At 56.4% G+C, this 56,769-nt stretch carries 51 protein-coding genes and 1 pseudogene (2 of these 52 only partly in view); 27 read left to right on the forward strand and 25 right to left on the reverse strand.

The features are described 5' to 3' along the window. Positions 1-124 carry the 3' end of a GNAT family N-acetyltransferase gene (locus AC0V61_RS08090; RefSeq protein WP_486156740.1) on the forward strand. The gene continues 1,016 nt to the left of window position 1, outside the view, so the window shows 124 of its 1,140 coding nt (coding positions 1,017-1,140); the start codon falls outside the window, past its left edge; the stop codon is at positions 122-124. Positions 125-133: 9 nt separating this feature from the next. Here the strand turns inward: AC0V61_RS08090 and AC0V61_RS08095 are convergent, their stop codons facing one another. Then, positions 134-460, reverse strand: a complete 327-nt coding sequence (locus tag AC0V61_RS08095) for an SEL1-like repeat protein (protein ID WP_486156741.1) — start codon at positions 458-460, stop codon at positions 134-136. 300 nt (positions 461-760) lie between these two features. Between AC0V61_RS08095 and dksA the strand changes: the two genes are divergently transcribed. The 4 genes from dksA (at position 761) to AC0V61_RS08115 (ending at position 3,905) form a co-directional block, all read left to right on the forward strand. Further along, on the forward strand, positions 761-1,219 hold the full coding sequence (dksA, locus tag AC0V61_RS08100) for an RNA polymerase-binding protein DksA (RefSeq protein ID WP_486156742.1): 459 nt from the start codon (positions 761-763) through the stop codon (positions 1,217-1,219). Positions 1,220-1,444: 225 nt separating this feature from the next. Continuing rightward, a complete protein-coding gene (locus AC0V61_RS08105) occupies positions 1,445-1,825 on the forward strand; it encodes a PilZ domain-containing protein (RefSeq protein WP_486156743.1) in 381 nt (126 codons plus the stop codon). 105 nt (positions 1,826-1,930) lie between these two features. Continuing rightward, positions 1,931-3,400: an ABC transporter substrate-binding protein gene (locus tag AC0V61_RS08110; RefSeq protein ID WP_486156744.1), complete on the forward strand. Its 1,470-nt coding sequence runs from the start codon at positions 1,931-1,933 to the stop codon at positions 3,398-3,400. A gap of 19 nt (positions 3,401-3,419) precedes the next feature. Next, entirely contained in the window at positions 3,420-3,905 is a 486-nt protein-coding gene (locus tag AC0V61_RS08115) for a DUF4112 domain-containing protein (protein ID WP_486156745.1), read from the forward strand. Between the two features lie 187 nt (positions 3,906-4,092). On the opposite strand, the gene AC0V61_RS08120 is transcribed toward AC0V61_RS08115, so the two are convergent. Next, on the reverse strand, positions 4,093-4,701 hold the full coding sequence (locus tag AC0V61_RS08120; protein WP_486156746.1) for an HNH endonuclease: 609 nt from the start codon (positions 4,699-4,701) through the stop codon (positions 4,093-4,095). A gap of 144 nt (positions 4,702-4,845) precedes the next feature. Here AC0V61_RS08120 and gluQRS point away from each other — a divergent pair, with 144 nt between their 5' ends. From gluQRS to AC0V61_RS08140, 4 genes and pseudogenes are all read left to right on the forward strand, one after another. Next, positions 4,846-5,691: a tRNA glutamyl-Q(34) synthetase GluQRS gene (gluQRS, locus tag AC0V61_RS08125; protein ID WP_486156747.1), complete on the forward strand. Its 846-nt coding sequence runs from the start codon at positions 4,846-4,848 to the stop codon at positions 5,689-5,691. Positions 5,692-5,716: 25 nt separating this feature from the next. Next, positions 5,717-5,956 carry a hypothetical protein gene (locus AC0V61_RS08130; protein ID WP_486156748.1) on the forward strand — a complete coding sequence of 80 codons (240 nt, stop codon included), beginning with the start codon at positions 5,717-5,719 and terminating at the stop codon, positions 5,954-5,956. A 10-nt stretch (positions 5,957-5,966) separates the two neighbouring features. Beyond that, a pseudogene (locus tag AC0V61_RS08135) lies at positions 5,967-6,533 on the forward strand (cob(I)yrinic acid a,c-diamide adenosyltransferase); the annotation flags it as partial. Positions 6,534-6,642: 109 nt separating this feature from the next. Then, the gene (locus tag AC0V61_RS08140; protein WP_486156749.1) at positions 6,643-7,512 is read left to right on the forward strand and encodes a 3-hydroxyacyl-CoA dehydrogenase family protein; all 870 of its coding nucleotides are present in this window, start codon (positions 6,643-6,645) and stop codon (positions 7,510-7,512) included. 31 nt (positions 7,513-7,543) lie between these two features. Here the strand turns inward: AC0V61_RS08140 and AC0V61_RS08145 are convergent, their stop codons facing one another. Together AC0V61_RS08145 and mutS are read right to left on the reverse strand one after the other, a co-directional pair. Continuing rightward, positions 7,544-8,008, reverse strand: coding sequence for a hypothetical protein (locus tag AC0V61_RS08145; RefSeq protein ID WP_486156750.1), 465 nt, complete (start codon positions 8,006-8,008; stop codon positions 7,544-7,546). 71 nt (positions 8,009-8,079) lie between these two features. Next, positions 8,080-10,707 carry a DNA mismatch repair protein MutS gene (gene mutS / locus AC0V61_RS08150; RefSeq protein WP_486156751.1) on the reverse strand — a complete coding sequence of 876 codons (2,628 nt, stop codon included), beginning with the start codon at positions 10,705-10,707 and terminating at the stop codon, positions 8,080-8,082. Between the two features lie 159 nt (positions 10,708-10,866). On the opposite strand from mutS, the gene AC0V61_RS08155 reads away from it, so the two are divergent. Continuing rightward, positions 10,867-13,128, forward strand: a complete 2,262-nt coding sequence (locus tag AC0V61_RS08155) for an NADP-dependent malic enzyme (protein WP_486156752.1) — start codon at positions 10,867-10,869, stop codon at positions 13,126-13,128. Here the strand turns inward: AC0V61_RS08155 and AC0V61_RS08160 are convergent. Together AC0V61_RS08160 and trmB are read right to left on the reverse strand one after the other, a co-directional pair. Continuing rightward, entirely contained in the window at positions 13,125-14,354 is a 1,230-nt protein-coding gene (locus tag AC0V61_RS08160; RefSeq protein WP_486156753.1) for an S-methyl thiohydantoin desulfurase family protein, read from the reverse strand. The genes AC0V61_RS08155 and AC0V61_RS08160 overlap by 4 nt on opposite strands. Before the next feature lie 77 nt (positions 14,355-14,431). Continuing rightward, on the reverse strand, positions 14,432-15,136 hold the full coding sequence (gene trmB / locus AC0V61_RS08165; RefSeq protein WP_486156754.1) for a tRNA (guanine(46)-N(7))-methyltransferase TrmB: 705 nt from the start codon (positions 15,134-15,136) through the stop codon (positions 14,432-14,434). A gap of 95 nt (positions 15,137-15,231) precedes the next feature. Between trmB and AC0V61_RS08170 the strand changes: the two genes are divergently transcribed. After that, positions 15,232-16,443, forward strand: coding sequence for a mechanosensitive ion channel family protein (locus AC0V61_RS08170; RefSeq protein ID WP_486156755.1), 1,212 nt, complete (start codon positions 15,232-15,234; stop codon positions 16,441-16,443). A 90-nt stretch (positions 16,444-16,533) separates the two neighbouring features. On the opposite strand, the gene ctrA is transcribed toward AC0V61_RS08170, so the two are convergent. Beyond that, positions 16,534-17,229 (reverse strand): response regulator transcription factor CtrA, encoded by a 696-nt coding sequence (gene ctrA / locus AC0V61_RS08175; protein WP_486156756.1) that lies wholly within the window; start codon positions 17,227-17,229, stop codon positions 16,534-16,536. Between the two features lie 444 nt (positions 17,230-17,673). Here ctrA and AC0V61_RS08180 point away from each other — a divergent pair, with 444 nt between their 5' ends. Then, entirely contained in the window at positions 17,674-18,654 is a 981-nt protein-coding gene (locus AC0V61_RS08180; protein ID WP_486156757.1) for an SEC-C domain-containing protein, read from the forward strand. A gap of 69 nt (positions 18,655-18,723) precedes the next feature. Here the strand turns inward: AC0V61_RS08180 and rpoN are convergent, their stop codons facing one another. Beyond that, positions 18,724-20,235 carry an RNA polymerase factor sigma-54 gene (gene rpoN, locus AC0V61_RS08185; protein ID WP_486156758.1) on the reverse strand — a complete coding sequence of 504 codons (1,512 nt, stop codon included), beginning with the start codon at positions 20,233-20,235 and terminating at the stop codon, positions 18,724-18,726. Positions 20,236-20,246: 11 nt separating this feature from the next. Beyond that, complete coding sequence (lptB, locus tag AC0V61_RS08190; RefSeq protein ID WP_486159499.1) at positions 20,247-20,975, reverse strand: LPS export ABC transporter ATP-binding protein; 729 nt, start codon at positions 20,973-20,975, stop codon at positions 20,247-20,249. A gap of 316 nt (positions 20,976-21,291) precedes the next feature. Here lptB and AC0V61_RS08195 point away from each other — a divergent pair, with 316 nt between their 5' ends. Beyond that, positions 21,292-21,684 carry a hypothetical protein gene (locus AC0V61_RS08195; protein WP_486156759.1) on the forward strand — a complete coding sequence of 131 codons (393 nt, stop codon included), beginning with the start codon at positions 21,292-21,294 and terminating at the stop codon, positions 21,682-21,684. Positions 21,685-21,716: 32 nt separating this feature from the next. Here the strand turns inward: AC0V61_RS08195 and ppa are convergent, their stop codons facing one another. After that, positions 21,717-22,244, reverse strand: a complete 528-nt coding sequence (ppa, locus tag AC0V61_RS08200) for an inorganic diphosphatase (RefSeq protein WP_486156760.1) — start codon at positions 22,242-22,244, stop codon at positions 21,717-21,719. Positions 22,245-22,386: 142 nt separating this feature from the next. On the opposite strand from ppa, the gene hisS reads away from it, so the two are divergent. The 8 genes from hisS (at position 22,387) to AC0V61_RS08240 (ending at position 32,027) form a co-directional block, all read left to right on the forward strand. Beyond that, positions 22,387-23,622, forward strand: coding sequence for a histidine--tRNA ligase (gene hisS / locus AC0V61_RS08205; RefSeq protein ID WP_486156761.1), 1,236 nt, complete (start codon positions 22,387-22,389; stop codon positions 23,620-23,622). 117 nt (positions 23,623-23,739) lie between these two features. Continuing rightward, positions 23,740-24,807, forward strand: a complete 1,068-nt coding sequence (gene prfA, locus AC0V61_RS08210) for a peptide chain release factor 1 (RefSeq protein ID WP_486156762.1) — start codon at positions 23,740-23,742, stop codon at positions 24,805-24,807. Then, positions 24,804-25,628, forward strand: coding sequence for a peptide chain release factor N(5)-glutamine methyltransferase (gene prmC, locus AC0V61_RS08215; RefSeq protein WP_486156763.1), 825 nt, complete (start codon positions 24,804-24,806; stop codon positions 25,626-25,628). The genes prfA and prmC overlap by 4 nt, the downstream gene beginning before the upstream one ends. A gap of 279 nt (positions 25,629-25,907) precedes the next feature. Beyond that, complete coding sequence (locus AC0V61_RS08220; RefSeq protein WP_486156764.1) at positions 25,908-26,588, forward strand: DUF4167 domain-containing protein; 681 nt, start codon at positions 25,908-25,910, stop codon at positions 26,586-26,588. 31 nt (positions 26,589-26,619) lie between these two features. After that, positions 26,620-28,272 (forward strand): apolipoprotein N-acyltransferase, encoded by a 1,653-nt coding sequence (lnt, locus tag AC0V61_RS08225; protein WP_486156765.1) that lies wholly within the window; start codon positions 26,620-26,622, stop codon positions 28,270-28,272. Between the two features lie 93 nt (positions 28,273-28,365). Further along, positions 28,366-29,613 carry a methionine adenosyltransferase gene (gene metK / locus AC0V61_RS08230; RefSeq protein WP_486156766.1) on the forward strand — a complete coding sequence of 416 codons (1,248 nt, stop codon included), beginning with the start codon at positions 28,366-28,368 and terminating at the stop codon, positions 29,611-29,613. Between the two features lie 18 nt (positions 29,614-29,631). Further along, on the forward strand, positions 29,632-30,852 hold the full coding sequence (locus tag AC0V61_RS08235; RefSeq protein ID WP_486156767.1) for a DUF418 domain-containing protein: 1,221 nt from the start codon (positions 29,632-29,634) through the stop codon (positions 30,850-30,852). A gap of 83 nt (positions 30,853-30,935) precedes the next feature. Next, positions 30,936-32,027 (forward strand): hypothetical protein, encoded by a 1,092-nt coding sequence (locus tag AC0V61_RS08240; protein WP_486156768.1) that lies wholly within the window; start codon positions 30,936-30,938, stop codon positions 32,025-32,027. Positions 32,028-32,034: 7 nt separating this feature from the next. Here the strand turns inward: AC0V61_RS08240 and AC0V61_RS08245 are convergent, their stop codons facing one another. The 4 genes from AC0V61_RS08245 to AC0V61_RS08260 are packed head-to-tail and all read right to left on the reverse strand — an operon-like array spanning position 32,035 to position 35,602. Then, entirely contained in the window at positions 32,035-33,186 is a 1,152-nt protein-coding gene (locus tag AC0V61_RS08245) for a CaiB/BaiF CoA transferase family protein (RefSeq protein ID WP_486156769.1), read from the reverse strand. Positions 33,187-33,192: 6 nt separating this feature from the next. Next, the gene (locus AC0V61_RS08250; RefSeq protein ID WP_486156770.1) at positions 33,193-33,858 is read right to left on the reverse strand and encodes a 3-oxoacid CoA-transferase subunit B; all 666 of its coding nucleotides are present in this window, start codon (positions 33,856-33,858) and stop codon (positions 33,193-33,195) included. Between the two features lie 16 nt (positions 33,859-33,874). Continuing rightward, positions 33,875-34,879, reverse strand: coding sequence for a hypothetical protein (locus AC0V61_RS08255; protein ID WP_486156771.1), 1,005 nt, complete (start codon positions 34,877-34,879; stop codon positions 33,875-33,877). Beyond that, on the reverse strand, positions 34,880-35,602 hold the full coding sequence (locus AC0V61_RS08260) for a CoA transferase subunit A (protein ID WP_486156772.1): 723 nt from the start codon (positions 35,600-35,602) through the stop codon (positions 34,880-34,882). A 614-nt stretch (positions 35,603-36,216) separates the two neighbouring features. On the opposite strand from AC0V61_RS08260, the gene AC0V61_RS08265 reads away from it, so the two are divergent. Next, a complete protein-coding gene (locus AC0V61_RS08265; protein WP_486156773.1) occupies positions 36,217-38,538 on the forward strand; it encodes a CDC48 family AAA ATPase in 2,322 nt (773 codons plus the stop codon). A gap of 4 nt (positions 38,539-38,542) precedes the next feature. On the opposite strand, the gene AC0V61_RS08270 is transcribed toward AC0V61_RS08265, so the two are convergent. Both AC0V61_RS08270 and polA read right to left on the reverse strand, forming a co-directional pair. Then, positions 38,543-38,773: a hypothetical protein gene (locus AC0V61_RS08270; protein WP_486156774.1), complete on the reverse strand. Its 231-nt coding sequence runs from the start codon at positions 38,771-38,773 to the stop codon at positions 38,543-38,545. Further along, on the reverse strand, positions 38,773-41,625 hold the full coding sequence (polA, locus tag AC0V61_RS08275) for a DNA polymerase I (protein WP_486156775.1): 2,853 nt from the start codon (positions 41,623-41,625) through the stop codon (positions 38,773-38,775). The genes AC0V61_RS08270 and polA overlap by 1 nt, the downstream gene beginning before the upstream one ends. 277 nt (positions 41,626-41,902) lie before the next feature. On the opposite strand from polA, the gene AC0V61_RS08280 reads away from it, so the two are divergent. After that, the gene (locus tag AC0V61_RS08280; protein WP_486156776.1) at positions 41,903-42,226 is read left to right on the forward strand and encodes a hypothetical protein; all 324 of its coding nucleotides are present in this window, start codon (positions 41,903-41,905) and stop codon (positions 42,224-42,226) included. An 89-nt stretch (positions 42,227-42,315) separates the two neighbouring features. Here AC0V61_RS08280 and AC0V61_RS08285 read toward each other — a convergent pair whose 3' ends face one another. After that, positions 42,316-43,392, reverse strand: coding sequence for a serine hydrolase (locus AC0V61_RS08285; protein ID WP_486156777.1), 1,077 nt, complete (start codon positions 43,390-43,392; stop codon positions 42,316-42,318). A 279-nt stretch (positions 43,393-43,671) separates the two neighbouring features. Between AC0V61_RS08285 and AC0V61_RS08290 the strand changes: the two genes are divergently transcribed. Next, on the forward strand, positions 43,672-46,026 hold the full coding sequence (locus AC0V61_RS08290) for a DUF305 domain-containing protein (RefSeq protein ID WP_486156778.1): 2,355 nt from the start codon (positions 43,672-43,674) through the stop codon (positions 46,024-46,026). A 77-nt stretch (positions 46,027-46,103) separates the two neighbouring features. On the opposite strand, the gene AC0V61_RS08295 is transcribed toward AC0V61_RS08290, so the two are convergent. The 4 genes from AC0V61_RS08295 to groES all read right to left on the reverse strand — a co-directional run bounded on the left by AC0V61_RS08295 (position 46,104) and on the right by groES (position 51,480). After that, complete coding sequence (locus AC0V61_RS08295; RefSeq protein ID WP_486156779.1) at positions 46,104-47,942, reverse strand: DUF885 domain-containing protein; 1,839 nt, start codon at positions 47,940-47,942, stop codon at positions 46,104-46,106. Positions 47,943-48,059: 117 nt separating this feature from the next. Then, positions 48,060-49,115: a BLUF domain-containing protein gene (locus AC0V61_RS08300; RefSeq protein WP_486156780.1), complete on the reverse strand. Its 1,056-nt coding sequence runs from the start codon at positions 49,113-49,115 to the stop codon at positions 48,060-48,062. A gap of 370 nt (positions 49,116-49,485) precedes the next feature. Further along, the gene (groL, locus tag AC0V61_RS08305) at positions 49,486-51,138 is read right to left on the reverse strand and encodes a chaperonin GroEL (protein WP_486156781.1); all 1,653 of its coding nucleotides are present in this window, start codon (positions 51,136-51,138) and stop codon (positions 49,486-49,488) included. Positions 51,139-51,192: 54 nt separating this feature from the next. Next, on the reverse strand, positions 51,193-51,480 hold the full coding sequence (groES, locus tag AC0V61_RS08310) for a co-chaperone GroES (RefSeq protein ID WP_486156782.1): 288 nt from the start codon (positions 51,478-51,480) through the stop codon (positions 51,193-51,195). 230 nt (positions 51,481-51,710) lie between these two features. On the opposite strand from groES, the gene AC0V61_RS08315 reads away from it, so the two are divergent. After that, positions 51,711-52,556 (forward strand): mechanosensitive ion channel family protein, encoded by an 846-nt coding sequence (locus tag AC0V61_RS08315; RefSeq protein WP_486156783.1) that lies wholly within the window; start codon positions 51,711-51,713, stop codon positions 52,554-52,556. Here the strand turns inward: AC0V61_RS08315 and AC0V61_RS08320 are convergent. Continuing rightward, positions 52,553-53,980: an MATE family efflux transporter gene (locus tag AC0V61_RS08320; RefSeq protein ID WP_486156784.1), complete on the reverse strand. Its 1,428-nt coding sequence runs from the start codon at positions 53,978-53,980 to the stop codon at positions 52,553-52,555. The genes AC0V61_RS08315 and AC0V61_RS08320 overlap by 4 nt on opposite strands. 200 nt (positions 53,981-54,180) lie before the next feature. On the opposite strand from AC0V61_RS08320, the gene AC0V61_RS08325 reads away from it, so the two are divergent. Together AC0V61_RS08325 and AC0V61_RS08330 are read left to right on the forward strand one after the other, a co-directional pair. Next, positions 54,181-55,116 carry a hypothetical protein gene (locus tag AC0V61_RS08325; protein WP_486156785.1) on the forward strand — a complete coding sequence of 312 codons (936 nt, stop codon included), beginning with the start codon at positions 54,181-54,183 and terminating at the stop codon, positions 55,114-55,116. Continuing rightward, positions 55,113-55,502 (forward strand): hypothetical protein, encoded by a 390-nt coding sequence (locus AC0V61_RS08330; RefSeq protein ID WP_486156786.1) that lies wholly within the window; start codon positions 55,113-55,115, stop codon positions 55,500-55,502. Before AC0V61_RS08325 ends, AC0V61_RS08330 begins: the two co-directional genes overlap by 4 nt. On the opposite strand, the gene AC0V61_RS08335 is transcribed toward AC0V61_RS08330, so the two are convergent. The 3 genes from AC0V61_RS08335 to rplL form a co-directional block, all read right to left on the reverse strand. Next, the gene (locus AC0V61_RS08335) at positions 55,499-55,711 is read right to left on the reverse strand and encodes a styrene oxide isomerase (protein ID WP_486159501.1); all 213 of its coding nucleotides are present in this window, start codon (positions 55,709-55,711) and stop codon (positions 55,499-55,501) included. The two genes, AC0V61_RS08330 and AC0V61_RS08335, sit on opposite strands and share 4 nt — an antisense overlap. Further along, positions 55,677-56,375, reverse strand: coding sequence for a hypothetical protein (locus AC0V61_RS08340; RefSeq protein WP_486156787.1), 699 nt, complete (start codon positions 56,373-56,375; stop codon positions 55,677-55,679). The genes AC0V61_RS08335 and AC0V61_RS08340 overlap by 35 nt, the downstream gene beginning before the upstream one ends. Positions 56,376-56,544: 169 nt before the next feature. Next, positions 56,545-56,769, reverse strand: the 3' portion of a protein-coding gene (gene rplL, locus AC0V61_RS08345; protein ID WP_486156788.1) for a 50S ribosomal protein L7/L12. Its footprint extends 150 nt past the window's final position; only the last 225 of its 375 coding nucleotides appear in the window; the start codon falls outside the window, past its right edge; the stop codon is at positions 56,545-56,547.

A 56,769-nucleotide genomic window follows, 5' to 3' on the forward strand; every position in this document is an offset into this window, starting at 1 on the left:
ACATTATTTGGTTGACCCTGGTTTTCGCGAAGCCGTTGCCGATTTTCTCGAACGCGAACGCGAAGGCGTTGCGGCTGATCAAGTGTTCCTCGACAAAAGAACGCCGTTTAAAAAAGCACAATAAAGCAAAGGTTTAAGCGGCTCGGCGTTCTTCCGACAACCAACGGCGTGCGCGGCGTTGAGCTTCAGCGATTTCGCGGGCAGTCATCTCATCCGAGATATCAGCGCGGCAGTAGGTCGCATCCTCGTGACCTCTTGCAGCAGCAAGGTTGAACCACTTGTGTGCCTCGATCAAATCGCACTCAACTCCATTAGAGCCGGTTGAGTAGGCAACCCCCAAGTTGAACAGTGCAGCGATATCACCGGCAACTGCTTCGGCAAGGTAACCCGCGATAGCCAGATCGATGTCGCCGCTCTCTACGGCGTTGCTTTCGACCTTATTGATTGACTTCCATTCCATTTCGTATTCCCCGTTAACTCAATGTCCAAACCCCCGTTTCGGACGTTGTGGGACAAGACCTCAATGATCATGGTCAACAATTGGTTAACAGCGTTGATCTTTTTACAAATTGAAACGGCGACACTTGTATGTCGCTTGCCTTATTTCAGTTAGCCGGGGAGCCAGAGTTTAAACTGTCTTGCGGGTGATTGTTCGCTTGCCTATAGGGCGCAACATCACAATTGCCGGGTGCCTATTGCGAGTGGGATCGCAAGCTTAGCCTGGTCGTCTGCAACACGGGTTTTGGGATTAGAGGACCACATGTCAGCAGCGGCGTCTGAAGAAATTGAAATCATCGAAAAAGCCAAAAAATTGCTTGGAGAGAACTACGCTCCGAGCGACGATGAAGATTACATGAGTGAGCGGCAGCAAGCGTATTTTCAGATGCTTTTGCTCGAATGGAAACGTTCGATCCATAGCGCTGCGGGCCAAACATTACAGTCGCTTGCCAATGGCCCCATCCGCGAACCGGACCTCAATGATCGTGCGTCGAGTGAAACGGACTGGGGCATCGAACTTCGCACACGCGATCGCCAACGCAAACTGGTCTCCAAAATTGACTCAGCGCTGCGTCGTATAGCTGAGGGTGAGTATGGCTATTGCGAGGTCACTGGCGACCCGATCGGTCTGAAACGCCTCATTGCGCGTCCGGTTGCAACAATGACTGTTGAGGCCCAAGAAGCGCATGAACGACGCGAAAAAATCTCGCGAGACGATTGATTTCGGCCGAGTTTTGTCTGCGCTGCCGGGCCCTTAACGCAGTGCATCTGTCTCAAAACGGGACAACTTGCGAATTGCAGCCATTACGGGTGCAAATTTTACGACCGGTTAACTGGGCACTTGTACCTAACCAACAGATGCCTCTTCGTTGTACGCAACACGAGGATGCCGGATTTTTGTACCAGTGAGCATTCAGCCTCACCATCCAACGGAGATGTTACGACAATGACAGGTGTCGAGACAAGAAGCGTATCGCGCGATAGCCTCTTTCTTTTGGCAAATGTGCGCGTTGAACAACAAGGCGACCAACATCGCGTACGCGTGCGCAACCTGTCTGATGGCGGTATGATGGGTGAGGGCACAATCAAGATCAATCGTGGTAACCGTGTTGACGTCGAACTTCGCAATGTTGGTGTTGTCAAAGGAACTGTCGCTTGGGTCCAAGACCAGCGGTTTGGCGTTGCCTTCGATGAAGAGATCGACAGCCAAGCGGCAAGAGCTCCAAGCGGTGCTTCCGGATACGATGTAGGCTATAAACCAGATGTGTCGCACGCGCACCGCGCTCCGCCCGCACCACAATCTGCAACCAATCTGCGCAAAATCTGAAATTGCCAAGCAAAGGCGCGATAAGACAGCGACCTGAGCGGCAAATTCATACCTTTGAGACGACAAGCCGCTGTTCATAAGCGCGAACGGTGCTAACCACAGCGTGTGTCCCGGTATTTCGTCGCCTTTCTCCTTTGCGTTCTCTTGTCCGCTTGTGGTCCGGCGCAAGACGTTGGGCCGGTTGATGTGGCTGTCATCGGCGATAAAGACGCGCTGTTCGAAAGCGGGGTCAATCTCTCTCCTGCCGCCCAGCATATCAGGGGTGCCTCCCACGAAGGGCTTGTTGCATTAGATCAATCGGGTCAGGTCGTCCCCGCACTTGCTGAGCGCTGGATCGTGACCGATGACGCGATGAGCTATATCTTCCGTCTGCGAAATTCCGGATGGCCCGATGATGAGCCGATGACCGCCCCGCAGATCCGCCGTTTGCTTCAGCAAAAATTTCGCCAGTTCGAAGGGACATCTCTCGGGTTAGACCTTGCCAAAATCCTCGAAGTTCGCGCCATGACGGGCCGGGTGATTGAATTGCGCTTGTCCAGTCCAATGCCAGATTTTCTGCGCCTCCTGGCTCAACCCGAGCTTGCTCTTGACCTTCGTGAAGAAGCCACCGGGCCAATGGTGGCTCAGCGTGATAAGGACAACAATTCCGTTATCCGCCTCACTTTGTTGCCCCCTGAACAAAGAGGTTTTCCCGCTCGCGAAAATTGGGAGGAGGGCGCGCGCGATCTTTTGGTTCGCTCTCTCCCGGCAAGCGAGGCGGTTGATGCATTTGGCAGCGGTGAATTTGATCTTCTTTTGAACGGCTCGCTTTTGGATTTTCCAATGATAGAGCTTGGGCCATTGTCCAGAGGTGCCGTGCAATTGGACCCGGCCTTGGGACTGTTTGGCCTCATTGTGAGGAGCGATGCTGGCTTGCTGGAAACCGCTAGCGTGAGAGAAGCGCTCTCGATGGCGATTGACCGTGATGCCTTGATCCAACCCTTTGGACTTGGCGGCTGGGCATCGGCCAGCTGGCTTGTGCCCCCTGAGCTTTTTGGACCAGATGCAATCGCAAGTGAGCGCTGGGCTGAGCTTACCATTGAAGAACGGCAAGCTATTGCCAGAAGCCGTATCGCTGCATGGGCACAGCAAAGCGGAGAGGAGGCTGTTGTTCGCCTTGGCCTTCCCGAAGGGCGCGGAGGAGACCTCCTTTTCCGCTATCTTTCGCAAACCTGGCAGGCGGTGGGCGTTAGAACTGAACGCGTGGCAATTGGTCGCGGCGATCTTGAGCTGCGCGACCGGCTTGCTCGATACGCCTCGCCGCGCTGGTTCCTGAACCAACTCAACTGTACGATTGAAATCGGACTTTGCTCTGAGGAAGCGGACGAATTGGTTCGTGCATCTCTTAGCGTGCGCGAGCCCGATGCTAAGCGCGCGTTGTTGCTTGAGGCCCACCAGATTTTGACCCAAGCAGAGGTCTTCATCCCCCTTGGTGCCCCGGTTCGCTGGTCCTTGGTGCGCGGGTCGGTTGACGGGCACGAACCCAACCCTTGGGGCCTTCACCCCTTGCCTGCGCTGGCAATGCCCACCACCTAGAGGGGTAAGGAGTGCACAAATGACCATCAATGGAGAGCAACCACCCATCCTTACTCGCCCGGCTTCGCAAAGTGGATCGGGCCCAGAGGGGGTGGGCGCAGACCGGCCCGAGGGATTGAACTTTTCGCTTCCTACAGGGACTGACCCGCACTCTGTTAGAGCCCGGATCGAGGCGGTTGAACTCCTGCTTGAGCGCAGTTTTCGCGTGCCCGGCGTCAATATGCCGATTGGGTTGGATGCGATCATTGGCCTTGTTCCTGTTATCGGCGACATCGTCACAACAGCGCTTGGCGCTTACATCGTATGGGAAGCGCGCAATTTGGGTCTTTCCAAGTGGCATTTGACCCGTATGGGCGCCAATGTTGCCGTCGATACGCTTTTGGGTCTTATCCCTGTGGTCGGAGATGCTGCGGATTTCCTCTACCGCTCAAACACCAAGAACCTGCGTATCGTCAAAAAGCACCTTGATAAGCATCACCCAGAAACCCGCATTCTTGAGGGGTGATGTAGGAATAAGGTGACACATGTGTCACTTTATCCCAGCGGGAATTCCTCTAAGTCTCTGAAGAAATGTCATTTTTCCAATCTGAATAAAGTGACACTTGTCAAACACGAATTCGCCCGTGAACGCAGTTTCACAGCGCCAGACACGAATATGACAACGAAGATTGAAGTAGGAAAATGAAAGCGGCTTACGCTTCCAATTCAATGTCCCAATAAAGCCAATCGCGCCATGTCTCATGCAGATAGTTGGGCGGGAACATCTTGCCTTGTTGCTGCAATTGCCAGCTTGTCGGGCGGATCGGGCGTGCCTGCACGGGCATGCTCGCCTGCTTGGGCGTGCGGCCACCCTTTTTCATATTGCAGGTGCCACACGCGGTGATGATATTCTCCCAAGTGGTTTTTCCGCCAAGCCGGCGAGGGATTACGTGGTCGAAGGTCAGATTGTCGTTTGAGCCGCAATATTGGCACTCAAACTTGTCGCGCAGGAACACGTTAAAGCGTGTAAAAGCGGGAAATTCGCTCTGCTTTACATATTGCCTAAGCGCAATCACGCTTGGGATTTTCATATCGAGGCTAGGCGAGTGCACTTCGCGGTCATAACTCGCAACAATATCCACCCGGTCAAGAAACACCGCCTTGATCGCGGTCTGCCATGGCCACAAGCTCAACGGGTAATAGGAGAGCGGAGTGTAATCGGCATTGAGCACAAGCGCTGGACACGCTTCGAGATGGCTCGATGCGTCTTCTTGCGCGCTGCGATAGCGGGCGGCCTGTTCGATCAGGTCGGCTTTGAACATCGTTCGCAAATCCCCATCTGATTGATGCAAACATGACTTAAGGGGGCAAAGAGTCAAAGCTGTGACACCGCCGGTATCCACAGGTGCAATGTGTCGATGGTTTCTGGATAGCGTGCATTACAGCAGTGTGGCATTGCGAGCGGCATGAGCTTGCCCACTACACCCCGGCCTCTCACCACGCGTTTTGCGCCCAGCCCCAATGGCCCGCTTCATCTTGGCCATGCCTATTCTGCGATAGTTGCGCATGATCTTGCCAAAGAGGCTGGCGGGCGGTTTCTCTTGCGGATTGAAGACATTGATGGGCCTCGTTCAAAACCTGAGCTGGCCGATGAGTTTCGACGTGATCTAGAATGGCTTGGCCTTGAGTGGGAAGAGGTTGAAAAGCAGTCGGATCGATTGGGTGTTTACAATCACGCTGCTGAAATCCTTGAAGACCGGGGACTGCTTTACCCATGCAGCTGTACCCGGCGCCAGGTTGAAAGCCTTCCCATGCGAATTGGCGAAGATGGGTTCAAATATCCGGGCTCCACTCGCGGGCTTTACTCGGGGGCCAAACCTTCTGAAGGGGCGGCACTGCGGCTTGATATCGACCGGGCGATGACGGAAGTGGGAACGCTCTATTGGGACGATGCGCTGGCCGGTCGCCAAATTGCCGATCCGCGGCAGTTTGGCGATGTGGTACTGGTGCGCAAAGATCTGCCTTCAAGCTACCATCTGTCTGTTACCGTTGACGATGTACAAGATGGCGTGACCTTGGTGACACGCGGCCTCGACCTGTTTGATGCAAGCCATATTCACCGGGTGTTGCAAGCGCTGTTGGGAAGCCCGGTTCCGCGTTGGTATCATCACAAACTTGTGATGGATGAAAACGGGGAGAAATTGGCAAAACGTCGCGGTTCTCCTCCACTTTCAGCGCGGCGGGGCGCGGGAGAAGATGGACTGATGCTTGCAGAGCAATTGAGGATGCAAAAATTCCCGCTTGGAACTTGAAGGCAATCCGCCCATTTAGACGGGCATGAACTATATTCTTATCCCTGCGCTCATTATTTTGTGCATTCTCGTTGTGGTATCGCTCGTGCGCGGGATCATTGCTTTTCTGAAGACAACCAAGATCGACCTGGAAACGGGCGAGGCGGAGACGGTTACGGAGATGCAGGAGATGCAGAACAAGGCGATGTTCTCGCGGATCAAATATCAGGCGGCGGCCATCGCGGTTATCGCGGTCATCGCACTTGTGGCGGGCGCTGGCAGCTAACTCGCCTCCCATGGTAAAGCTCACGAAAATCTACACCCGCACCGGTGACGATGGCACAACCGGCCTCGTTGATGGCTCGCGCGAGGAAAAGCATTCTTGCCGTATTGCCGCGATCGGCAGGGTTGATGAGGCAAACTCGGCGATTGGCCTTGCGGTTTGCGCGCTTGAGGATGCGGGGCATAAGGCTGCCTTGACCCGCATCCAGAACGATCTGTTTGATCTGGGCGCTGATATTGCCACGCCTGCACAAGATGGCGATTTTGCGCCTAAAGAAATGGCGCTTAGGGTCGTCGCCTCCCAAACAGATTGGCTTGAGCAACAGATTGACGCTTTCAATGAACATCTAGAGCCGCTCAACAGCTTTGTTCTTCCCGGCGGCAGCGAAGCGGCGGCGCGGGTTCACATTGCCCGTGCATCGACCAGAGCCGCCGAGCGCGCGATGACTGAGCTTGCCAGCGAGACGGCGATCAATCCAGCGGCCCTTGCATACATCAACCGGCTTTCAGACTTTCTGTTTGTTATGGCACGCGTGCTTAATGATAATGGCAAGGCGGACGTGAAGTGGGTGCCCGGCGCGAGATCGTTAGGCGCGCAAATCGTTGACGCGCAAATCGCTAGCCACACGCCAGCTTCCTCGCTAGGAGCGCGCAGCAAAGCCATGCTGCACTTGCGAAGGAGCCTAACCCATGCAGAAAATCGCCGTTATCGGAGCCGGGCAAATGGGCACCGGCATCGCTCAAACTGTCGCTGCGCATGGCATGCAGGTGATGCTCTCGGATATTGATCTGGCGACCGCTGAAGGCGGCAAGGCCAAAGTCGATAAGGCGGTGGCAAAGCTTGTTGGGCGCGGAAAAATCGAAGCGGATGCAGCCGAAGCGCTGCTCGCCCGGATCACCCCTGTGGGTGATTATGCGCCCATGGCTGAGGCCAACCTTATCATTGAGGCCGCGACTGAGCGCGAAGAGATCAAAAATATGATCTTTGAAAGCGCTGGCAAATGCCTTGCGCACGATGCCATTTTCGCATCAAACACAAGCTCCATTCCGATCACTCGGATGGCGAACCACTCACCGGACCCTGCGCGCTTTATCGGCCTGCATTTTTTCAACCCTGTGCCTGTCATGGGTTTGATCGAGGTGATCCCGGGTCTTGCGACTTCGCAAGAGACCACTGACCAAGTCACCGCTTTTGCGAAGGGTCTTGGTAAAGAGGTGGTGTTGAGCCAGGATGAGCCCGGCTTTGTGGTCAACCGCATTCTTTTGCCGATGATCAATGAGGCGGTGTTTGTGCTCGGCCAATCAACAGCTGGGATTGAAGATATCGATAAGGGCTGTCGGCTGGGGCTCAATCACCCGATGGGGCCGCTGCAATTGGCGGATTTTGTGGGCCTCGATACCTGTCTGGATATCATCAAAGTGCTCTATAAGACCACGCGCGATAGCAAGTATCGCCCCGCACCTTTGTTGGTGAAATATGTCGAAGCTGGGTGGCTTGGCCGCAAAACGGGCCGTGGTTTCTATGACTACAGCGGGGATGCTCCGGTCCCCACGCGCTAGACCCAGAAACCGCAAAAAATGCAGCCGCTGTTTAGCCGCCGTCGGTTGCGATTTCGGGGCGGGGGCCGATCTGTGGTGGGCGAACCTCAGGCGCTCCGGGAGCCGCTCTTGAGGTGATCGTTGGACCACCTGCACCGCCTATGTCACCGCCAGAAACGGTTTTTGACCGGTGGTCGCCAAAGACCGGGGCATCGTTGGTCTCCTCGGGGATTTCGGAAAATCCACCGCTTTGCGCAGCGACGCTTGGTGCACCCCAATCATCGGCTGTGCCAGCATCTTCGGCCCAACCTGTCGCCGCGCCAGATGCAAAGCCTGCTTGAGGCGCAGCGGCTGGCTGAGCGGGGGCAGGGGCCTGCTGCAAAGAGGCTTCTTGTACGGTGTCTTCCTCGCCGGGCGTAAACTCTTGAAAAGCAACGCTTGCCACTAGTGCAACGGCAACAACAACGCCGGCAAAGCCAAGCGCGACCTTCGGATTTTCAAACATCGGATTAGACATGGGCTTAGCTTTGCCCAAAGAGAGTTAAGGAATGGTTTGGTTTAAGGCCGGTCCCAAGCCGTAACCGCAAATCAATCGAGGGACGTTTTAAGCTCATACAAGAGGTCAAGCGCATCGCGCGGTGATAACGCGTCCAAATCAGCGTCGCGCAGGCGATCTGCAAGCGCGCTCTCAGGCGTTTCGCGGAGGGGCAATGGATCAGCGGCCGCAGCAAAGAGGGGCAATTCCCCCAATCCCGCAGCGATACCGCCCGTTTCATTGCGCGCAGCTTCGAGCTTTGCAAGGACCTCATCAGCCCGTGCAATGACAGCAGCTGGCACACCGGCAAGCTTTGCGACCGCAAGGCCATAGGATCGGTCTGCTGGTCCTTCAGAAAGCTCATGGAGGAGAACAAGGTCCCCCTTCCATTCACGAGCCCGCACATGATGGAGCGAGAGCTGCTCGCAGGTTTCTGCAAGGCGTGACAGTTCGTGGTAGTGGGTGGCAAACAAGCAGCGACATTCGATCTTGGAATGCACAGCCTCAACCACCGCCCAGGCAAGCGCCAGACCATCATAGGTCGATGTGCCGCGTCCCACCTCATCAAGGATCACAAGACTGTGTGAAGTCGCTTGGGAGAGGATTGCAGCGGTCTCGACCATCTCGACCATAAAGGTGGACCTGCCCTTGGCAAGATTATCGGAGGCACCCACCCGGCTGAAAAGGCGATCAACCAGGCCGATATGCGCCTCGCTTGCAGGGACATAACACCCGGCCTGCGCCATCAAGACGATGAGCGCATTTTGGCGCAGGAAGGTCGATTTACCGCCCATATTGGGACCACCGATAAGCCAGAGACGGTCATCATCATTAAGCGAGCAATTGTTAGCGACGAACCGATCACCAGACTTGTTAAGAGCCGCTTCCACCACCGGATGCCGCCCAGCTGTGATGGTGAGAGCGCCGCTATTTGAGATTACAGGCTTGCACCAGTCGCCCTCGCTTGCGCGTTCTGCATTTCCGGCCGCCACATCGATACGGGCCAGTGCTGCAGCTGTCGCGGCAATGGCCTCGCGCGACCCGACAACGCTGGCGCACAGCGTTTCAAAATGCGCCTCTTCTGCCGCGAGCGCCCGCCCGCCTGCTTCTGAGACCCTCGAGGCCTCTTCATGCAAAGTGACCGAGTTGAACCGCACCGCGCCTTTCATCGTCTGGCGATGGGTAAAGCCGCTGTCGGGGGACATCAAAGGATCGGCATGGCGGCTGGGCACCTCGATGAAATAGCCAAGCACGCCGTTATGCTTGATCTTGAGCGAGGTGATACCCGTCTCTTCGCGGTAGCGCGTCTCCATTGCCGCGATTGCGCGCCGCGCGCTTCCCGACATTGCGCGCAGTTCATCAAGGCCCGCGTCATACCCTTCGGCGATAAACCCGCCATTGGATCGCTCTGTCGGGGGTGATGCAACAAGCGCGCGAGAAAGCTCATCAATGAGCGCGCCATGACCTGTAAATTCCGGCAGGATAAGGTCGAGCAGGGTCGGACGGTCTGCTTCATCAGTCAGCCAGCTGTACAGGCGAGCCGCCTCTTTCAGCCCATCGCGAACCTGCCCCAAATCGCGCGGAGATCCGCGTCCTGCGACCACCCGGCCCAAGGCGCGGCCGAAATCCGGGAGCGCCCGCAAGGCATCGCGAAGATTGGCTCGCTCAATCGGTCGCTCCAACCAGAATTGGACAAGTGCCAAGCGGTTTTCAATGGCAGATTGATTGAGCAGCGGTGCGGAAAGGTCCTCTGCCAAAAGACGCGAACCTGCCCCTGTTGAGCACCGATCCAAAGTCGCAACCAAACTGCCAGCGCGCCCACCGCTTGATGCCTCGAGGATTTCGAGGCTGGCACGCGTTGCCTCATCCATCGCCATGCCAAGATCGGCATCGCGCGCAGTAGGGGGCAAAAGGAAAGGCAATTCGCCGCGACCAACATGGTCCAGATAGGCGATGAGACCACCTGCTGCTGCCAGCATTGCGCGTGTGAATTCGCCAAAGCCGTCAAGGGTGGAAACACCGTGGAGCGATTTGAGGCGCTCTGCCCCCTGGTCGCTGGCAAAAGTGCTGCGCGCTTGTTCGGTGGCTTCTTCGGGCCCATGCTCCCAGCCTTCCGGCACCACGACTTCGCTTGCCCCGAGCCGTGCCAATGATGCCCCCACCAGCTCAGCTGGGCATTCCTCAAGCACAAGCGCACCGGTCGAGATATCGCAGGAGGCTATCCCTATGCGCCCGCGCACTTCACCAAGAGCGACAAGCAAGTTGGAGCGGCGCGGCTCCAGCAAAGCTTCTTCGGTGAGGGTTCCAGCGGTAACAAAGCGCACGATATCGCGCGCAACCAAAGCTTTGGAGGCGGGGCGACCTTCCCGTTTGGCGCGTGCCTTGGCCTCATCGGGGGTCTCGGTCTGCTCGGCAATGGCGACGCGCTGACCCGCTTTGATAAGGCGCGCAAGATAACCTTCTGCCGAATGCACCGGCACACCGCACATAGCGACCGGTTCCCCGCCATGTTCGCCGCGTGCAGTCAGGGCAATATCGAGAATGTCGGAGGCGACTTTGGCATCATCGAAAAACAGCTCGAAGAAATCGCCCATGCGATAGAACAGGAGCGAGCCTTCCGCCTCGCGCTTTAACGCAAGATATTGCTCCATCATGGGAGTGGGCTTTTGTGACGCTGCCATTGCCCTTGGGCGTGCCAGCGGGTGGGCGATTCGGGAAGAGCGCAGCCTGACTTATCCGCCGCAGGCGTCACTTGTGCATTCACCCACTATCCTCAAAAGAAAACGCGGGCTAAGGCTCGGCATGAGATGGTGCAATTGAGGATCACGTAGGGGGCACATATGGCTGATGAAACAAAGGGCGGCTTTACCAGCCGCGAGGCGCTTTTTTACCACGAGACTATTCGCCCAGGTAAGCTGGAGATCGTCGCAACCAAGCCGATGACCTCGCAGCGCGATTTGTCGCTCGCCTATTCGCCCGGTGTCGCGGTTCCGGTTGAGGCAATTGCCGCTGATCCCGCTTTGGCTGCGCGGTACACTGCAAAAGCAAACCTTGTCGCGGTGATCTCCAACGGTTCGGCGATTTTGGGCCTCGGAAATTTGGGCGCGCTTGCCTCTAAGCCTGTGATGGAAGGCAAGGCGGTCTTGTTCAAGCGCTTCGCCGACGTGGACTCGATCGATATCGAGCTTGCGACCGAAGACCCGCAAGCCTTTATCGAGGCTGTGGCGCTGATGGAGCCAAGCTTTGGCGGCATCAATTTGGAAGACATCAAAGCGCCCGAGTGCTTCATCATCGAGGCCGCCCTTCGCGAGCGCATGAATATTCCAATCATGCACGATGACCAGCACGGAACCGCGATTATCACCGCGGCTGGCTTGCTCAATGCGTGCTATCTCACCGACCGCAAGATCGAGGACGTTAAAGTCGTCGTCAACGGTGCGGGCGCTGCTGCAATTGCGTGTACCGCTCTCATCAAAGCGATGGGTGTGCGCCATGAAAACGTGATCATGTGCGATCGCAAGGGTCCGATCACGATTGGCCGCGACAATGTCGACCAGTGGAAGAGCGCCCATGCCGTCGCCACAGATGCGACGAGCCTTGAGGAGGCGCTTAAGGGCGCGGATATTTTCCTTGGCCTTTCGGCAGCTGGCGCTCTGAAACCGGAATGGGTCGCCGATATGGCGGACAAGCCGATCATCTTTGCGATGGCCAATCCCACGCCTGAGATCATGCCTGATGAGGCCAAAGCCGTGCGCCCCGATGCGATTATCGCGACCGGGCGCAGCGACTTTCCGAACCAGGTTAACAATGTGCTGGGCTTCCCCTTCATCTTCCGCGGCGCACTCGATGTGCAGGCAACGACAATCAATGAAGAGATGAAGGTCTCTGCCGCGACCGCGATTGCAGAACTCGCCCGCGAGCAAGTGCCCGAAGAAGTGGCAAGCGCTTACGGCAAGAACCAGAAGTTTGGCACCGACTACATTATCCCTGCGCCGTTTGACCCGCGCCTTATTGAAGTGGTGTCGTCAGCCGTGGCGAAGGCTGCGATGGATTCGGGCGTTGCTCAGGTCAGCATCGATGATTTTGACGAGTATAAACACGCGCTCAAATCGCGGCTTAACCCTACCACTTCCGTGCTTACCGGCGTTTACAATGAAGCGCGCGCGAACCCGAAACGCATGGTCTTTGCTGAAGCCGAGGAAGAAGTGGTGCTGCGCGCTGCGATCCAGTTTCGCGACTTTGGTTACGGCACGCCTATCCTTGTTGGCCGCACGAAAGCGGTGCTCGACAAACTCCATCAGCTGTCGGTCTCTGACCCGCAAAGTTTCGAGATCCAAAACTCTGCCGACAGCGAGCATGTGCCCGCAATGGTCGATTACCTCTACAACCGGCTCCAGCGGCGCGGCTATACCGAGCGTGATATTCGCCGAATGGTGAACCAAGAACGCAACGTCTTTGCAGCTCTTCTGGTTGCGCTTGGCCATGCCGATGGCATGATTTCAGGGCTCACCCGCACCTATGCGCAGACGATGCGCGAGGTAAATCTTGTGATCGATAAGAAAGCCGATGCGCTGCCCTTTGGTATCCATATGATGATTGGCAAGAACCACACGACGTTCCTTGCCGACACAACGATCAACGAGCGACCAAGCGCAAGCGAGCTTGCCTATATTGCCCGCGAGACCGCCGCTGTTGCGCGGCGCATGGGACATGAACCACGCGTTGCATTCCTCTCCTATTCGACCTTCGGAAATCCGTCGGGCCAATGGCTCGCTGACATCCGCAAAGCCGTCGCAATCCTTGATGAGGAAGGCTGCGATTTTGAATATGAAGGCGAGATGGCGCCTGATGCTGCCCTCAACCCGGCTGTGCAAAAGCTCTATCCCTTCAGCCGTCTGTCAGGTCCAGCAAACGTTCTGATTATGCCGGGCCTCCAGTCCGCCAATCTGTCGGCAAAGCTCCTTCGCGAGCTGGGCTCAAACACGACCGTTGGCCCGATGTTGCTTGGCATGGAGAAGCCGGTGCAGATCGCCCCGATGACGGCCATCGCGCCTGATGTGTTGACCTTGGCGGTTCTGACCAGCGCTGGGATTGTGGTTTAAGCCAGACGCTCTTCGATGGGGATATAGTCCTCATCATAGCCAAAATAGCGCGGCGAAAAGACGTCGAGCCCTGCCTTAGTGCGCCAAAGCGGATCGCACTTGAAGCCGAGGACGGTGACCTCTTGACCCTGAGTATAATCGGGGTTGCCGACCCCTTCTGCGGTGCGCCGGTCGATCACGCTGATGAGGTCAGGGCAAGTGGCCACAACTGAGCCATTGCGCCGGGCAAGCAGGTGCTCGTTCTTGACTTCGGTTTCGAAGGTTTGCCCTGCAAACGCGCCATCGCCGGTAAGTCTGACTGTGCCTTGTAAGAAACCTGCCTCATCACGCCATTGCGTGCCCGAAACGCGGCCTGTGAACAGCAGATAGCCATCACCTGCCGCGCGCGCGGCTTCGATGGGGTCTCTGCCCGCAGCTTTCGCCTCGCGCACCGCTTTGCCGATCGCCATCGAGAGTGTGAGGCTGTCTTGGACAAGCGTTCCCCCAGCTTTCGCCTGCGCGCCAGTGATCGGGCTATCCGCAACACCGCACTCCCGGCTGACCACCGCGATACTGCGCAAGATGTCCTCAGCTCTGGTGGGATCGCCCAATGTTCCGACCACCATTTCATCGCCAAAGGGGGTCGCTGCGCCAATCGGGGTGAGCGGTATTCCCGCCACTTTTACAGAGTGTTGGTTGATTTCAGGAACCGCGCGCCCCACTGTGTCGGCGTCGAGTGCAGGCACCCCAAGGCGCGCTGCAATCGAGAGACCCTCTGCCAGGCTCAGCGGCCCGATCTCGCCCAAAATGACGCCTGCAAACTTTTGGTCTAAGTGCTTTTCCAAGGTCTCAAAGGCGGCTTGTACCGGGGCATCGACCCGGTTCTCAATGCTATCCAGCCGTTCCTGCATGGCCGGATCAGTGTTCGCGAGCGAGGCGAGACCATATGGGCAGGCCACCCGGTCATCATCGGCAAGCGCAGAAACGCTAAGGGCTGTGAATGCATGGCCTGCGGCCAAATCACTTGCGATCAGCTTACGGGCTTCTTCCAAGCTGCCCCCGCCGCCGGTGCCAAGATAAGAGCTGCCCACCAGCGCATCTTCCAGATCGTCCGCGGTAAGCGGCCTAGCGGCATCATTGGCAGCGCGCGCGGCGCCCGAACTTGCGCCCGGTGCAACTTCGCTGCACGCCGCGAGCGCGCCTGCGGTGATCGCGAGCCCGCCTAGAAATTGCCTACGTGATGTCATGTTTGCTTCCCCGTTTTGATAGGATACTGACGGGAAAAGACTTGCAAGGCAATGTGCCGAAGGGTTCGAACCTGGGGCTAGCCCTTTCGCCGGAACCGGAAGTACCAAACCTCGTGCCCAAAGACATTGCGCGCCTTGGTTTCATAGCGGGTTTCACACCAGCCCGACGGGCGATTTTGCCAACTCTTTGGACCTTCGACGGCCCACTCAAACTCATCGGTAAAGCGCTGCATCACCATAAGCGCATGGCGCACATAGACCGGGTGATCGGTGCCAAAGCGAAATTCTCCGCCGGGTTTCAATTTGTCCGCGATCATCTGCACTGGGCCATCGTTCATCATGCGGCGTTTGGCGTGCTTGTTCTTGGGCCAAGGGTCAGGGTGGAGCAGATACACCATCAACAGCGAGCCATCGGGGATGCGCGAAAGCACCTCAATCGCATCGCCGTGGTGAAGGCGCACATTGGACAGCCGCTGGTCATCCACATGAGTTAACGCCTGGGCCACGCCGTTGAGATAGGGTTCTGCACCGATCAAGCCATGATTGGGCAAGAGATCAGCGCGATAGGCAAGGTGCTCGCCGCCGCCAAATCCAATCTCGAAATGTAAGGGGCAATCCTCACCAAACAGACCTTCTGCGGTCACAGGACCGCTTTCAGGAACCGCTATCTGGGGCAATAAACTGTCCACCAACCCTTGCTGCTTGGTGCTCAGCGGTTTGCCAATGCTGCGACCGTAAAGCCGGCTAAGAGTGGTAGGATCGCCTTCTTTATATGCGCTCATGCCGGGCTCGCTAGTCGGGTGAGGGGGGATTTGTCCAGCCATAAGAGTGGCGCATGGCTTGAGGCCTTGCATGCGTTTCCTATATCGCACCGGGTATGGAACAGCTTTTGGCTCTATTTAGCGCGCAGCCCATTTGGGCGCAGACCATCATCGGCGTGATGGGGCTTCTGACCGCCTCGCTTCTCGTCAATTACATCTTGAAGGATGTGATACTCCGACTGGTTTCGCCTTATCTGGATCAGAAAAGCGAGACGATCGACAAATCCGCCACTTGGTTTGCAACGGTCGCACCGCTCTTGGTGGTGTCTAACGGAATAGTCCTTGTGCCGGGCTTGCCGCAGTGGGTCGTCACCGTGATCGCCAACGTGACGCAAGCGGTGATCGTGCTGTCCATCGCGATGGGGATCGTTAAAGCGCTGACCTATGTGAATGAGGTATACGAGCGCCGTCCCCAGGCTCGTAACAAGCCGATCAAAGGCTATCTTCAGGTTGTCAAAATCGTTGTCCTGTGCGGGGCGGCGATCATTCTTATTTCGATCCTGATCAACGAATCTCCGCTGCTGCTGCTGAGTGGTTTGGGTGCGATTACCGCCGTTTTGCTCTTGGTCTTCAAGGATACCATCCTCAGCCTTGTGGCGAGCGTTCAACTCACCACCAACGATATGCTGCGCGTGGGCGATTGGATTGAGATGCCGGGGATGAACGCGGATGGCGATGTGATCGATATCTCGCTCCACACGGTGAAGGTGCAAAACTTCGACAAGACAATCACCACCATTCCCACCCATCGCCTCGTCTCAGACAGTTTCCGTAATTGGCGCGGGATGAGCGAGAGCGGCGGGCGGCGCATCAAGCGTTCGCTGCAAATTGACCAGAATTCGGTTCGCTTCCTTTCTGACGAAGAGGTGCTGGACCTCAAGAAATTTAAGATTCTTAAACCTTACCTTGCTGAGCGCCGCGATGAGCTTGCCGAGTGGAACAGACACGAGCTTGGCCAAGATGACGCGCCGGTAAACGCGCGGCGGATGACCAATATCGGCACTTTGCGCGCTTACATCGCAGCTTACATCAAATGGCATCCCCGGATCAGTCCGAACTTCACACTGCTGGTGCGTCAATTGCCACCGGGCGCGCAAGGGCTGCCTATTGAGATCTATTGTTTTACCGATACGACCGATTGGAACACTTATGAGGGCATTCAGTCCGACATCTTCGATCACCTGATCGCAATCGTGCCCGAATTCCACTTGAGCTTGTTCCAAGAGCCAAGCGGTAGCGATTACGCGAAGCTCGTAGAGCATGAGTAAGGCTGTAGGAAAATAATACGCAGGAAAGCAAAACGCCCGGAAGCGGGGAGGCTGCCGGGCGTTTCTCGCTGAATATTTAGGAAGCTAGCTTCAAGCGGCTTCGGCATCCTCTTGTGGGTCACGAAGCACATAGCCGCGGCCCCAAACTGTTTCGATGTAGTTCTCACCGCCGCATGCCAGGCTGAGCTTTTTACGCAGCTTACAGATGAAGACGTCGATGATCTTAAGCTCAGGCTCGTCCATGCCGCCGTAAAGGTGGTTGAGGAACATCTCTTTGGTAAGGGTAGTACCCTTGCGAAGCGAGAGAAGCTCGAGCATCGCATATTCTTTACCGGTGAGGTGCACACGGGCGCTGTCGACTTCGACGGTTTTCGCGTCCAAGTTAACCGCAAGCTTGCCGGTGCGGATGATTGATTGGCTGTGGCCTTTTGAGCGACGCACAACAGCGTGAATACGAGCCACCAGCTCTTCGCGGTGGAAGGGCTTGGTCACATAATCGTCGGCGCCAAAGCCGAAGGAGCGGATCTTGCTGTCCATCTCGGCAATGCCTGAAAGGATAAGAACTGGCGTTTGCACCTTGGCAACGCGCAGCTTCTTAAGAACGTCATAACCGTGCATATCCGGCAGGTTGAGATCCAGCAGAATGATATCGTAATCATACAGCTTACCCAGATCCAGGCCTTCTTCGCCAAGATCAGTAGAGTAAACATTAAAGCCTTCAGTCGTCAGCATAAGCTCGATGGCTTTTGCCGTTGTTGGCTCGTCTTCAATCAACAGCACTCGCATTTCTGGTCCCCTAGTTGCCCCAACTGGTGGAGGGAGATGTGCATGGTAACGTCTCGCTAAGAGATGTTGCCCTCTATTAACCACACAAGTTCTGAACGGAAAAGGTTAATTATGCGTAAACCTAGCAATTCCGGCGAGTCGCAGGGGTTATACGTAGTGCTGGATCGAGGCGTGAACAGAGCGTTTGGCACACTTGGCACACTGTCCAGAGGGAGAAAACCTTCGCCGGCGAAATGGGATGGCGAGAGGCGTTAGGATTGACGAAGAAAGGGTTACCATTTGAGCGCCGACATAGCCGCCAATGGCCGCTGTAGGAAAACGGCTTGGCTTTGCATCTAGCTCGCAAGGCCGCTCTTGGGTGGGAAGCGAACGTTTGTTTCGGCCTAGTGCGTGTTAGCTCCCTAAGTGCTTAACTCGGTGTCAGTTGCACTGTAGTCTCGATCCATGAGTACATATCGCAATCGAATTTGCTCTTGTGGAAGTCGGCAAAAGTTTAAGCATTGCTGTGGCGCTCCTTCTGAAACTGTTTTGCGACCTTCGGATGATGAGCTGCTAGAATTAGCTTGCGAAGCCGACGATGAAGGTCTGCATTTGGGTGAAGAGCCAAAGCAACGAGCTTTTATGAATGTGCTTAGGATCTTATCGAAATTAGGCATCGAGGGTATTCCCTTAACCGGGGAGAAGTCTCCCAAAATAATCAAGAGAGTTCATCGCGCAAATGATCGACTTTTCAGGCCAGTCGATCAGCGCGACGGGGGAGTGCACTTAGGATTTTTCATGTTCCGAGACTTATTCGCACGCCTCTATATTCCAATGATATTCGGTAGCCCTATAGTCGATTTTTGGGAGCTTCTAGACCTGTCTGAAGACCAAAAACGGTGGATGGCCAACGATGCTGAGGCCATTACAAGATTTGAGGATCAGGCCATCGACTTGATGGATTTCGCATACGGCTTCATGGAGTTTGGAAATACCCGCTCAGTTACCGAACAATCGAAAGAGCTCATTTATCGCGCACATATTCAGCTAGAAGCCGCGGCTTCAACGGCGACCGGAGCATATGATTATCGGGGAACGCTACAAAGTGCACTACTCGGCTCTGAGCTTGCTTTGAAAGCAGGGCTTTCTTGTAATGGCTACAGCGATGATGATCTTCGCAGGAAATTCGGGCATAGTTTGTCGAAGGCAGCGAAGGCTTTGGGCAAATGCGAAACAGCTTTCGACGCTGACCGCGTCATTCGCGCCGCGCGGACTTTCCCCGATTTCGTTCAAAGTCGGTATAGCGGTCCGCAACCAGATAGGCGTGAGATGGGTCACATCTTGATGAAAGCGCAATTCATTGCCTCCGAAGTCACTCGCACCTTTACTGATAGAAATGTGCGAGCCGGCGAGACTGACCGCAAAATTCGCAGCTACCCGAGCTAACTTTTGGTGTGGTGTTCGCAATTGCGTCGTGAGCAGACTGGCGGTTTTTGGTCCTTGAAGCCAGCAGCCTCAAATCCCCGCCAGCTTCTTCGCCCGCCGCCGTTCCGCGCTCGACCCGACCCCAATCGCCTCCCGGTACTTCGCCACCGTGCGCCGCGCCAGACCGAAGCCTTCTTCGTTTAGCAGGTCGGCGAGTTTTTGATCGGACAGCACCTTCTTGGGGTCCTCTGCATCCGTCAGCGCTTTGATCCGCGCCTTGATCGCTTCGGACGACGCTCCCTCGCCATCCGATGAGGTAACGCCACTGGTGAAGAAGTATTTGAGCTCGAATGTTCCGCGATCACAGTGAAGATACTTGTTCGACGTCACCCGGCTCACCGTGCTTTCATGCATATCGATCTGCTCGGCGACTTCACGCAAAGTCAGTGGGCGCAGTTCAGACACCCCGCGCCGGAAGAAGCCATCCTGCTGCTTCACAATCTCAGCAGCAGTTTTAAGAATGGTCTTTTGCCGTTGGTCGAGCGCGCGGATCAGCCAATGCGCGTCCGCCAACTTTTCCTTAAGCCATCCTTGCGTTTCGGCATCCGCGCTTTTGCTCTCGCCGCCGAGCTCGACATAATAGTCGCGGTTTACGATCAGACGCGGGAGCGTGTCTTCGTTCAGCTGAATATCCCAGCCCCCGTCGTCTTTCGCGCCCAAAAGCACGTCGGGCACCACCGCCTCACCCACCGATGAAGCAAAGGCAAGGCCCGGCTTTGGATCATATTGCCGGATTTCAGCGAGCATATCGCCAAAGTCTTCATCATCGACGCGGGCGAGGCGCTTCAATCGTGCAACCTCGCCTTTGCCCAGCAGTTCAAGGTTGGCGAGCATGGTCGCCATCGCCGGGTCATAGCGGTCCGCATCTTTAGCCTGAAGCGCAAGGCATTCGCCCAAATCTCTTGCACCCACCCCTGTTGGGTCACACATCTGCACGACCTCTAGTGCGTCCTCAGCAACTTCCAAGTCGACGCCGATATCATAGGCCACATCGCGCAAAGGGGTCGTTAGATACCCTGCATCATCCAAAAGCCCCGCTATATGCCGCGCGACAAATTCCTCGCGAGGATTACACGAAAGTCCGCCAATCTGCGCATCGAGATGCTCGGCAAGCGTAAGTTCAGCCGCCTTTGTGGCCTCAAGCCCGGGGAGGTCCTCACTCCCGCCACCGGCACCGCCCGCAGAGCCCCATTCGGCATCAGAGGGCCCGCCCGATCCGATGCTGGCCTCGCCCGTATCGCGGTCGCGGTCGATTGCAGAGACATCAATATCAAGCGGGGCTTCGCTTTCCCCCTGAACTTGGCCCATCAATTGGTCGGCGGTGAATTCTTCGCGCGGAATATCGTCAGGCTCACCCGGTGGTGCTTCTTTGTCGGCAGCAACAGAGCCGGTGTCGAGCAGCGGATTGCTTTCGAGCGCATCGCCGATGAATGTTTCAATTTCCAGATTGGACGCCGCAAGCAGCTTGATCGCCTGCTGAAGCTGGGGCGTCATTACCAGCTGCTGCGATTGGCGTAAGTCGAGGCGGGGGCCTAATGCCATGGGCTAGTGAGCTACAGTGTAAAGCTCTCTCCAAGGTAAAGCCGCTTCACGTTTTCATCCGCAACGAGCGCCTGCGGGGTGCCAGCGAAGAGCACTTGCCCGCCGTAAATAATGCAAGCCCGGTCCACGATATCCAGCGTCTCGCGGACATTGTGATCGGTGATCAGCACACCAATGCCCCGGCCTTTCAAGTCCTTTACAAGATCGCGAATATCGCTGATCGACAGTGGGTCGATGCCTGCAAAAGGTTCATCCAAAAGCATGATCGAAGGTTTCGCCGCCAGAGCGCGTGCAATTTCACAGCGCCGCCGCTCACCTCCGGACAAGGCCATGGCTGGGCTTTCGCGAAGGCGAGTAAGACCAAATTCCTCTAGCAAACGCTCCAACTCTTGTGCGCGGGTCGCTGCATCGGGTTCAACCATCTCAAGGACGCAGTTGATGTTTTGTTCAACCGTCATTCCGCGAAAAATGCTGGTTTCTTGTGGCAAATAGCCAAGACCGAGAATCGCGCGCCTGTACATCGGCAGCTTGGTAACATCCTCACCGTCCATCAGGATGCGACCCGAATCAGGCTTTACAAGGCCCATAATTGAGTAAAAGCAGGTGGTCTTGCCCGCGCCGTTTGGCCCCAACAGCCCAAGCACTTCGCCCTTAGCCACGGTCAAAGAGATATCGGTTAGAACGGCGCGCTTATCGTAGCTTTTGGCGATCGAAATGACCTCCAGCCCGCCGTCGGGCATAGGTGCTGTCGCGTCGGCACTCGCAGCGTTTTGGGCGCTTTGCGTCTCATCAAGGATCGTTGTGTCGCTCATATGATTCTCATGTAGCACCGTCATTTTGGGAAGGAAGAGGCAGAAGCTTCGTTTTGGCAAGATTTTTGCTTAACCCAGCATTGCGCTAATCGCAGCATAGGAAAAACCCCTTAATTCCGGGGGCTTCTTCGCCTTTCCATCACTCAGCGTGGTGCAATATTTCAATTTGGTTACTGAGCTTGCAACAAAGCGCTCTGTTTGAGATACTCTGGGTTTGAGAGAAGATGTCGTTGGGGAACGCATAATGAACGAGCTGATGAACAGCCAAAAGGTCGCAGAGGATGCCAAAGCGCCCGTTTTAGAAGACGGCGCAAATGACTGGCGCAAACGCATGAGCGATCATGTCGCTTATGCCTTGCTGGTCTATACCGCCCTTCAAATTTTCATGACGGTAAAGGCGCTTTCAGACGGAATCTCGTCGATCCTGCCTTACATTGCCTTGATTATCCTTGTGGCCGCCATCATTCCGGCATGCCGCTGGTTCGAGCGGCGCTGGACGGTGATGTCCGATGAAGAGGCGGTCGATCCATCGTTCGCGGGCGCATTTCGCCGCGACACGATGATGCTCTGGGCGCTTGCCATTGGCCTGCCGCTCATCCTCACCGGAATTTGCAAAGCGATCTTCGCGGTCATTTAAGAACTGACGAGCGAAAAGTCGTGCTGTGGGCCTTACGCTTTGGCCCGCTCGATTGCTTCAAGAACAATTCGGCGTGCCTCTTCGGCATCGCCCCATTTCCCGATCCGCACCCACTTCTCAGCCTCAAGGTCTTTGTAGTGGGTAAAGAAGTGCTCGATCTGTTGCAGGATGATCGAGGGCAAATCCTTGGTCTCGCCCACGTCTGAATAATATGGGAAGGTCGTGTTCACTGGCACGCAGATCAGCTTCTCATCGCCGCCATGTTCATCTTCAAGGTTCAGGACGCCGATTGGGCGGGCCTTCACAACGCAGCCGGGAATAAAGGGTGATCGCGCGATTACGAGCGCGTCGAGCGGGTCGCCATCGGGTGAAAGAGTGTGCGGCACAAAGCCATAGTTTGCCGGGTAACGCATCGGCGTATGCAAGATGCGGTCGATGAACAGAGCGCCGCTTTCCTTGTCGAATTCATACTTTACCGGTTCGCCGCCTGTTGGCACTTCGATGATGACATTGAGGCTTTCAGGGGGATTGTCACCGGTAGGGATCTTGTCGATACGCATGCGTTATCCTGCTTCTTAATGTTTAAGACCCCTCTCCCAAAAGGCTTAATGCGCGGCCTCTAGCGAAAGCAGGGGCATTGCGAAAGACCTTCCTTAGTCGTAATCGCGCTTTCACATCTCAAGCCTCATTCAAACGGACATCATGAGCAAGAACACGCCAAAAGCCATTCGCGGCACACAGGACATTTTTGGACCGGACGCAGAAGCCTTTGCCTTTGTGGTCGAGACCTTTGAGCGTGTGCGCAAACTCTATCGCTTTCGCCGTGCTGAGATGCCGGTCTTTGAAAAGACCGAAGTGTTCAGCCGCGCGATTGGTGAGACAACCGATGTGGTCTCTAAAGAGATGTATTCGTTCGAGGATCGCGGCGGCGATTCCTTGACGCTGCGCCCCGAATTTACCGCAGGGATTGCGCGCGCATACCAAACTAATGGCTGGCAACAACACGCGCCTTTGAAGCTTGCAACGCACGGGCCGCTGTTCCGTTACGAGCGCCCGCAAAAGGGCCGTTATCGCCAATTCCACCAGATCGACGCGGAGATTTTGGGCGCAGGCGAACCGCAGGCCGATGTTGAGCTCCTCGCCATGGCCGATCAGCTTTTGAAGGAGCTTGGGATTGAAGGCGTGACCTTGCATCTCAACACGCTGGGTGATGCGGCAAGCCGCGATGCGTGGCGCGCTGGATTGATTGAGTATTTTGGGGCGGTTTCGGGTGAATTGTCTGAGGATTCTCAGGAGCGATTGCACAAGAACCCGCTGCGTATCTTGGACAGCAAAGATCCGCGCGACCGGGCATTTGTCGCCGATGCGCCCAAGATCGATCAGTATTTGTCCGATGAGGCGCTCGCGTTTTTTGAGAGCGTGACCAGCGGCCTTGATGCGGCGGGCGTCGAGTGGAAGCGGGCAGAAAGCCTTGTGCGCGGGCTCGATTATTATCGCCACACCGCGTTTGAGTTTATCCCTGATGAGGGGTCCGCTGCGGCTGGTGCGCTGGGCGCCCAATCGACCGTGCTTGGCGGTGGGCGCTATGATGGGCTGATGGAGAGCCTTGGCGGTGCGCCGACGCCTGCGGTTGGCTGGGCGGCTGGGATAGAACGGCTGGCTATGTTGGTGGGAGAGCGACAAAGCGAGCCTCTTGAAGCAATGGTTCTGCTTGAAGATGACGCTGGGCTTGCTCACGCGACACAGCTCTTAAGCGATTTGCGCAAGGCTGGGTTTGTCAGCGATATGATCGCCTCGGGTTCAAAGAAAAAGCGCTATGATAAAGCGATCAAGCAGGACCCTCGAGCTATCCTTCGTGTGAACGAAGATGGGTATTACGGTTTTTCGGGCGACGACATTGATCCGGCGCTTTCAGATTTTCTCAAAGACAAGGTCTAGCCTCCCCCGTCACCCTGAACTTGTTTCAGGGTCCATCTCACCCCCAAGCGACGGCGGTGAGAGCCTGGAAATGGATCCCGGATCAGGTCCGGGATGACGACGAAGAGAATACACCCAATGAATATCCCACAAGAACGCCTCGACCAGATCGCCCATCGCTTTGCCGAACTCGAAGCGCGCATGGCATCCGGCACCCTCGAGGGCGACGCATTCGTCCAAGCCAGCCGTGATTACGCAGAGCTTGAGCCTGTCGCCAAGGTCGCCGCAGACGTCACCGCTATGCGCGAGGAAATTGTAGGCCTCGAAGAGATGCTCGCCGACCCTGAGATGAAGGATATGGCCGGGGAAGAGCTCGCCGCGATCAACGAGGCGCTGCCCGAAAAAGAGCGCGCGCTGGCCATTGCCCTTCTCCCCCGCGACCGGGCGGACAGCAAACCCGCGATGCTCGAAATTCGCGCTGGCACGGGCGGAGACGAAGCGGCGCTTTTCGCAGGCGACCTTTTCCGCATGTATGAGAAATTCGCAGGCGAGCAGGGGTGGAAAGTTGAACCCGTCTCCATGAACGCTTCCGAAGTCGGCGGCTTTAAGGAAATCGTCGCCAATGTCACCGGCCAAGGCGTCTTCGCCAAACTCAAGTTCGAAAGCGGTGTCCACCGTGTGCAGCGGGTGCCCGTCACCGAAAGCGGGGGGCGTATCCACACCTCGGCGGCTACCGTGGCAGTGCTGCCCGAACCCGATGAAGTCGATGTGCAAATCGATCCCGGCGATCTTAAAATCGACACCTATCGCGCCTCTGGTGCAGGCGGTCAGCACGTCAATACTACCGACTCGGCCATCCGCATCACCCACGAGCCAACCGGCCTCGTAGTCACCTGTCAGGACGGGCGCAGTCAGCACAAGAACAAGGAAAAAGCGATGCAGGTCCTGCGGGCAAGGCTTTACGAACAGACCCGCGAAGCTGCCCAGGGAGCCGAGGCCGAAGCACGCAAGGCCATGGTGGGTTCCGGCGATCGTTCAGAGCGCATTCGGACCTATAACTTCCCGCAAGGCCGTGTGACCGATCACCGCATCGGGCTCACTTTGCACAAACTCGAAGAGGTGCTGGCAGGCACGGGGCTTGATGAATTGGTGGGCGCGCTGATTGCCGAGGACGAAGCCAAGCGACTGGCGGCGCTGGCGGAGTGAACGTTGCACAGGCCATTCGCGCGGCCACCGCAAAGCTTGAATCCTCCAGCGACACCGCGCGGCTCGACGCTGAACTGCTGATGGCGCATGCGCTTGGGGTGGATCGCTCGGAGATGCTCTTGCGGCATATGACTGACGCAGTGCCCTGCACATACTCTGAATTGGTTACTCGGCGTGCGACCTGCGAACCGGTGGCACATATCAGCGGGACGCAAGAGTTCTACGGTCGCAGTTTTTTGGTGACACCCGACACCCTGATCCCGCGGGGAGATAGCGAGACGCTTATTGATGCTGCACTCGAACTTGCTGACGGTGCGCGGCGCGTCCTTGATCTAGGAACAGGGAGCGGTGCGCTTCTGGTTACCGCTTTGCTTGAATTTAGCGATTCAAGTGGCCTCGCGACGGACAGGTCGCCCGAGGCGCTTGAAGTGGCCGAGGTCAACGCCCGGAATCTTGACCTTGATGAAACTCGCGCCCAGTTTGCACTTCGTGATTGGACCCAAGACAGCTGGACCGTTGATCTGGGCCAGTTTGACGTCATCCTTTGCAACCCGCCTTATGTGGAAGACGAGGCCACCCTTGAACCCGACGTACGCGAATTCGAGCCCGCCTCAGCGTTGTTTTCTGGGCCTGACGGGCTCGACGATTACCGTATTCTTATTCCGCAAATGCGCGGGCTTATGACCGATGACGCGATCACAATTCTTGAGATTGGAGCGAGTCAAGGCGAGGCTGTTACACAGATCGCAAAAGACGAGGGCTTCGATGTGACTTTGCGCAAGGACCTTGCCGGACGCCCGCGCTGTTTGGTGCTTTCTTAGTTTGGGACAGTCTTGGGTTGACGAAAAAGTCATCAGGGCTTGGCAAAAGCAACAAGGCTCGCTAGCTATCGAATCGGAACACCGCTCCGCGATCTTACGCGAAACGCTGATCCAAGCTCCAAATTCCTTGTTAATCGGCCTTGTGCGGGGGCAATCCCATAGGTCAGGCAAGCCAGGATTTGAGAGAGAGCCGCGTAAGCGGTGCGAGAGACGAAAGGTCTATTGGCCAATGGCGTTCGGGTTAGGTGATCGCCAAGGTCGTTAACTGGAAGATTTTCCTTGAACAACAATCGCAATAATCGTCGCCGCGGTCGCGGAAACCGCAACAACCAAGGCGGCAATAACCAGAACCGGATCGACAGCCGCGCGCGGGGAAATGCGCCCCAATTGCTCGATAAGTACAAAAAGCTTGCTCAAGATGCGCAGCACAATGGTGATCGGGTTCAGGCTGAATATTATCTCCAGTTTGCAGACCACTATTTCCGCGTGATCGCTGATAATAAGGCGCGTCAGGACGAGGCCCGCGCGAAACGCAATGAAGAGCGCGGCGGAAATAATGATGATGGTGATGACGAAGATGGCGATAGCCGTCGTCGGAACAATCGCCGTAGTCGTGGGCGCAGAGACGATCAACGCGACGATCAACGCGACGATCAGCGTGATGATCAACGCGACGATCAGCGGGCCGACGGCAACTCCCTTGACCAAGGTGAACAGGGCAGCGAAGGCGAGCCTGCTGGCGCGGATGAAGAGAACGCCAAGCCCAAACCCAAAAGGGCTTCGCGCACACGAAAGCCTAAGGCGGACGGTGGCGACGACGCTCCGAAAAAGCGCACTCGCCGCAAGAAAGCGGATGATGCTGGCGCAGATGACAGCGGGGCAGCTGAATTTGACTCCTCGGTCCTACCTCCATCGATCAGTGCATCATCTGATGACGATGATCTCGAAGCGGTTGGGTAATCAGCAACCCTTTGCATAAGGGGATGTTTGGATGAGCGACGCTTCGCTGGGTCCTGATAATGGGATGTGGGCTTCGGTTTGGGCGCGCATAACTGAGTTATCCCAAAAGTGGCCGGGGCTAACGTCTGGCCTTCTTGGTCTTATTGCAGCCCTTGGATACCCGCCGGTTCATGCGTGGTGGATTGCATTGCCAGCGCTCGCGCTATGGGTTGCGCATCTGCGCGCCGCTACCACCTGGCGCGGGGCATTGTGGATCGGTTGGACCTTCGGCTGGGCGCATTTGACGCTGGCTAACAATTGGATCGCGACCGCCTTTACTTATCAAAGCGATATGCCCGCTGCACTGGGCTGGGTGGCGGTGCCGCTCTTGTGCATTTACCTCGCGGTGTATCCTGCACTTGCTGCTTTATCGGCGCATTTGCTGGCGCGGCGAAGTGGAGTGCTGGCGTTTGGCGTGGTGCTCGCGAGCGCTTGGATTGTGACTGAGTGGCTAAGGAGCTGGGTGTTTACTGGCTATCCATGGCCTCCTTTGGGGCTCATGCTGCTTGGCGGATGGGACGTGCCGGGTCTGGCTCAACTTTTACCGTGGATGGGCACCTACGCGCTTTCCGGTTTTGCTATCCTCTTTGCATCAGGGCTGGTGCAGACCTTCCTTGGGGCGACTTACAAAGCGAGGGTTTTACCCGTTTCCTTGTTAGCAGCGTCGGGCCTAGTTATGGTTGCACCGGCGGTGGACCTCCGGAATCAGACCGACATCAACTACACCCTCGTCCAGCCTCTCATCCCGCAAGAGGAAATCAACGACGGCTCCAAATTCGAGGAGCAATTTCAACGGACCGCGCGCCTCACACAAAAAAACGCAGACCAATCGCGCCTTGTCTTGTGGCCTGAAAGCGCGGTGCCTGACTATCTCGAAGACGGCTATCCGCAGCGTTACTACACACGCATGACGGCTGGCGCTGACCCGGACTTTGCGCGCCGTCGTATCGGGATGGTGATCGGACCACAGTCCACGCTTCTCACAGGCGTCGTAAACCTCAACATTGGCCCTGGTACAGACGGCATCCCGCGCGCGCTCTCTGCCCGCAATTCGGTGATTGGAATGAACGGGGAAGGGGAGATCACCCACCACTATGCCAAGGAACACCTTGTTCCGTATGGTGAGTACCTTCCGATGGAAAACCTGCTGGGCGCAATCGGACTCTCGCGGCTCACCGCTGGCTCTATTCCCTATATCCCCGGCCCCGGCCCCGAGACACTCGACCTTGGCCAACATGGCAAAGCAGGGGTTCAAATCTGCTATGAGATCGTTTTTTCCGGCCAAGTCGTAGATCAAAACAATCGCCCCGATTACCTTTTTAACCCTTCCAATGATGGCTGGTTTGGCAGCTGGGGCCCGCCGCAGCATCTTGCGCAAGCTCGAATGCGCGCGATTGAGGAGGGATTGCCGGTTCTTCGCTCCACTACGACCGGGATCAGCGCCGTGATCGATGCGAGCGGCAATGTGGTGCAAGCCATCGCCAGTGGTGAGGCCGGTGCAATTGAAGGGCGTATCCCCGTTGCCAAACCGCCCACGTTATTCTCAAAGCTTGGCAATGCGCTCCCGCTCATGTGGGCTGCTTTACTCGCCGTATTAGGGCTTGGGCTACCAAGACTTCTTGCCTTGCGGACACCACGCAGCTAGGGCGTCAGGCGTTGGACATAAAGATTTCCTTATATCTGTATAAAGCGTCTGTGTGCGCTAACTGATCATAGGCTTTGGAGGCCCCTTTCTATCATGCGTAGCGATTACCTCTTCACTTCCGAAAGCGTTTCCGAAGGCCACCCCGATAAGGTCTCAGACCAGATTTCGGATGCGATTGTCGATCTGATGCTTGCAAAGGACCCCGAAGCGCGTGTCGCTTGTGAGACAATGACCACGACCCAGCGCGTGATCCTCTCAGGCGAAATCCGCTGCGCTCCGATGTATGATGAGGGCAATGAGGAATGGGCTGTCAATGGCGGCTGGGCTCCGGGTGCCAAAGAAGAAATTGAAAAGGCGGTTCGCGCGACCGTTCGCGACATTGGTTATGAACAAGATGGCTTTCACTGGAAGACGTTGACCTTTGAAAACCACCTCCACGGACAGTCTGCTCATATCGCGCAAGGCGTAGATGCAGGGGCAGAAGGCTCAAACAAAGACGAAGGCGCCGGTGACCAGGGCATCATGTTCGGCTTTGCTTGTGATGAAACGCCGGATTTGATGCCAGCGACGCTCGATTACAGCCACAAAATCCTCGAACAGCTCGCCAAGGATCGCCACTCGGGGGCAGCACCATTCCTTGAACCTGATGCCAAGAGCCAGGTCACGCTCAAATATGAGCACGGCAAACCTGTTGCGTGCACGGCAGTGGTGGTCAGCACGCAGCATGCGGAAGGCTATGACAAGGGCGGTAAGGAAACCGAACTTCATGAATATGTGAAAGGCGTCGTCGCAAGCGTGCTGCCTGACGGTTTCATCACCACGACAACGCAGTGGCACATCAACCCCACAGGCAGTTTTGTCATCGGTGGTCCTGATGGTGACGCAGGGCTCACAGGCCGCAAGATCATCGTCGACACCTATGGCGGTGCTGCTCCACACGGCGGCGGTGCTTTTAGCGGTAAAGACCCAACCAAGGTCGACCGCAGCGCTGCCTACATCACGCGCTATCTGGCGAAAAATGTTGTGGCGGCCGGTCTTGCGACCCGCTGCACGATCCAAATCGCCTATGCAATTGGTGTCTCGGTTCCGCTTTCGCTTTATGTCGATACACACGGCACAGCGGCAGATGGTGTGACCGATGCGAGCCTTGAAGAGGCGATCCACTCAATCGGCAAGCTTGGCGGTCTCACCCCGCGCGCGATCCGCACACATCTTGGCCTCAACAAGCCGATTTACCGCACCAGCGCTGCATACGGTCACTTTGGCCGTACCGCGGACGGGGATAAATTCCCATGGGAGCGCACGGATTTGGTCGAAGACTTGAAGGCAGCTCTCGCCTGATCTGTTAGGGCGCTTGCGATGCCTGCGCCCGCCCTTTCTGCACCCAATTTGCCCAAACACCGAATTATTCAGTTAGACGCTCTGCGCGGCCTAGCGGTCATCGGCATTGTCTGGATGAACGTCTATGCCTTCGCGCTTCCTGCGCAAGGTTATTACAATCCGACCGTTTGGGGACCCGGCCTTGGGGAAGGCTCAGCCCTTGACCGGCTGATTTGGGTCGTGAGTTTTGTCTTCATCGAGGACAAGTTCCGCACGCTCTTTGCCATGCTGTTTGGTGCAGGGTGCCTAATCCTGTTGGAGCGAACCGAGGACAAGCCATGGCGCGCGCACTATGCAAGGATGGCGGTGCTTTTTGTGATTGGCCTTGTGCATTCGGTGCTTTTCGCCAGCAATGATGTACTGCGATCATACGCATTGGCAGGATGCGCGCTTCCGCTGCTTAACGCTTTGAGTGCGCGCGCGCTCATCGCGATCTGTGTTGGACTTGTCGCTGTGCATGCTGGTGTTGGCATGGTCACTTTGGGAAGCGCGGTGCTTGATTTTTACGAAGGGCGACTGGGCAGCGATGCCACCTTGTTCGCCGTCCGCAATTTTGGCGCTGACCCTCCTGCTGTCCAATACATGCTAGACTTGGGGCGCGAAGAGTGGGGCGCGCGCATTTTGCGCAGGCTGGCTGGCTTTGCCTCGCAGCTCACCGTCATAAGCAGTTCCTTGCCGCTAAACCTTGCAGCGATGGTGCTTGGCATGGGGCTTTGGAAGAACCGTATGCTTGCAGGGGAATGGCGCGTGTTCCTCTTGCAGCGCATGGGCGCGATTTGTGCCTTGGTATCCGTGCCCGCTTTGCTGGCTCTTGCTTGGTGGGTTTCCGAAAACGACTTCCCTCCAAGCTTTGTGGGGCTATCGGGCCTGATCCTCTCAGCTCCCTTCGATACGCTCTTAGGCTTTGCATATGCTGCGGCAGCGATGGCTTTGTTTACCCAAAAAGGTGCTATCACGCAGCGGTTGGCGGCAGTGGGACGAATGTCGCTTACAAATTACCTTATGACTTCGGTTATCTTGGCTGCGATCTTTGCAAGCTGGGGGTTTGGTCTGTTTGCAGAGGTCTCAAGAGCTCAGGCGTTGGCATTAAGCTTTGTCCCGATAACCGCGATGCTTCTTTGGTCGCCGGGCTGGCTTGATCGGTTTGGGCAGGGACCTTTTGAACGCCTGTGGCGCACGGCTTCGCGATTGATGAGTTGAATAGTCGGCCTATGGTTTATTGCGACTAATCTTGATTTTTGTCCGTACACTGCGACAATATTCGCGAGATGATTTGGGGGTAAATGATGCGCTCGACAATTTTTGGTCTGGTGTCTTTTGTCAGCCTTTTGGCCACACCGATTTTGCCGCTTGCAGCACAAGCGCCGATTGAACTCGAAGTTGGTGCGCCATGGGTACATCCGCACAGCGGGATCGAAGTTCCCAGCGAGCTTGGCGGCCTTCCGCGTGCCCGTGCGACCGAGTTTGCAGGTGATTTTCTCAACATTGGCTTTTCATTCAATGACGGAAGCGGGGCAGAGGAAATCTCGCTCTACATTTATCGTCACACGAGCGGCGCTGTCCCCGTGTGGTTCCGGCAGGCGCAAACAGGGATCGAAATCAGAGATGTATACGCTAATCCAGAACTCGCTTTCGGAGTAGAGCAATATGGATGGCCGGGCGCGGGCGCATGGCAGGGTCTAAGAGCGATTTATGATACGCCGAACAGCTCTGCTTCGCTGAGCACAGCGGTGATTTTGTTTTCGGTCGATGGTTGGCTTGTCAAAATGCGTGTGTCCTCGTCCAGCAAGACCTCGCAAGAAATGAAAGCGTTTATAGACGCAGCGTTTGCCGACATAACTCCGCCAGAAACGCAGAACCCTCAATCCCCGGCGATTGCTGTTGTCGATTGCGACGAAAAACTAAGATTCAAACGCGCCAGAGACGTTAAGTCTGATGCTGGCTCCTCTATTTTGGGGTCGCTGTTTGGTGGATTGGTCGCAAACAAATTGCAAGAAGAAGGGGCAGAAGGCGAAACGGCTGTGCCAGCGCCGCCTGCGGTCTGGTGCCGTGATGATTCCATTGGCCCTGGGCAAGTGGCTTACCGTGCCAACGGATCGAGCGACTCTTATCTTCTTGCCATTAGCGATAGCGGTATCGGCGTTTCGGTTGGACAGGACACCTTGTCACAATTGCTTCAGTCAGATGATGAGGATGCCAAACCAAGCTATTCCATAACCCTCATTACAGAAAGGCAGCGGATCAGTTACGCGCCTCAAAACCGGCTGCCATCTTTGAAACGAGTTATGAAAGTCGTGAATGATGGTAAGGTTGTCGGGAGAGTTTCTACTTGGGGGAACGAGAATACAATCAACATCAACCCAGATGCCCTCTGATAAGCCGCTAGCCATCCTCTCCCAGCATTGGGGAGGGCCGATCAAGCGCCAATTCGGCATCAGAGAAAGTGAACGGGCTGCGCACACCGGGCAGCCCTCCAAGGTCGACGCGAAGACCGCGCGCTAGCACCTGTGGATCCTCGAACACCTCGTCCAGCTGGTTGATGGGGCCAGCTGGTACGCCTTTCTTGGCACAGGCCTCAAGCAGCTCCGCTTTGGTCCAGCTCTTTGTCGCCTTGGCAATCTCAGCGTCAAGCGCGCCTGCATTCTCGATCCTGCCGCTATTGCTGGCAAAGCGCTGGTCTAGTGACAGCTCCTCGCGCCCTAACAGCGTGGCCAACCGCGTGAACAACCGATCATTTGCAGGCGCAAGGATCACATGGCCATCGCTCACCGGGAACACGCCGTATGGCGCGACCTGGGCATGTGCATTGCCCATGCGCGGCGGGTTTTCGCCAGTGGTGAGGTGATAGGTTGCCTGATTGGCCAATAGGGCGACGGAGCAGTCGAGAAGAGCCATGTCGATATGCTGCCCGGCCCCGGTGCGAACACGCTGTAACAAAGCGGCCTGAACCGCGTTCGCTGCGTAAACGCCGGTGGTAAGATCGCTGATCGAAATGCCCATTTTGACCGGCACCCCTTCGGGCTCTCCGGTGATCGACATAAAGCCGCCCATGCCTTGGATAACAAAGTCATACCCCGCCTCATGAGCGCGCGGGCCTGTCTGCCCAAAACCGGTGATCGAGCAATATACAAGCTGCGGGTTAGCCGCGTTCAAGGTGGGATAGTCGAGGCCGAATTTGGCAAGTCCACCGGTTTTGAAATTCTCGATCACCACATCAGCGTCGCGCGCCAAGTCCGCGACGCGTGCTAGATCATCAGCTTTGCCGAAATCGGCCACCACGCTGCGTTTGCCGCGATTGCAGGCGTGGTAATAGGCCGCCTCACGCCGCACCTCGCCATCAGGCCCTTCGCGTTCTACCCATGGCGGGCCCCATTGGCGGGTGCCGTCGCCCTCCGGGCTTTCAATCTTGATCACATCTGCGCCAAGGTCTGCAAGGATCTGACCTGCCCATGGCCCTGCCAGCACCCGTGCAAGTTCGAGCACCTTAAGCCCGGCGAGCGGCGCGTTGGGATTTCGAGGGCTATCAAGCCACATGATTGTCTATGCCGGCTCCAAATCCACCTCGTAAGAGGCTGTGGTGTTGGCTGCGATATCGTCTTGTGTCACGCCTGGTGCGAGCTCAATCAGTCGGAAAGCGTCGCCTTTGGTCGGGCGGTGGAAGACGCCCAAATTGGTAATGATCATGTCCACCACATTTGCACCTGTTAAAGGTAGCGTGCACTCCGGTATAAACTTGGGGCTCGCGTCTTTGGCGGTGTGATCCATCACCACGATGATCTTTTTGACACCAGCGACCAAGTCCATTGCGCCGCCCATGCCCTTGATCATTTTGCCCGGGATCATCCAGTTAGCGATATCGCCATTGGCAGCGACTTCCATCGCACCAAGGACGGTGAGGTCAATATGTCCTCCACGGATCATGGAAAAGCTGGTGGCGCTGTCGAAATAGGCGCTGTGAGGAAGCTCGCTAATGGTCTGTTTGCCCGCGTTGATAAGGTCTGCGTCAACCTCGTCTTCGAATGGGAAGGGGCCAATACCAAGCATGCCGTTCTCGCTTTGAAGCGTGACCATCATTCCATCGGGAATATGGTTTGCGACCAAGGTCGGGATGCCAATACCCAGATTGACGTAATAGCCATCTTGCAGCTCTTTAGCTGCGCGCGCTGCCATTTGATCTCTGGTCCAGCCTTTGGGCTTATCACTCATGAAACGGGTCTTTCTACTAAAGCAGAGGTTGCGGGATGAGAAACCAACCATCGCCAATCAATGGCTCAAGCGACTTCGCATCCGCAGGATTTTTGAGATAATCGTAAAGCTCATCAAAATCAGAGCGCGTATCGCCAGCAATCGCGACCAGGCAACTGATCTGTGAGAGCTCTTCGCGAAGGGTCTGTTTGCGATCATCGGGGCTGCGGATGAGCATCACGCGGTCTTCATTCGCCAGATCAAGCCCGCTGTAAGTCAGCGCCCGCTTGATCGCGTCAAGTTTGTCGATCCCGTTGCCGGAAATCCAAGCGACCGAAACGCCGCTTTCACGAAGTCGCGCAAGACCGCGCGCAAGACCCGATGGCGGGCGAGAAGCTATTGTTGAATCGAAAAGGCCGTTCTCGGGGTCAAGATCGATCAAAATGGTGGGAGACACGCCCGCACACTCAGCCTTCACAGGCTCAAGCGCGACCCGGTCTTTTAGCATAGCAGAGTAAGGCACTTCCTCCGATGCGATCTGGCGAGAATTGGCATAAGACAGCAATTGATTGATCCCCGCTGGACCAAGCGGCTCCCTCGCGGATGGAACCGGCGTGGGAAGCGGTCTTACAGCGCTTGTTGTTGGAGTGGCCACCGCGGAAGGGACCACAGCCACCGCTTCAGATGTGGGTGGAACTGTTGCTGATGAAATTGGTGCTGATGAAATTGGCGCGGGGCGGGGCTCTGCAAATGCAGCGTTGAAATCAGCGCTTGTTTGAGTTGCCGGAGGCGCGGCGGTCATGGGCTCGTTCTCGACTGGAGCGAGGTCTGAATTCAATTCTTGCTGGTCAGCGCTCGGCTCGGCATTATCCGCATCGGCGTCACCGCTGCTTGGCGTGCTTTCTCGGCCAGATACAGCACGCTCTCCAATAAGTCCGCCTGCAGCCAAAGGGAATGCAGCCGCCACGCAGCCTTGCAATGAAACGGCGGCCACCGCGCAAAGGGTAAGCGTACCCGCTTTCCTCAAATTCGTATCATTCATTTATGCATTCTCCCGCTCTCGTACGGTGCGGAACTCGATTTTTTTGTCGTAAGGGCTGCCCAAGACCAATCGATTGACGAAGACACCGGGAAGATGGATTTCATCCGCCTCTAATGCACCTGCAGGGACAATTTCTTCAACCTCAGCGATGCAAACCTTGCCGCACGTGGCGGCAGGTTGATTGAAATTGCGCGCTGTCTTGCGGAAAATAAGATTGCCCGTCTCATCAGCTTTCCATGCCTTGACGATGGAAAGGTCAGCGAAGATCCCTTGTTCAAGGATATAGGTCGACATTACGCCGTCTTGATCGGCAAAATCCTTGTGCTCTTTGCCCTCGGCAACCTGCGTTCCAACACCGGTTTTGGTGTAGAAGCCCGGGATCCCCGCACCGCCTGCGCGCATTCGCTCAGCCAGTGTGCCTTGCGGACAAAATTCCACCTCAAGCTCACCTGACAGGAATTGGCGCTCAAATTCCTTATTCTCGCCGACGTAAGAAGAGATCATCTTCTTCACCTGACGAGTGCGAAGCAATTTGCCGATACCCTCATTGTCAATGCCGGCATTGTTGCTGGCAAAGGTGAGCCCGGTCGCGCCGCTTTCTTGGATTGCATCAAGAAGCCGCTCGGGAATACCGCAAAGACCAAACCCGCCAGCTGCAATGAGAAGATCGTTTGCGATTATGCCTTCAAGTGCGGACTGAGCAGTTTCGAAGATTTTTGACATAGGAAAGGGCGATCCGTCTGTTTCGTGCCCGAGCGCCCCTCCCGCTTTGTTGCTCCGCAGGTGCGGTTAAGAGCAGGAATGGGTCTCGAAAAATTTAGCGCAGGCGATTGATTAGTCGCAACCAGCAGCGATGTCACGATTTAGTGAAATGACGCAAAAACATGTCTGCAAACCGCCAATTAGATCCAAAATGCCCAAAATATAGGCAAATGCGCACATATTGGACAATCTAATTTGCGTATAATGGGACTGGATTGTTCGGTTCCCGAGATTTAGATGTATTTTATGCAACAAAAAATGCGGCTTTCGCACTTGCACAAAAAGCCTCTCAGCGGCAAAACCCTCTCATGCCTTTCAGGCATCCTCTCCCAAACTTTTAAGCCCGGCCTTTGTGCCGGGCTTTTTTTGTGCCGTCCTGCGTTCGAGTCGGGCTTTTTCAGGTTCTGCCTCCTTGGCCCACGCTTGCCGCCTATTGCAGTGGCCGCTTACGGCTAACTGCCTAAGTCCTTCCGAAAACTGTGGTTTGCAATCGCGTGTAGTGCTCCCTAGCTACTCCAATGCATCGCGCTCCAGCCGGGCGCACGTGAATTTTGCAACGCCAAGGGACCAACTGCATGGCAGACGCCGACACAGCCTCCACCTCCAGCCGTAAGGTGCGACTTCAGGTCGCGTCTGCACGCTCAGAAGAATCGGGACAAGGCATTGCAAGAATGCCGCGAACCGCTTTTCAAAAGCTCGGCATCACCGAAGGCGATGTTGTCGAAGTCATCGGCAAGCGTTCAACGGCAGCGATCGCTTTGCCTGCTTACCAAGAAGACGAGACGCTGGATGTTATCCGCCTTGATGGTCTCCAGCGAGGTAATGCCGAAGTGGGATCGGGTGAGCATGTAGATATAAAGGTGGCGCAATCGCGCCCTGCAACACGCGTTGTTTTTGCGCCAGCCCAGCGCGATATGCGGCTTCAAGGGCCGACACAGGCATTAAAGCGCAATTTCTTCCGCAAGCCGCTTGTCGCTGGAGACTTGGTCGCAACCACGGGCCAGCAGCCGGTGCAAAACATGCCCTCTGACGTGCGTCAAATGCTGCGCGCACCCGCCTATGCACTCACCCAAATTCGGCTCTCTGTTCATACGACAAACCCTAAGGGCATTGTCCATATCGACGAGAACACCGAAGTTGAGCTTCGCACTGAGTTTGAAGAGCCGCGCGATGCAAGGGGCGCGGTAAACTATGATGATGTGGGCGGGATGGAAGACACCATCCAGGCGCTGCGCGAAATGGTGGAACTGCCGCTTCGCTATCCTGAGCTGTTTACCCGGCTTGGCGTTGATCCGCCCAAAGGCGTGCTTCTTCATGGTCCTCCAGGGACTGGCAAGACCCGTCTTGCACAGGCGGTCGCGAATGAAAGCGACGCTGAGTTTTTCATCATCAATGGGCCCGAAATCATGGGGTCGGGCTATGGTGAGAGTGAAAAGCGCCTTCGTGAGGTCTTCGAAGAGGCTGCTCGCGCGGCACCTGCGATCATATTCATAGATGAGATCGATTCAATTGCGCCCAAACGCACCCAAGTGCCGGGCGAAGCTGAGAAGCGCTTGGTTGCCCAGATGCTCACCTTGATGGATGGGCTCGAAGCGCGCGCCAATATTGTGGTGATTGCGGCAACCAATCGCCCTGATGCTATTGATGAAGCATTGCGCCGTCCGGGCCGTTTTGACCGCGAGATTGTGGTCGGCGTGCCTGATCAGAGCGGTCGCCGCGAAATTTTGGCGATCCACGCCCGGGGTATGCCACTAGAAGAGGGCGTTGACCTCAACGAATTGGCCCGCATGACCCACGGGTTTGTCGGTGCTGACTTGGCAGCGCTTGCGCGCGAGGCCGCGATTGATGCCGTGCGGCGGATCATGCCCAAGCTCGACCTTGATGCGCGCGAAATTCCGCCGGAAGTGCTTGAGGAACTGTGTGTCACCCGCGCCGATTTCCAAGGGGCGCTCAAGCGCATTCAACCCTCCGCCATGCGCGAGGTTATGGTGCAGATGCCCAATGTGGGCTGGGACGATATTGGCGGGGTTGGCGATGCAATCGACAAGCTCAAAGAAGGCATCGAATTGCCTCTGAAGAACGCCGAAGGTTTCCGCAGGCTTGGCATTCGCGCGGCCAAAGGCTTCCTTCTTTATGGCCCGCCAGGAACGGGCAAGACCCTGCTTGCAAAGGCGGTGGCCAAAGAGGCTGATGCCAATTTCATATCGATGAAATCGTCTGACCTTTTGAGCAAATGGTACGGCGAAAGCGAACAACAGATCGCCAAACTCTTCGCCCGCGCCAGAGCCGTTGCGCCTTGCGTGGTATTTATCGACGAAATCGACAGTCTTGCACCTGCGCGCGGGTCAGGACAGGGCGAACCACAGGTCACCGGGCGGGTCGTTAACACGATCCTTGCCGAAATGGACGGGCTTGAAGAGCTGCAATCGGTGATCGTTATCGGTGCCACCAACCGTCCGACTTTGATGGACCCTGCATTGCTTCGTCCGGGCCGCTTTGATGAGCTTGTTTATGTGGGCACACCAGACCTTGAAGGGCGGCGTCATATCCTTGGTATCCACACTGAGAATATGCCGCTTTCCAGCAATGTTGACCTCGACGAGGTCGCAGCCAAGACGGACCGCTTTACCGGAGCAGATCTTGAAGATGTGGTCCGCCGAGCGGGCTTAGGCGCTCTTCGCCGAATGGGCGGCGATGTTCCTGCGGTCGAAATGCAGGACTTCGACGACGCGCTGGAGGACAGCCGTGCAACGGTGACGCCGCGAATGGAGGCTGAATATCGGGCCATGCGTGGTGAGCTTAAGAAGCGCGCGGTCGAGGCCAATCCGATCGGTTTCTTTGCGCCTGAGCATCTGCACAAGCATAAAGAGACGAGCGACGAAAAGGGCGCTGACTAGGAAACTAGTCTCGCCGCGCAGCGAACCAGCAGATTGCGCCGATAACGGTCAATGCGACGGCAAGAAGCCCGTAAATTGTGGCGGATTGCTCGTGCAGGACGACCGCGCTTTCCGCGTCGAAATGCCGACCTTGCTCATTGTAAGGCAGCGCGCGCCGAGTGTTCCAAATCCAAGCGCACGCTCCACCACCAAGGAGCAGCAGCAGGGCCGCCACCGTTCGCGCAGGCAGCATCATCAATGCGCAGCGTCCCAGCTTGGTCCCGTGCCGATATCTATGGCTAGCGGCACGTCGAGCGTGACGGCGGGAAGGGCGGCTTCCGCCATCACGCGCTCGATAATCGGAGAGGCAGCGGCGACGTCACCTTCGGGCAGCTCAAACACCAATTCATCGTGCACTTGCAGGAGCATGCGGACATCGTTGAGGCCCGCTTCTCGAAGCGCGGGCAGCATGCGGATCATGGCCCGTTTGATGATATCGGCGCTGGTTCCTTGGATGGGCGCGTTGATGGCTGCGCGCTCAGATCCCTGACGCTCCGCCTGGTTCTTGGATTTGATCCGGGGGAACCATGTCTTGCGGCCAAAGAGTGTCTCGGAATAGCCGCGTTCACCAACGCTGGTGAGCGTTTCAGAGATATAGCGCTGGATGCCGGGGAAGCGTTGGAAATAGGTATCGATCATCGCCTGCGCTTCGTCCGGTTCGACTTCGAGACGGCCCGCAAGGCCCCAGCGCGAAATGCCATAAAGGATCGCGAAGTTGATCGTCTTGGCCTGTGCGCGGGTGTCGCGAGTGACTTCGCCAAACATCTCGGTCGCAGTGCGTGAGTGGATGTCCTCGCCTTGTGCAAATGCGTCCTTGAGAGTCTCAACATCGGCCATATGCGCCGCCAAACGCAGCTCAATCTGCGAGTAGTCCGCCGCGAGTAGCACATTGCCGGGTTCCGGCACAAAAGCCTCGCGGATTTGCCGCCCGATGGGTGTGCGGATCGGAATGTTCTGCAAATTGGGGTCGGTTGAGGACAGTCGCCCGGTCTGTGCGCCCACTAGGCTGTAGCTCGTGTGCACCCGGCCCGTATCGGGGTTGATCTGAGATTGCAGCGCGTCGGTGTAGGTCGATTTGAGCTTCGACAAATGCCGCCACTCAAGAACCTTCTTGGTGATCGCCGCCGCCTCCGGGTCAGCGCTCAGTTTTTCAAGCGTCGCCTGGTCGGTTGAGTAGGCCCCACTCTTGCCCTTCTTACCGCCTTTGAGCCCCATTTTACCAAACAGGATTTCGCCCAATTGCTTGGGGCTGCCGACTGAAAACTCTTCACCCGCCGCCTCGTGGATGGCTTTCTCAAGGCTCGCGGTTTCGGTTGCGAATTCCTCTGAGAGTTTGGCAAGCCGTGCGCGGTCCACTTTGATCCCTTCGCGTTCCATTCCCGCGACCACAGGGATAAGCGGACGGTCGACCCGCTCATAGACACTCGTGCCACCCTCTTCGGAAAGGCGTGGTTTGAGCATGCGATAAAGGCGCAAGGTCACATCGGCATCTTCGGCGGCGTATTCGGTCGCTCGGTCCAAAGGCACCTCTCCGAAGGGGATTGCTTTCTTACCGGTTCCGCAAACTTCTTTGAACGAAAGCGGTGTGTGGCCAAGGTGGCGCTCGGAAAGCTCGTCCATCCCGTGTCCGCCGCCCATGCCTTCACCGCGTCCGGCATCAAGGTCGAAGCTCATCACCATGGTGTCCTCGATCGGCGAAACGGAGATGCCGGAACGCTCGAGCACGTTGAGGTCATACTTGCCGTTCTGGAAGACTTTGAGAACGGACGTCTCTTCAAGCATGGGTTTCAGCGCTGCGATGGCGTCATCCATCGCGACCTGATCCGGCTTTTCGTCGAACATATCGCTGCCACCATGTGCGAGCGGGATATAGCACGCATCATTGGGGCCAAGAGCAAGGCTTACGCCCACAAGATCGGCTTGCATCGCATCGAGCGAAGAGGTCTCGGTGTCCACCGCGACGAGCCGCGCGGCGGTGGCTCTGGCGACCCATTCTTGCAGCCGCTCAAGGGTTTGCACGGTCTCATATGCGCTGCGGTCGACCGCCGGCATTTCGGGAAGCGGCTGGCGATTGCCGAGCGCTGTCCCTGCATCGCCGCCCTTCTGAGCTTTTGCGGGATTGAGATTATTCGCGCGTTCGGGCGAACCGGTCCCTGCGCCAAGCCGCTTGAGAAGCGAGCTAAAGCCGTGGGTCTGCAAGAAATCCTCAAGCGGTTCCTCGGGGATTTTGGTCAGCGCCATATCTTCAATCGGTATGGGCAGGTCGCAGTCTTCTTTGAGCGTCACGAGCACCCGCGAGAGTTCCGCAGCCTCGCGGCCTTCCAGTAGGCGCTCTTTCAATTTCGATTTCTTCATGTCGGGCGCTTGATCGAGCGCAGCGGTGAGTGATCCGTGTTCTGCAATCAGCTTAGAAGCCGTCTTGGGCCCGACGCCATAGATGCCAGGCACGTTGTCGACGCTGTCCCCCATCAGCGCCAAGACGTCTCCGACCAGATCCGGTGTGACGCCAAACTTCTCGTGGACCTCATCAAGATAGATGCGCTGCGACTTCATAGTGTCGAGCATATCCACGCGCGCACCGTCCTGCTCGCCGACCAATTGCATGAGGTCCTTGTCAGAAGAGACAATTGTGACGTTCCACCCTTTGCGCTGTGCCTCGCGGGCATAGGAGGCAATGAGATCGTCCGCCTCAAGCCCTTGTTCCTCAATACAAGGGAGGCTGAAGGCGCGGGTGGCATCGCGGATCAATGGGAATTGCGGACGCAAATCTTCGGGCGGGGGAGGGCGATTGGCTTTGTATTCGGGATAGATATCATTGCGGAAACTCTTGGAATCCTTGTCCAAGATTACCGCAAGGTGCGTCGGACCATCCGCTGCATCCAGATCATCAGCCAACTTCCACAGCATTGTCGTATAGCCATATACTGCCCCCACCGGCGTGCCCTCAGGGTTCGTGAGCGGAGGCAGGCGGTGATAGGCGCGGAAAATATAGGCCGACCCATCGACGAGATAGAGATGCTGCTGCTTGGCGGATTGATTGTCTGACATAAGAGACGTGCTAGCACTGCCTCGTCCCGCGTGTAAGACGAATTGCAGCGTTAGCCCCAATGCAAAATAGGACCGGCAATCCTGCAAAAACGCGCACAGGAGCACCGGTGAATTGTGGCGAGAAAAAGGCAAAAAAGAGGCGTGTTGCCACATTTTACTTGTGTGGCCACATTTCGGCCACTATTTATGAATTCGAGCGGGACACAATTTGTCTGGCTTTGGCGCGTTCTCCGAGGAGGGGAGTGCGTGTTCAATTCGCTGAATGAGGAATTTTATTATGCGTAAGATCGTTCTTGCCGCTGCTGTAGCAACTTCTGCTCTTGGCCTTGCTGCTTGCGGTGAAACCGCTGACGCCGTTGCTGACACTGGCGATGCGATGGCTGCTGACGCTTCTGCAATCGCTGAAGACGCGACTGCTGCTGCTGGCGACGCTGTTGACGCGACCACCGAAGCTGCTGGCGACGCTGCCGACGCAACTTCTGAAGCTGCTGGCGACGCTGCTGACGCGACTTCTGAAGCCGCTAGCGACGCTGCTGATGGCGTTAAAGAAGCTGCTGAAGATGCAGCTGCTAAAGCAGAAGCTATGGTTGAAGGCGAGTAATTCGCTCTCAATCGGCTTTAGCTGATTAAAGAAAAGGCGGCGTCCGATACCGGACGCCGCCTTTTTCTTTTGTGTATTGGCGCGTAGGCTTAACCACCGCCACCCATGCGCGGTGCGCTGACCCAATTGCGGTCCTCGCGCGCGCGAACATTGAAACCATCGTACAGCGCGCGGGCAATGCTTGCGATCCGCGCTTCGCGTGCACGGCGTGTGCCTTGACCCGTCACATAAATGGCAACTGCAACAGCGCGGCCATCTGGGCTTTCGATGATCCCTACATCAGACGAGGTGTTGTTAAGCGATCCGGTCTTGTGGCTCACCTTTGCCTCGCCCGGCATATTGGCGACAATGCGCCGCTTACCGGTCACCGTGCGGCTCATTGCACCAAGCAGGACGCGGCGGCTTTCATCGGACAGATATTCGCCGCGATAAAGACCTGCCAGAAGGCGCACCATCGCTTTGGGTGTTGCTGAATCGCGCGGGTCAATCCAGGTCGCGGGATCATACTCACCATCGTCTCGAACCAAAGTCGCGATGTCACGATCGATGGAAAAGTCCGAAATGCCCTGACGGCGCATCCAATCGTTGACCGCGGGCGGGCCGCCCACCGCTTTGAGCAATGCGTCCGTTGCAGGATTGCTTGAGCGGGTGATCATGATCTCGATCAAATCAATAGCCGCCATGGAATTGCCATTGCGCACGGGCGCTGCAGCGGAAGAGAACTTTCTTGAGCGTACCGGGATAAGCAGGGGAAATTCGGTTGTCAGAGTATAGCGACCTTGCTCAACCAGCTCGAGATATTTGGCTGCGACCGCGATCTTGCTGGTTGAAGCCATGGGGAACAATTGGTCGCCCAGCACCATGATCTGTTCGCCGGTTGCAAGGTCCCATGCCGCAACGCCAATGCGACCATTGCTGCCATCGGCAAGCTCGGCAATGCGTTGTTCGAAGGAAGACGAGTAGATCGCCTCAAACGTCGAAGGAGATCGCTGGTCAGTGCCAAAAGCGTTGTCAAAAGAGGATTGCAGCGCGTTGGCCCCACCGCTCGCCTCGCTGCTGGCTCTATCGGTGGATTGCGCAAATGCAGGTGCGACGCTTGCAGCCGTTAATAGTGCGAACGGGGCAAGAATACGGGTCGTTATTGAGAACAGGGTTCGAATTGCCATCCGTGAACAATACTCCGGACAAGGTTAGCGCTGGCTTAAGCGCAAACTCTAGGGTTTTACGATTCGCCGCGACAAGCTCTCGCCTCGTCTCATGCGGTGAATGGTGCAGGGCACGGGACCGATTCGAGATTGTCTCAAACAAGCGTGCACTAATTATAATGCGAGGGGCCCTTCGATTGTTCCCTTGTTGCGTATCTATCCGTCGTTTCCGACCCGGTCTTGACTGATGCGGCCAATCGGGCAGGAGTATGCGCAAACAATTTCACCATGAGGAAATGTATGACAATCCAACGCACATTCGCTCGCGGCTCGCGCTGCTTTGTTACTGGGCTTCTGCTTACCGGCTCAAGCCTCGCGATGGCACAAACTGCACCTATTCTTCTTCCCGGCGCCCCGGGAGAAGCGAGCAAAACGTTGAGCGCAAGTGAAGCAAGCGAAATTGCAAAGTCTAGCTACACCGAGGCCGACGTTCGTTTCATGCAAGGCATGATCGTCCACCATCAGCAAGCGGTCGAAATGTCCGAGCTGGTCGAGGCGCGCACTAACAATGAAGACGTTGTAACGATCGCGGGTCGCATTCTGTCGAGCCAGGCAGACGAGATCACATTTATGAATGAATGGCTTTCGGATCGCGGTGAAAAGGCCGTGATGGCCGGCATGGATCACAGCAATATGGATCATAGCGGCATGGATCATTCCGGCCACATGATGGGCCATTCCATGGACCACTCGCAAATGGCCGGCATGGCGAGCGCTGAGGACATGGCTAAGCTTGCGACCCTTGAGGGGACAGAGTTTGACCGCCTTTTCCTGACACTCATGATCGCTCACCATGAGGGCGCGATCACAATGGTCGACGATTTGCTCGACCAACCGGGAAGCGCCTCTGATCAAGTGCTTTTCCAGTTCGTCGGTGACATTGAGAACGATCAGCAATCTGAAATTGACCAGATGGATGTGATGCTCGCGGGACTTTCAACCGATCCGCGCGTCAATCTGGCAGTCGGCTTTGATGATGCGGGCGAAGCAATCATGAACCTTCGCAAAGTTGTCTCCCTGCCAAAACCAGCTGGCTTCTTTGACCCGGATAACCCGGCTGACCTTCGCGCAGAAAAGATTAAGGCTGAAAAGGATGAGGCCGCTGAAGAGGAAGGCGACCTCACACCAACGGAACAAGCCGTCGAAGACGCTCGCAAAGCGCTCGCCGATGCAGAAGCGGCAGCCGCTGCTGAACGCGGTGATGAAGAGGATGGTGAAAGCCTGACGCAATTCGCCGAGCGTTCTCCGCTCCTCGACTTTGCTAACACAGATATGGCGTTTTTCGACGACATCATGGTGGCGGGCAATTATCACGGCTTCAACATCTACAAGCTGGTCGATGACGGCGTGCCAGAGCTTATGTCCTCTGTTGTGTGCCCCGGCGGCCAAGGCGATGTGTCGGTCTACGAGAACCTCCTGATCATGAGTGTTGAGCAAACCCGTGGCCGCGTTGATTGCGGGCTGCAGGGTGTTGAAGGTGATGTGAGCGAAGAGCGTTTCCGCGGGCTGCGCATTTTTGATATCTCCGACCTCACCGCTGTGCGCCAAGTGGGTCAAGTTCAAACCTGCCGTGGCAGTCACACCCACTCAATTGTCAGCGCCGATGATGAAAAGCTCATCGTCTACAACTCCGGCACGTCGCGCGTGCGTAAACAAGAAGAGCTTGAGCGCTGTATCGACAACCGTTCAGACAGTCGTACCGCACTGTTCAGCATCGACGTAATCGAAATCCCGCGCGCTGATCCTTCAAAATCGCGCATCACCAGTTCCCCTCGCGTGTTCGCCGACAATGAAACAGGTGAGATCGCAGGTCTTTGGAAAGGCGGCGTCTCAGAAGACGGCGCTCAGGAAACGCGCCAGACCAATCAGTGCCACGACATCACCGTGTTCCCGGCTCTGAAAATCGCAGCCGGCGCGTGCTCGGGCAACGGGATCATCATGGATATCTCCGATCCCTATAATCCTGTGCGTACCGACAGCGTGTTCGACAAAGGCTTTGCCTATTGGCACTCAGCCACCTTCAACAATGACGGCACCAAAGTGATCTTCACCGATGAGTGGGGCGGCGGTGGTCGTCCGCGTTGTAAGGCATCAGACCCAATGACATGGGGCGCGAATGCGATTTACGACATCGTCGATGGCAAGCTTGAATTCCGCAGCCACTACAAGATGCCTGGCCCGCAAACCGAGCATGAAAACTGCGTTGCCCACAATGGCTCGATTATTCCGGTCCCTGGCCGCGATATCTTTGTGCAGTCTTGGTATCAGGGCGGCATTAGCGTGATGGACTTCACCGATAGCGCCAACCCGCAAGAGATCGCGTTCTTCGATCGCGGCCCGATTGATGACGAACAGCTCGTCGTTGGGGGTTTCTGGTCAAGCTATTGGTACAATGGCCGCATCTACGGCACAGAAATCACACGCGGCGTTGATGTGTTTGCGCTTGAGGCGTCAGAATACCTGACCGCTGAGGAAGTCGCGGCCGCTGAAGCAGCGTCTTACGCCAACACCCGCTTTAACCCGCAGACCCAAACCCAGGTCACTTGGGATGAGGATGTGATTGAGGCAGCAGCCAACAGCCGCAAAGGCGGCTAAGGCATCTTGCAAGAGACAAAAAAGGGGCAGGAGAGCAATTCGCTTTCCCGCCCCTTTTCATGCGTATCTAGACGTGCTCAGGCCTCTTTCACACTCGCGATCCATTGATCGATCCGCTTCTCAAGAAGTGAGAGAGGAACCGAACCACCGCCCAGAACGGTGTCGTGGAAGCCGCGAATGTCGAATTTGTCGCCTAACTCGTCTTCCGCTTTTGCCCGCAGTTCCTGAATGCGGATCATACCGATCTTGTAAGATGTCGCTTGACCCGGCAGCACGTAATAACGTTGCACTTCGCTGCGCACTGCGCCTTCGGGATTGGGCGAGTTCTCAAGCGCGTATTGCACCGCCTCTTCCTCGCTCCATCCCTTAGCGTGAATGCCTGTGTCCACAACCAGCCGGATCGCGCGCCATATCTCGCTCGAAAGACGGCCAAAGTCGGAATAGGGGTCCTGATAACCCCCCATCTCTTTAGCCAGAAGCTCGGTGTAAAGCGCCCAGCCTTCGCCATAGGCCGAGATAAAGCCGCCTTGTGATTGGAACTTTGGCACACCTTCCAATTCTTGAGCGATGGATAGCTGCATGTGGTGGCCCGGATTACCCTCGTGGTAGGCAATCGATTCAAGTTCAGGGATCGGCATTGTGGTCATGTCTGACAAATGCGCGTAATATATGCCCGGACGTGATCCATCTGGCGTGCCCGCTTGATAGTGCTGGGCTGCGCCGTCTTGCTCACGGAAAGGTTCAACCCGGCGAACCTCGAGAGGGGCCTTGGGCAAAGTCCCGAAAAACTCGGGAAGGCGGGCGGTCAGGGTGTCGATATGGGCCTTGGCCTGATCGATATACTCCTGTGCGCCGGCGTCATTGTCTTGATAGAAGAATTGAGGGTCGGTTCGGGTAAATTCGAAGAAAGCCTGCAAGTCCCCTTCAAACCCGACCTGTTCCATAATCGCCCGCATTTCGGCTTGAATGCGTTCCACCTCATCAAGGCCGATCTGGTGGATTTCATCAGCGGTAAGGTCGGTTGTGGTCATTTCTTTCAATGATGCGGCATAAAATGCCTCGCCATTGGGAAGCTTGGTCACACCAACCGTTTCCTCGCTCGTGTTAGGGCGGTCTTCCTCATACCAAGCAACGATCCGGCCATAGGCAGGTGCAAATCCTTCGGTGAGCGCTGTGCGTGCCTCTTCGCGAAGTTCATCGGCGCGCTCTTGCGTCACTGCACCGCTTTCCAGAAGGCTCGACAGATGACGCTCAACCCCTTGCCACATCGCTGATGGTTCACCTTCATCAAACGGCGCACCGGTGGTGAGATTGTTCGATTCCAAAATCACCGCGTCATAAGCAAAACGAGGGGCCCGTGTGCCTGCCTCGGCATTCGCTTGAGCTCGCGCAAGAAGCTGATCCATTGCGCCGCCAATACCGCCGATCCGGGCGATAAAGGCCTGCATATCACTTTCATCGGCAACCGCGTGCTGGGTTAGAAGGAAAGTTGGCAAGCCCGATTGTGCCGACCCCATTTGGTGCAAGATGTAGGCTTGCTCGCGAAAATCCCATGCCCGCTCTGCTTGCTCGAGACGAAACTTCCACATGTCATAGGAGAGTTTGGCTGCATCCGTCAGCTCGTCATAATCAAAGCTTGCCTCCATCTGAGCGGTTGCAGTGCGCATCCACTCAAGCTGTTCGAGCTGAGCCTCTTCGCTGAAGTCATCGATCTTGTCATAGTCGGTCTTGCGGCCAAGCCCGGTTTGCGTGATCGGCGAAAAGGCGAGCTGCTCTTCGAACTTTTCCTCAAACCATGCATTGAGGCATTCGGTCTGAGCCGTATCACCGCATGCAACGGTTTCAACCGGGGTGAGCGCATCGCACCCTGCAAGCGACACTGATGCCAGCAGCAAAGCTGCAAATTTGGTTTTCATGTGAGTTCCCTCTGATTTTGTTCTTGCCCTCATGCGTCAGAGCGCGGCCAAAGAAAAGAGGCTCGCGCGCGCAGTGCGCAGTTGCGTGGGTGTCATACAGTCGGGAGAGCGCTGCGTTTACCCGATCGAGCGTGCATGGGAGACCAGCTCGGCCATACGTAGGCGTGTTCCTGCGATAGACTGCCTTGAGTGATCAGCGCCCACATGCTCTGCTGTTGCCGATGCTTCGGCAAAAAGGCGACCACCCACCGAGATCACGAGATTGTGATCGGGCAAGATCAGGCGACTCTGTTTTACCGTTTCGCGCAAACTGGCAAGGCGGTCCTGTCGCAAGAGCGCTTCAGAAAGGCCAAGGTCAAGCGCATCGGGCCGCTGATGCTCCAATTGGTTGGCGAGCGCTTGATCGCTTGCCGGATTGGCGACTTCAACCGACCATCCCGCATCGGTGAATTGGTCGGCCAAAAGGGTTGGCCCAAGCATCTGATGCTCACCGGGGACAGAGGCCAGAAGGATTGAATAGGTTTTTGATCTAACGGTGTCCGGCCCATCGCTGTAACGCACTGCATGGCCAGCCATCTGCAAAATGCCAAGGCCAAGGGTGAGCTCAAACTCGCTGCAGTCATCAGAAAGCCATGCATCACCCATCGCTCGTGCAGCTGGTTCAATCAGTTGTTTGACAACTTCATCGCCGTGCCAGCCCGACGCTGCCAGCCTGCCGAACAAGTCTCCTAGCCCGGCCTCGTTGGCATCAAAGGCGTCTCTTGCAACGCGCTGGATATGTTGGCTCAACGGGTGTTTTCGGCGCAGGCGATCCCAAAGGCTTGATGGTGCCTGATCGTGCTTTCGATAGAGAAGCAAATCCCAATCCGAAAACAGACGCGCCTCGACAAAGTGCTCGGTCAGGACTTCAATATCTGTGTGCCGTTCATCGCGCTGGATCGATGCCCAGATCGTACTCAGCCCGTCAGGTGGTCCCTCAAGGGTTTGGAGAAATTTTCCATTCTCATACAAAAGCATGCCCGTCACACCAAAGCTTTGATTGCGAAGGCGCGCGCGGGCGACAAGTTCGTTGAGTTCGTTTTCTGTCGGCGGGTTGGCGGCGTGACTCTGATACGTGAGGCAGCCGATTAGGCTGGCAGATCCAGACTGTCGGCCAGCTCCTTCACCATGCATTTGCATCGCTCTACCCTCCGTCCGCGGTAAGGGAGCAGCAAGCATCACATTGCAATGCGGGGGCCGTTTGCAGGGCCACTCCTTTCCAACAATGCTTTGCGTGCATTCCCATCCACAGATCCCAAATGTCCAGCAGCCTGCGAGCCATTCGACTCTGCAAAGCCAGATCACCAGTAGTTTTCACTATACAGCGAAATGCGTCAAGTTTGTTTAACTTATCAGCGTGTCAAAATGACTTAACGTGCGCACATTTGTTTGGCCTTCTGCGGAAGGAGTGGCGCGTGCATTCATGTCTTGCATGAAAAAGGCCCCGGCGGATTGCTCCACCGGGGCCTTTTCTAAGCCGTACAGCTTGGGATTTGGCGTTAGCTTAGAAGCCCATGCCGCCGCCCATGCCGCCCATGCCGCCCATGTCGGGCATTGCAGGAGCAGCGGCCTTGTCTTCTGGAGCATCCGTGATCGCCGCTTCGGTGGTGATCAGGAGGCCAGCGACAGAGGCTGCATCTTGGAGAGCGGTGCGAACAACCTTGGTTGGGTCGATCACGCCTGCTTCAACGAGGTTTTCGTAAACGTCGGTCGCTGCGTTGAAACCTTGGGTCTCATCGCCTTCACGAAGGAGGTTGCCAGAAACAACCGCACCATCGTGACCTGCGTTTTCAGCGATTTGACGAACCGGTGCGAGGATCGCGCGGCGAACGATGTCGATGCCGCGGGTCTGATCGTCATTGTCGCCCTTCATGCCTTCAAGAGCTTTCGTGGCGTACAGAAGAGCCGTACCGCCGCCAGGGACGATGCCTTCTTCAACCGCTGCACGGGTTGCGTGAAGCGCGTCATCAACGCGGTCCTTGCGTTCTTTCACTTCGACTTCTGAAGCGCCGCCCACTTTGATCACAGCAACGCCGCCTGCGAGTTTCGCAAGACGTTCTTGGAGCTTCTCACGGTCATAGTCGCTGGTGGTGGCATCGATCTGTGTGCGGATTTCGCTGACGCGGGCCTTGATGTCGTCTTCTGAGCCTGCGCCGTCGACAATGGTGGTGTTGTCTTTGTCGATGGTGACGCGCTTTGCTTCGCCGAGCATGTCGAGCGTGACTTTATCAAGCGTGATGCCAAGCTCTTCGCTGACCAGCTCGCCTTTGGTAAGGATCGAGATGTCTTGCAGCATGGCTTTACGGCGATCGCCGAAGCCAGGAGCCTTAACAGCAGCCACTTTCAAACCGCCGCGCAGCTTGTTGACCACGAGGGTCGCGAGCGCTTCGCCTTCGATGTCTTCGGCAATGATGAGAAGCGGACGACCTGATTGCATAGCGGCTTCGAGAACCGGGAGCATCGCTTGCAGGCTGGAGAGCTTGCCTTCGTTGATCAGGATGTATGGGTTGTCGAGTTCGACAAGCATCTTGTCCGGGTTGGTGATGAAGTAAGGCGAGAGGTAACCACGGTCGAACTGCATGCCTTCAACAACGTCGAGTTCAAATTCGAGGCCTTTGGCTTCTTCGACGGTGATGACGCCTTCTTTGCCGACCTTCTCCATGGCTTCAGCGATTTTTTCGCCGACTTCGCGGTCGCCGTTTGCTGAGATCACGCCAACTTGCGAGACTTCTTCTGAGCCAGAAACTTCTTTTGAACGGCTCTGAAGGTTTGCAACGACTGCTGCGGTTGCAGTGTCGATGCCGCGCTTAAGGTCCATTGGGTTCATGCCAGCAGCAACTGCGGTCATGCCTTCGCGGGCAATTGCTTGGCCAAGAACGGTTGCAGTGGTGGTGCCGTCGCCAGCAAGGTCGTTCGTTTTGGAAGCGACCTCTTTGAGCATTTGCGCGCCCATGTTTTCGAACTTGTCAGCAAGTTCGATTTCTTTGGCAACCGATACACCATCTTTGGTGATGCGCGGTGCGCCAAAGCTTTTGTCGATGACGACGTTACGCCCCTTAGGGCCGAGGGTGACTTTAACAGCGTTTGCGAGCGTATCTACGCCGCGAAGAATGCCTTCGCGTGCTTCGCGGCCGAACTTTACGTCCTTTGCAGCCATTGTGTTTTCTCCTGAGAAATTCTTTAAAAGTTAGAAAGCGTCGGGTCAGTCGGCTCAGCCGATGATGCCCATGATGTCGCTTTCCTTCATGATGAGGAGGTCTTCACCGTCGATTTTTACTTCGGTGCCGCCCCATTTGCCGAACAATACGCGGTCGCCAGCTTTGACGTCGAGTGCAACGCGGTTGCCGCTGTCGTCGCGGGCGCCTTCGCCAACGGAGACGACTTCGCCTTCGGAGGGCTTTTCTTGAGCGCTGTCAGGGATAATGATGCCGCCTGCGGTCTTTGTGTCGGCTTCGATGCGACGGACCAGAACGCGGTCGTGAAGTGGACGAAATGCCATTGTAGTATGACCTTTTTGTCTTGGGTTGATAATGAACTTTGGCACTCTTGCTATAAGAGTGCCAGCAAGGCCGCAGATGGTTCTGGGGGGGCGAAGAGTCAAGGCGGGAATGGCAAAAAAATGCAACCACGGACCCTGTAGCTCTTCTTAGTTGCTAACCTGCGCACTTTGCGCCAATTGATCAGCGTCCAGCGCGCGTCGTCAGATGCGCGCTTTTTGTTTCGTCTTTCGTGAGTATTGCGATGCGCTTTAACCCTGAGATCACCACCCTTACCTATGCCGAGCAGGGCCTAATCTGGCTGCGCATGAATATCATGGATATTGCTGGCGGTATCGCGGTCTTAGTTCTGGGCTTGTTTGTTGCCAGTGTTGTCTCCCGCTGGATTTTGAAGGGGCTCACCCGTTCATCAAGCATAGATGTTTCCATCGCCCGCATTATCGCGAAAGCTGTGAAATATGCGATCTGGGCGATAGTCCTTTTGACGGTGCTGTCGCAATTCGGTGTTGAAACGACCAGCATCATCGCAGCGCTCGGCGGCTTGGCGCTTGCCGTTGGTCTGGCGCTTCAGGGGACGCTGTCCAACGTCGCGTCGGGAGTCCTGATTATGACCCAGCGTCCTTTCCGGGTGGGCGAGGTTATCAGCGTTGGCTCTATTATCGCGACCGTTGAGGAGATTGGTCTTTTCACCACTCAGCTTAAGCAGCCCGACGGCCTGTTTGTCATGATGCCGAACAACGAGATTTGGAACCAGCCCATCACAAATTTCTCACGCCATCCCACACGGCGGTTCGAGCTGGTCGTGGGCATCGGCTATAATGATAGCATGCAAGAGGCGCGCGAGAGTTTGCTTGCCCTGGCAGCGGCGGACGCGCGTGTTTTGGCCGATCCTGAGCCGATAGCCTATGTCGCCTCGCTCGATGACAGTTCGGTCGGCATTGGCCTTCGCGTGTGGTGCAACACGCCCGACTATCTTGGTCTTTCGTGGGACCTTACTGAGGCTGCGAAGTCCAAGTTCGACGAGAAGGGCATCACCATCCCGTTCCCACAACGCGAGGTCACTACAAGGGCCGCTTAAAGTGGCTGCCTTACAAGGCCCAATCGCTCGCGCATCATCCAGCGCCAAGTGAGCAGGACAGCCGCAAAGGCAAGGCCCGTTGCAAGCCCGATCCATACACCAATACCTTCGAGCGGCGTAAAGAACCCAAGGCCAATCGAAAGCCCGATACCCGGCACCCAGTAGCTGAAAATCGCGATCCACATGGGCGCGCGCGTGTCCTGAAGACCACGCAAGGCTCCCGCTGCAACGGCTTGAACCCCGTCCACCAACTGGAAGGCTGCGGCCAATACCAGATATTGCAGCGCGAAGCCTACGAGAGCTGCATTCTTGGCGGCGTAGGGGTCCACATAGATCGACAGCAAAGTGTACGGAGCGATCACCATGGCGCTGGCTGTAAAGGTCATGAAAATAACCGAGATCGCAATGGCAACCCAGCCAGCCTGCTTGATCCCTTGCACGTTGCGCGCGCCAAAGAAATAGCCCACGCGAATGGTCACTGCTTGGCCCACACCAAAAGGCACTTGGAAAGCGAGCGCGGCCAATTGCAGCGCCACAGTATGCCCTGCCAATTCCGCCGCGCCAAACCTACCCATCAAGAATGCAGCCGCTCCAAAAATGCCCGCTTCTGCTGTCACCGTCAGGCCTATTGGCACACCAATACGGATGATAAGCCAAAACCTGTCCCAATCCGGCGACCATAGTTTTCCGAACACGCGATAGCGGTGCAGTTTTGGGTCGAGGCGTATCGCGAGAACGTAAGTGCCAAGGACCACGAGTGATGTGATGATTGTCGCTACCGCAGCACCACGAAGCCCGAGTTCTGGCGCGCCAAGATTTCCGAAGATCAGCGCGTAATTCGCAAAAGCGTTCACAAAAATGCCGATACCGGTGATTGCGGTTGCGAAGATTGGGCGCCCGAGGGCTGACACATAGTACCGCAAAGCCGCCGCAAGCAGCATTGGGATGAGCGAAAAGACGATGATGTAATTGTACTCGACGCTAAGCGCGATAATCGAGGCCTGTTGGCCGGTTGCATGCATTAATGGTCCGAGTAACAAGCATAGCCCCATCCCGACCACGCCGGTGATCATGGCCAGCCACAAAGCCATTCGCACGCTGCGCCTCACGGGCCTTACCGTTGGGCCGCCAGCGCCAATGGCCTCGGCAATTAACGGAGCCACGGCGCCGATCAACGATGTAAATGCCCATAGCACAAGGCCAAACAGCGACACCGCCAGCGCCGAGGCGGCGAGCGGCTCATCCCCAAGCCTTGCGATGAAAATCACATCGACCGCATAGGTCAGCATCTGTAGCAAATTTGCACCCGCCAAAGGCCCTGCAAGTGCGAGGGTTTCGCGAAATTCCTCACCCCATGTGGGAGCGGCCGGAGGCGCTTTACGGGCGCTCGCTTTTAGCGTCTGATCAGGCGGTGTCTCTTGCATCTGCTTTATCCGCTCGCGCTGATGCGAGCCCGCCCGAATAGGAGCCTTGGGCGCTATCGGAAAGCAAATTCGTTATCCTTGAGCTTGGGCCAGCGACCGGCGGAGAGGGACGCTTCTTGACAAATTCCTTTGTCTAAAATGTAAATTCCTGCATAAGGCGCACAGGATTTAGGTGGGGAAGCCCGAAAGGGCGTTAAGCGATGAGCCGTAAAGGGCCTTCAACGGATACGCATTACGAAGGGGGCGTGCGCAGTGCATGGCTTTCCCCGGCGCGTCTCATGCCTGCCCCGCGCACTCTTAGCGAAGAAGCGAGCGCTGCGATTGCATTTCGCTCAGGCCCTGCCGCAAAGACCCTCACAAAAGCGCGGGTCATGGTCGGAAGCGCTGCTGTGGCGGTTGCGGTCGCGGTGCCAAATTTATCGCTTGAGGCCATGGTTGGCACCTTCAACGGTGTGACCTCCATAACGGGCCCCTATTTTGGTGGGCCTGATAATGCGCCTGATATTGAGCCTGACGTCGGGCCTGGTCTGGCGGGTGCGAGGAGCAAACGCGAAGCCGCCTCGCTCGCTACGCAAATCTGGATGCCTGCTGAGCAAGTGGCTGGTCCCGTTTACGCTGAGGTGCTCGCTGGCGAGAAAGCTGAGTTCTTCAGTTCGCGTGCCACTTACAAAAATCTCCAAGCGGACTTGCCTCTTGCTGTTGTTGAGGCTGGCACTGAAAGGTTCGATCTTGCTTTTGCTGGCGTTGAAGCGCCCACGCCCCTTTCGGCGATTATTGCGCCCAGTGTCTTAACCGGCAACGCGCCTGCGATCCAATCAAGAAGCTCTGCGATTGCGACAAAAACTATCGCGATTGAACAGATCACGGATCTGGATCTTGTGGTTAGAGCTACGCCAGAAAATGTCCGCGAAGATCAGCAGCAACTTGCGCTTAGCTCTTCTTCTTCTCGAACCGAGGCTATCGCCAATCGCTCCGTCGAGGCAGCTTTTGCGGGCGCTATTGATGCATCAAGTGCCGTACGAAACTCGCTCCCGATTGCGCCTAATGCCCCCACTCGGACCCTGCCTACTCAACCACAACCCCAAGCTCAAGACGTGCAACGAGCCATTCCAGCAGGCGTTGCCCCCCTCAGGTGAGCGCAACAGCGGCGGCTCAAGCGGCATTGATCCCAAAAGAGAAGCTTGATGCGCGGGTGAACGGCGTACGCACCGGAAGCGTTGAGTTCCGACAGCTTGATGGGACGATTGCTATTCGTTTGCGGTCGGTTGCTCAAATGATGCGCGGAACCTTTAGCCAAGCCGAGTTTTCCGAGATCATGAGCGGGCAATCAATCGATAATTTTGTGCCAATTGCCGAGTTGCAGGCCGCTGGCATCCCGATCAGTTATAGCCCCGCCTATGATGAGGTGGAGTTTGGTATCGACTTTAAAGACGCGCCCAATGCTAAGAAGGTGCAGATCGACCAGATCTCTGTTGTGCCTCTTGGTGCAGAGCTGACTGCGATTGAACAAATTCCGCGCTAACCCTGGCCTGCGAGAACGCGCGCCATCATGCCGTTTGTCAGGCATCCGACATGCACAGCGCGCCAATTGGCCGGACCGCCGGGGAATCTGTCAGCAAAGATGATCGGGATGGGCGAAAGTGACGCTTGCTCAATTAGGGCAAAGGTCCGGGCAAACCCGCCAAAAGCCCCGCTATCAATCCAGCCATTTGCGGCGGGTGTGGGTCTTATCGACCAGCTTGGCTGGGATGGATGTCACGATGACAATACCCACGCACACCAATTCGACGATAAAGCCGCGATCAAACAGTTGAGTGGGTGTGAGTAGCCACATGGTCGCAAACCGCACGGCTAAGACTGCGATTGCGCCTGTTCGGATGAGCCCAAATAGATTGTAGCGATCATGTTTCTCTTCGATCGCTTTGGGCACCGCGCCCCGGCCTGCCTGTTTGAGCTTTCTGGCTTCATTTCGCTGCCAAAACAGCATCATAGTTGATCTCAACGCGAGCGCCAACAGGGGCCAAAAGAATGCAAAGAAGAGGGCGAAAATGACAAGGCTTGGGAAGATGAACGTGTTCACAAAGTCGCCAAATGGCTTCAGCCATTGATTGCCAAAAGAGACTCCCAGGACAATGTTGATGCCAAGAGTTACGAGTGCCGCCTTGAAAGAGCGTCCGGGCAATAGCGATATCTCAGCCACAAACCGGCTTATCTGAGAAATGCGCCTGTTCCCGCGCATCTCCAGCATCTGGGCTTCATCTGTCAGGAGGTGGTACGCGGTGCCATCGGGGGCATAAAACAACCAACCTGCGTTACTATTGCGAATGATCCGAGAAAGGCTGGCGCGTGCAGTTTCCTCGGTCTTGGCGAATACGTCGGCTTGCTTTTTGTTCATTCCCCAGCCCTCACAGGTTCCCTCGCCCTCACAGGTTCAAGGAACGCGGTAGGCTCTAGCTCTTAATATTACGCAAAAAGGGCGGCGCCATTGCTGACACCGCCCCCTAATTGCGAGCGCTTCAAGACACTCACAAAACTTTGCGCAAGGGTTACTTGAGCGAGCCCAATTACTTGAGTTCGACAGTACCGCCAGCTGCTTCGATCTTGCCTTTGATCTCTTCGGCTTCTGCTTTCGCAACGCCTTCTTTGAGTGGCTTTGGTGCGCCCTCGACGAGACCTTTGGCTTCGGTGAGGCCCAGACCGGTGATGGCGCGGACTTCTTTGATGACCTGGATTTTCTTGCCACCGTCGCCGGTGAGGATGACGTCGAATTCGTCTTTTTCTTCAGCAGC

Source organism: Erythrobacter sp. JB1-4, from assembly GCF_057365025.1.

What these genes read in the sequence shown, in the direction of transcription:
- AC0V61_RS08095 (WP_486156741.1), bottom strand. Translation starts at nt 460, where the DNA reads ATGGAATGGAAGTCAATCAATAAGGTCGAAAGCAACGCCGTAGAGAGC.
- dksA (WP_486156742.1), top strand. Translation starts at nt 761, where the DNA reads ATGTCAGCAGCGGCGTCTGAAGAAATTGAAATCATCGAAAAAGCCAAA.
- AC0V61_RS08105 (WP_486156743.1), top strand. Translation starts at nt 1,445, where the DNA reads ATGACAGGTGTCGAGACAAGAAGCGTATCGCGCGATAGCCTCTTTCTT.
- AC0V61_RS08115 (WP_486156745.1), top strand. Translation starts at nt 3,420, where the DNA reads ATGACCATCAATGGAGAGCAACCACCCATCCTTACTCGCCCGGCTTCG.
- AC0V61_RS08120 (WP_486156746.1), bottom strand. Translation starts at nt 4,701, where the DNA reads ATGTTCAAAGCCGACCTGATCGAACAGGCCGCCCGCTATCGCAGCGCG.
- gluQRS (WP_486156747.1), top strand. Translation starts at nt 4,846, where the DNA reads ATGAGCTTGCCCACTACACCCCGGCCTCTCACCACGCGTTTTGCGCCC.
- AC0V61_RS08130 (WP_486156748.1), top strand. Translation starts at nt 5,717, where the DNA reads ATGAACTATATTCTTATCCCTGCGCTCATTATTTTGTGCATTCTCGTT.
- AC0V61_RS08140 (WP_486156749.1), top strand. Translation starts at nt 6,643, where the DNA reads ATGCAGAAAATCGCCGTTATCGGAGCCGGGCAAATGGGCACCGGCATC.
- AC0V61_RS08145 (WP_486156750.1), bottom strand. Translation starts at nt 8,008, where the DNA reads ATGTCTAATCCGATGTTTGAAAATCCGAAGGTCGCGCTTGGCTTTGCC.
- mutS (WP_486156751.1), bottom strand. Translation starts at nt 10,707, where the DNA reads ATGGCAGCGTCACAAAAGCCCACTCCCATGATGGAGCAATATCTTGCG.
- AC0V61_RS08155 (WP_486156752.1), top strand. Translation starts at nt 10,867, where the DNA reads ATGGCTGATGAAACAAAGGGCGGCTTTACCAGCCGCGAGGCGCTTTTT.
- AC0V61_RS08160 (WP_486156753.1), bottom strand. Translation starts at nt 14,354, where the DNA reads ATGACATCACGTAGGCAATTTCTAGGCGGGCTCGCGATCACCGCAGGC.
- trmB (WP_486156754.1), bottom strand. Translation starts at nt 15,136, where the DNA reads ATGAGCGCATATAAAGAAGGCGATCCTACCACTCTTAGCCGGCTTTAC.
- AC0V61_RS08170 (WP_486156755.1), top strand. Translation starts at nt 15,232, where the DNA reads ATGGAACAGCTTTTGGCTCTATTTAGCGCGCAGCCCATTTGGGCGCAG.
- ctrA (WP_486156756.1), bottom strand. Translation starts at nt 17,229, where the DNA reads ATGCGAGTGCTGTTGATTGAAGACGAGCCAACAACGGCAAAAGCCATC.
- AC0V61_RS08180 (WP_486156757.1), top strand. Translation starts at nt 17,674, where the DNA reads ATGAGTACATATCGCAATCGAATTTGCTCTTGTGGAAGTCGGCAAAAG.
- rpoN (WP_486156758.1), bottom strand. Translation starts at nt 20,235, where the DNA reads ATGGCATTAGGCCCCCGCCTCGACTTACGCCAATCGCAGCAGCTGGTA.
- lptB (WP_486159499.1), bottom strand. Translation starts at nt 20,975, where the DNA reads ATGCCCGACGGCGGGCTGGAGGTCATTTCGATCGCCAAAAGCTACGAT.
- AC0V61_RS08195 (WP_486156759.1), top strand. Translation starts at nt 21,292, where the DNA reads ATGAACGAGCTGATGAACAGCCAAAAGGTCGCAGAGGATGCCAAAGCG.
- ppa (WP_486156760.1), bottom strand. Translation starts at nt 22,244, where the DNA reads ATGCGTATCGACAAGATCCCTACCGGTGACAATCCCCCTGAAAGCCTC.
- hisS (WP_486156761.1), top strand. Translation starts at nt 22,387, where the DNA reads ATGAGCAAGAACACGCCAAAAGCCATTCGCGGCACACAGGACATTTTT.
- prfA (WP_486156762.1), top strand. Translation starts at nt 23,740, where the DNA reads ATGAATATCCCACAAGAACGCCTCGACCAGATCGCCCATCGCTTTGCC.
- lnt (WP_486156765.1), top strand. Translation starts at nt 26,620, where the DNA reads ATGAGCGACGCTTCGCTGGGTCCTGATAATGGGATGTGGGCTTCGGTT.
- metK (WP_486156766.1), top strand. Translation starts at nt 28,366, where the DNA reads ATGCGTAGCGATTACCTCTTCACTTCCGAAAGCGTTTCCGAAGGCCAC.
- AC0V61_RS08235 (WP_486156767.1), top strand. Translation starts at nt 29,632, where the DNA reads ATGCCTGCGCCCGCCCTTTCTGCACCCAATTTGCCCAAACACCGAATT.
- AC0V61_RS08240 (WP_486156768.1), top strand. Translation starts at nt 30,936, where the DNA reads ATGATGCGCTCGACAATTTTTGGTCTGGTGTCTTTTGTCAGCCTTTTG.
- AC0V61_RS08245 (WP_486156769.1), bottom strand. Translation starts at nt 33,186, where the DNA reads ATGTGGCTTGATAGCCCTCGAAATCCCAACGCGCCGCTCGCCGGGCTT.
- AC0V61_RS08250 (WP_486156770.1), bottom strand. Translation starts at nt 33,858, where the DNA reads ATGAGTGATAAGCCCAAAGGCTGGACCAGAGATCAAATGGCAGCGCGC.
- AC0V61_RS08255 (WP_486156771.1), bottom strand. Translation starts at nt 34,879, where the DNA reads ATGAATGATACGAATTTGAGGAAAGCGGGTACGCTTACCCTTTGCGCG.
- AC0V61_RS08260 (WP_486156772.1), bottom strand. Translation starts at nt 35,602, where the DNA reads ATGTCAAAAATCTTCGAAACTGCTCAGTCCGCACTTGAAGGCATAATC.
- AC0V61_RS08265 (WP_486156773.1), top strand. Translation starts at nt 36,217, where the DNA reads ATGGCAGACGCCGACACAGCCTCCACCTCCAGCCGTAAGGTGCGACTT.
- AC0V61_RS08270 (WP_486156774.1), bottom strand. Translation starts at nt 38,773, where the DNA reads ATGATGCTGCCTGCGCGAACGGTGGCGGCCCTGCTGCTGCTCCTTGGT.
- polA (WP_486156775.1), bottom strand. Translation starts at nt 41,625, where the DNA reads ATGTCAGACAATCAATCCGCCAAGCAGCAGCATCTCTATCTCGTCGAT.
- AC0V61_RS08280 (WP_486156776.1), top strand. Translation starts at nt 41,903, where the DNA reads ATGCGTAAGATCGTTCTTGCCGCTGCTGTAGCAACTTCTGCTCTTGGC.
- AC0V61_RS08285 (WP_486156777.1), bottom strand. Translation starts at nt 43,392, where the DNA reads ATGGCAATTCGAACCCTGTTCTCAATAACGACCCGTATTCTTGCCCCG.
- AC0V61_RS08290 (WP_486156778.1), top strand. Translation starts at nt 43,672, where the DNA reads ATGACAATCCAACGCACATTCGCTCGCGGCTCGCGCTGCTTTGTTACT.
- AC0V61_RS08295 (WP_486156779.1), bottom strand. Translation starts at nt 47,942, where the DNA reads ATGAAAACCAAATTTGCAGCTTTGCTGCTGGCATCAGTGTCGCTTGCA.
- AC0V61_RS08300 (WP_486156780.1), bottom strand. Translation starts at nt 49,115, where the DNA reads ATGCATGGTGAAGGAGCTGGCCGACAGTCTGGATCTGCCAGCCTAATC.
- groL (WP_486156781.1), bottom strand. Translation starts at nt 51,138, where the DNA reads ATGGCTGCAAAGGACGTAAAGTTCGGCCGCGAAGCACGCGAAGGCATT.
- groES (WP_486156782.1), bottom strand. Translation starts at nt 51,480, where the DNA reads ATGGCATTTCGTCCACTTCACGACCGCGTTCTGGTCCGTCGCATCGAA.
- AC0V61_RS08320 (WP_486156784.1), bottom strand. Translation starts at nt 53,980, where the DNA reads ATGCAAGAGACACCGCCTGATCAGACGCTAAAAGCGAGCGCCCGTAAA.
- AC0V61_RS08325 (WP_486156785.1), top strand. Translation starts at nt 54,181, where the DNA reads ATGAGCCGTAAAGGGCCTTCAACGGATACGCATTACGAAGGGGGCGTG.
- AC0V61_RS08340 (WP_486156787.1), bottom strand. Translation starts at nt 56,375, where the DNA reads ATGAACAAAAAGCAAGCCGACGTATTCGCCAAGACCGAGGAAACTGCA.